Consider the following 57,318-nt stretch of genomic DNA (forward strand, 5'->3'; position numbering starts at 1 on the left):
CGAACGGGTTTTCTTAGATGAAGCCATTCATTCAGTTTATCCCATGAAACTGTGAGAGATAGCCCGTCTCGGCACCCCACAGGGATGCGGGTTTCTCAGCCCTAAGAATAAAGCCCTCAAAAGCGCCGGACATTGACCAAAACCATAGTGAATCCCTTTTACTTATTGAACACCGGGCGATAGTCTAGAGGGTATGAAGAAATGGGAATACGCAACTGTACCGCTGATGATCCACACGACCAAGGCAATCCTCGACAACTGGGGTGAAGACGGCTGGGAGCTCGTAACTGTTCTCCCCGGCGCATCCGCACCTGCCGGCGCAACCCCCGCGTCGAACATGGTCGCTCCGACTCAGGGCAACCCCATCGCCTACTTTAAGCGCGAGAAGGCTGACTAAGAGCAGCGCACCCGGCGGTCACCTCAACGCCCGCTTTCCCCTACCTATAGGGGAAAGCGGGAATAGATGAGGCAGGCCGCCGGTTAGCCGTTTAACAGCTGCCTGAATATCAGTAGCGTTTAGGTTTACGGCATTTCCCCTATCACCGTTTGGGTGCCAGCACCCGCCATCCTTCTGGAGTAATCATGACTGAATCCCGTATTGAAGCACGTATCCGCGAACTCGGTTACGAACTGCCCGTAGCACCCGCCCCCGTTGCTGCTTATGTTCCCGCGGTAACCTCCGGCTCCTACGTGTACACCTCCGGTCAGCTGCCCTTCGTCGACGGCGTCCTGCCCGAAACCGGTAAGGTGTCCGACTCCGGCGCTGAAGGCTTCGTGACCCCCGAGGACGCTAAGAAGTACGCGGGTATCTGCCTGCTCAATGCCCTGGCAGCAGTCAAGTCCGTTATTGGCGACCTGGACCGCGTGCAGCGCGTCGTGAAGGTTGTTGGTTTCGTGGCATCCGAGGTGAACTTCACCGCTCAGCCCGCCGTCATTAACGGCGCCTCCGAACTGCTCGGCGAAATCTTCGGCGAGGCAGGCCAGCACGCCCGCTCCGCCGTGGGTGTTCCCGTTCTTCCCCTCGATTCGCCCGTAGAGGTCGAGATCATCGTTGAGTATGTCTAAGCTGTACACCGGCGCTCTGCCGCTGTCTGCTATTCGTGCTGCCCAAGCTCAGCGGGCAGCGCAGAACGCTCCTGACAAGACTGCACGCACCGAATCCGCACGAGACAATGGCACCGCCCAAAACATCAAGACTCTACCCCTGCCGGTGCAGGAACGCCGCTTCGGTACTCCCACTCCGGCTGAGGGTGTGGAGCGCCCCCGCATGTTTACCGGCCGCCAGTCTGTGCCTAACCCGCGAACCTCCTGCATTCAGCGTCTCTACACGATTCCTGAGTTCATGCGCACCGCCGCCGAAAGCTGGCGCGAAGGCGGTAACGAAGGAGCGACCGGCTGCACGATGCGCCAGGCGGCATCCGTTATTTTTGTGCGCGATGGCGACAACGGCCTCGAAACGATTCTGACCTACCGCCCCGGCACCTCTCCGCTGGGCGTGGTGGCGTTCCCCGGCGGTACGGCTCTTCCCGGTGATGATGAGTCTGCCTCCTGGGTTGGCCCCGGCGCTGACTACTGGCAGGAACAATTCCACTTCTCCGATATTACGCAGGCACGCCGCAGCGTCATGGCTGCTGTGCGTGAATCCTTCGAAGAGACCGGCATTCTGCTTGCTGGCGAGGACGAACAGGACGTCGTGGAACGCTCCAGCACGCCCGAGTTCATGGCCTGGCGCGAGGCAGTTGCGGCTCAGGATAAGAGCTTCTCGGACTTCTTGACCTCCAGCGGTTTGAGTGTGCGTGCCGACCTGCTGCGCCCGGTCGCCCGTTGGCAGTCCCCGGACTTCTTCCTCAAGCGCTACGATATCGCCTACTTCAGCACGGCTCTGCCCGTCGGGCAGGATCCGAAGCTACTACTCGGTAAGGGAGTGTGGGGTGACTGGCTGAACGTGCGCGAACTGCTCGAAGCCAAGGACACCAGCGAACTGGGCGACCGCATCGGCCAACCCAACACGGTGGGCCGTACCTTGGACCAGCTCATCACCCCCGGTGTGATGTGCCTGCTCGAATCGCTGGCGAAGGCTCAGACCTCCGTGGCGTGGCTGTCCAAGCGCCGCAAGATTGAGGTGAAGAAGCCCGTGCTCGTGACCCACAACGGTGCGTGCATGCTCTCCTTTACCGAGGTGGTTCCGGCTACGACCGGTTCCGTGTACACCGGCGCGATGGGCGTGCTCTAACGGGCTTGCCGCATCCGCCCGCTCGTGAACTCTTATGAGATGAAGCGTTAAAGAATTCAGGAGCCGTTTCCCCATGCAGAGGGAAACGGCTCCTGATCTATTTAAGTCGCGTGTCTTTCAGCGAGGGCGCCCTAGAATGCCCTAACTCAAAGAGGCTTTAGCGGGAACGCTGGCGCAGGCGGGGCAGATCCAGAATGACAACCGCGCGTGCCTCCAGGCGGATCCAACCGCGGGAAACGAACTCGGCAAGAGCCTTGTTCACGGTCTCGCGGGATGCACCAACCAGCTGTGCCAGCTCTTCCTGAGTCAGCTCGTGAGCAACGAGCACGCCGTCGGTCGCGGGGCGGCCGAAGCGGTCAGCCAGGTCCAGCAGTGCCTTAGCGAGGCGGCCGGGAACGTCAGAGAAGACCAGGTCAGCCAGTGCCTCATTAGCGTGGCGCAGGCGGCGAGCCAGAGTCTTAATGATCTGATCGGAGATCGTGGGGTCCAGCTGCTGTGCACGTTTGAAGGACTCGTGCTTGATGGCAGCCAGGCGAGTCTCAGAAACAGCCACAGCGTTGGTCGAACGGGGCGAAGGATCGAAGAGAGCCATCTCGCCGAAGACGTCACCGGGACCCATGATTGCGACCATGTTCTCGCGGCCGTCAGCGGCGGTGCGACCCAGCTTGACCTTACCGGAGAGCACAGCGAAGAGCTGGTCGTCCTGGTCGCCCTCGTAGAAGAGGACAGCGTTGCGGGAGAGGTCAATCTCCTGAATATCATCGGTCAGCAGAGCGAAAGCTGCGTCGTCGAGGTTAGCAAAGAGAGGGGTGCGACGGAGGATCTCGAGATCCATAAAGTTCTCCTAGATATGAGGTGATGAGCCGAAGCTCGTAAATGTTCAGTGAGTGAGCCCGAACCGGTGTCATGCGTCTCAACATCTGAAATGTGAGAAGGCTCAAGCTAGTGTGACATATTCAACTGATATGAGCGTACCCTAAAAAAGTGCTTTATGCATTCCAATAGGACAAGCTTTACAACAAAAGTTATTTCTTTCGGGCAAATTCAAAGCTTCCCCACAGGTTCGGCACCTAATATCAAGCATTCAGGTGTGTCCTTTATCGGCCCAACAAACGCCACCACACTCACCGGGCGCAGCCCGCACCAACCACAATGGGCACACCGTGACCATTTCTACCCACCAAGGAGGCAATTAGTCGTGACGACTGGCATCAACCTGCTTGATATTGCTATCCCCATCATTCTGCTGCTCTACTTCCTCGCCGGAGTCCGCAGCGGATTCTTCACCACCCTCGGAACCTTCCTCGGCCTGGGCCTGGGCGTCTGCGCCGCAGCCTGGCTCGTGCCTCTCGCCGTGGCATCCGTGGGATCCCAGTGGAGCCTCATTACCGCCGTCGGCGTGCTCATCATCTGCCTGACCATCGGACAGTGGCTCGGCCTCATCGCCGGACGCACCATCCGCCACGTCACCGACATCACCCCGCTCAAGGGCATTGAACGCTTCTTCGGCGGCGTGCTGAACCTCGCCGCCTGCGCCCTGGTCATGGTCGTACTGACCATCTCCATGCGCACCGTACCCATCCCGCAGCTCAACACTGCGCTCAGCGACTCCAAGACCCTCTCATGGATGGTCGCTGCCACCCCCGAGGTCGTCAAGGACCGCATCAACACGGTACGCAATGACGTGCTCGCCTTCGGAACCATTCCGGAAGTCAGCCAGCTCATCGCCCCCGAAACCAGCGCCCCCACCCAGACCGTAGAATCCGCGGCGCTGGATCGGGCTGCAGCCTCCGTGGTTGAGATTCTGGGCGCTGCAGAGCAGTGCGGCTACACCTCCACCGGCTCCGGCTTCGTGGCAGATAACGGCCTGGTCGTCACCAACGCCCACGTAGTTGCCGGCGTGACCTCCCCGGTCGTACAGGACTCCCGCGGCCGCACCTGGCCCGGCACCGTCGTCTACATGGATAGCGAACAGGACATCGCCTTCATCAGCGTTCCCAAGCTGCCGCTCGAACCGCTGAACATCGGCACCAACGCCGCCGCAGGTAGCCTCGTAACCTTCATGGGCTACCCCAAGGGCGGCCCGTTCAAGGCACTGCCCGCCACCGTGCAGGGCATCGGCAACACCCAGACCATCGACGCCGACACCGGCCGCGCCAACGCCATGCGCCAGGTCTACCAGCTGGCAGCCGACGTGCAGCACGGCAACTCCGGCGGCCCCGTCCTCGATGAAAACGGCAACGTGGTCGGCATGATCTTCGGTAAGGCAACCAGCGGCCAGACCGGCTACGCCGTCACCGCAAGCACCCTCAAGCAGGCACTGGCTGAAGGTGGCGACAACACCGCCGCAGTCTCCACCGGCTCCTGCCGCAAGTAACCAGCCGCTAGATAGCGATAAAAGTTCAGGCTCCCGCCCTCAAGTAAGGAACGGGAGCCTGAACTATTTAACGACAGGACGCGGGGCGCTGTTATTCCGCCAGATGCTGCACTGGGCTAATCGGCAAGATGCTGAGCTGTTATTCCGCCAAGTGCTGAGCGAGGAAATCAACCGCCATGACATAGCCGTACGCACCCGCACCGGCAATCACCGCAGTAGCCTGCGGCGACACAAACGAATGATGACGGAATTCCTCACGGCGATGCACATTCGACAGATGCACCTCAACCACCGGAAGCTCAGCCGCCTCCAGCGCATCGTGCAGCGCCACCGAGGTGTGCGTGTACGCCGCCGGGTTGATAATAATCGCCGCGCCACGAGTACGAGCACGCTGAATCTCATCCACCAGCGCCCCCTCATGATTCGACTGCATAAACTCAACATCAAAACCATGATCCGCCGCGCGCTCACGCACCATACGCTCAATATCGTGCAGAGTGGTGTAGCCGTACACCTCGGGGCGGCGCTGCCCAAGCAGGTTCAAATTCGGTCCGTTAAGCACAAAAATCGTATCTGACATAAAACCAGTGTGGCACAGCGGGCGCCCGCCAAGCGCTAGGCGGCGCGAACTGCCCAGAAAATGATGAGGTACAGAAAATGATGGGGGAGCGAGCCAAGTACGGTGAACCTCGCTACCGCCCACACACCCAAGCCCGGTACCCTCGCGCTATGACCGAGAACGCCACCCAGCCCGCAGCAGACGCACAGAACAACGCAACACAGAACAGTACGGCAGAGAACACCGAATCGCTCCTGCAGATCCGATTCGTTCCCGAATTCAAAGCCGCAGCCGCCGCACGCCGCCTCAACGCACGCGCACCCGAAAGCCACCTCGCCACCGTGCGCCGCGCCCGCAAAATCAACCGCATCCTCGGCGAAACCTACCCCTACGCCGTCGCAGAACTCGACTTCAACAACCCCTTCGAACTGCTCATCGCCACCGTGCTCTCGGCACAAACCACCGACGTGCGCGTCAACTCCGTCACCGGTGCACTCTTCGCACGCTACCCGGACGCCGCCGCGCTCGCCTCCGCACGCACCGAAGAGGTCGAACCCTACATCCAGTCCCTCGGCTTCTACCGCGCCAAGGCACGCTCCATCGTCACGCTCTCCCAGCAGCTCGTCGAACGCCACAACGGGCAGGTTCCCTCAACCCTCGAAGAGCTCGTAGAACTCGCCGGAGTCGGCCGCAAAACCGCGAACGTCGTCCTCGGAAACGCCTTCGACGTGCCCGGACTGACCGTAGACACCCACTTCGGCCGCCTCGCCCGCCGCATGGGATTCACCACCGCAGATGCCCCCGAAGCAGTCGAAAAAGACGTCGCCGAACTCATCGAACGCAAAGACTGGACGCTCTTCTCACACCGCATGGTCTACCACGGCCGCCGCATCTGCCACGCCAAAAAGCCCGCCTGCGGCGTATGCCCCGTCGCCGACCTCTGCCCGTCCTATGGAGCCGGGGAGACGAACGAACAAGCAGCACGTAAACTCATGAAATACGAAATGGCACCCGGCCGAGAAGACCTGCACTTGCGATTCCTGCAGGGCGCAACCCGCCGCGAACTCATGGCAGAAGGCTACCCGCTCAGCGCCTAACGGTGCCTAAACCGGAATGCAGCCGCACAGAAGAGAGGTACACAGATGAGCGCACCCGAGCAGTCGGTACACCCTGAGCAGGCGGGGCAGGACGCGCAGCACCCCGCCCAGCAGGCACTGGCGGCTCTCGCAGCAGGCGGCGTGGAATTCGACGTCCAAGCCCTGCTGTGTAGCGCACCCGCCAGCCCCCTGAGCAAAGAAGCCGCCGTGCTGATTCTCTTCGGCGTGCTCGACAACTCGCCCTCCACCGGCGAATTTGAAGGCTGCCCCGAAAACGTCAGCGCCGACCTGGATGTACTGCTCCTCGTGCGTGCCGCAACCCTACGCTCACACGCCGGTCAGCCCGCCTTCCCCGGCGGCAAAATCGACCCCGAAGACTATGCGCTCGCCGAAACCACCGGCGAACCCGTCGCCCACATCGCCGCCCTGCGCGAGGCGGTCGAAGAAACCGGGCTCGACCCCGCCGGCGTGCAGATCCTCGGCCAGCTGCACACCCTGCCGCTACCCATCAGCAACTTCATGGTCACCCCCGTCATCGGCTGGTGGAACAGCCCCGTGCCCGTCGAAGTCGTCGACCACAATGAGTCGGCGCTCATCGCCCGCGTGCCCGTGCGTGACCTGCTCAACCCCGCCAATCGGCACACCGCCTACGTCAAACGCGGCCGCACCTCACACCGCACCCCAGCCTTCGAGGTGCGCATGCCCGGCGGCGAAGAATTCACGGTGTGGGGATTCACCGCGATTCTGCTGGACCGAATCTTCGACTCGCTCGGCTGGACTGTGCCCTGGGATCAGAAAAAGATGCGCCCGGCACCCGGCTACGAGGAATAAAAACCAGCTGGATAAGTGCCTGACCAGTGGATATAGGGTGCAGAATAGTGCGCAGATAGGGGCGGCAGGTAGCTTGAATGAAGCTACCTGCCGCCCTATTTTCGCTGTTGCACGGTTATGTACCGCTGATTATTTGCCGTCCGCGTAGTTGCGCACCCGCGCCACCGACACCGGAAAATCAACCGGAACCCGACCGAAGAGCAGACGCGCCGCCTCCGCAGCGCCCTCACGCACAATACGCTCCACGCGATCGGCCTCCAGCTCGGGACCGCACAGCAGAAGCTCATCGTGCAAAAAGTACACAATGCGGGTGCGCATCGGCATACCAAAAATCCGCTCCGACAACAGACGAGAACGCACCGCGCCCATCCAGCACAAAGCCCACTCCGCCGCCGTACCCTGCACAATAAAATTGCGGGTCATACGCCCGTGCGCACGCGCAGTCGACACCGCACGCGACTCAGCCGCCGGCGAAGACCGATCAGCCACAATCTCACGGAAACGCTCATCCACCGGCGGGGACGTACGACCCAAAAAAGTCGTCACCTGACCGCCCGCCTCACCAATACGAGCCGCACGCTCCGTAAACTCCATCGCCTGCGGAAAAAGCGCCGCCACATGCGGCAACAGGGCACCAATCTCACCGCTGCGGCCGCCATACATAATCGCCAGCATACCCACCTTCGCGTGGGAACGCTCCGTCAAACCCACACCCTTCAGGCGCGCCAACTCGGCAATACCCGCATACAGGTCAGCGCCACGACCCGCCGAAGCGAGCGCCTCATCACGGCTCAACGCCGCCAAAATGCGCGGCTCAATCTGCGAGCCATCCGTCACCGTCAGCACCTGACCCTCCGGCGCCTGCACCGCCTGACGAATCTCCGCAGGAAGCTGCAACGCACCACCGCCGGAAGCGCCCCAACGCCCGGTCGCGGCGCCACCCACCTCAAGATGCGGGCGGAACGCACCCTCAGAAACCCAAGTATCAGCCCACGTCCAGCCGTTAGCAGTCCAAATACGGTACAGCTTCTTATAGCGCAGAATCGGGTCAATCAGCGCCCAACGCTTCTGCCGCTGAGCCGGAATCGCATCCGCCCAACTCTTCAACTCCCACGAACGCGTAGACTTCACCGAAACCCCCGCAGACTGCAAAGCACGCAAAAGATCCTGCGGCGAATCAGGGTTCAACGACGGCATAAACAGCATGCGCTGAATCTGCTCCGCCAACTCCTGCATCTTCTGCGGACGCTCCCCGGGTGCCGGGCGCGGACCCAACAACTCGCACAGATGCTCATGATGCGCCTGCACATTAAACGGGATGCCGTAATAGCCAATTTCAGCCGCCACCAACGCACCGGCAGACTCAGCCGCCGCCAAAAGACGCAGCCGCTCCGGGTGCCTCGACGCGCTAATAGCGCGCGCCTGCGCCAGCCACTCACGCATCAGCACACGCACCACCGGATGCTCAGGCAATAGAGTCACCGGGCCCGCCGCCAACTGCGGGGCAAAAGGCTCATGAGGCGTCGCCTCAAGGAAATCGGGGGAGGGGTCTGCGGGGGACTGGGGGGCGTCGGTAGCGGGCGCACTCAAAAAATCGGCGCCGAACAGCTCCTCCTGACCCTGAATCTGCCGCGCCACCGGCAGATATCCCTGAGGCTCCACCGCCTCACGCACATCAGAAAGATCCAGCACCGGGCTGTACTCCACAAAACCGCTCGGATGCGTAGCGGCAGTCACCAAAATTCGCTGCACCAGACGCAAATCATGGCACAGATGCACCCGCACCCCGCGGCGCAGAAGCAGCGGGTCAACGTGGCGGGTATCAGCCCAAATCCAGCGGGAAAAACGCGCCTGCGCCGAATCCGCTGCCTGCCGCTCTACCTCTCGCACATACGCCGGAAGATTCGCCGCGCTCACCCGATCCGCACGCGTAATCCGCGGAATAAAGGTAGGGTCCTGCAATTGCTCAGCGGTCGGCGCCGAAAAATGAAAAGCACCCCACGAGGTCACCGGCTGAGCACCGCGCGAAGACGCACCCGCGGCAATAGCCGAGGTGACCGGGTGCGCGGGGGTACCGGTCTGGGCGGTAATACCCGCGCCGGTGGCAGGACTGAGCAGAACGTACATTCTTCCATTATCGGTGACCGGGTGCGAAGGCGCGTGGTTTGTGGTCGCGGGCGGGCAGTTTGAGGAAGGGGCGGGGGCGGTTTGAGGAAGAGGAGGGCTCGGGATACGTGCGAAAAGTACCTCGGGAGCGAGAGGGCTGAACGCGCCGCGGTTTGTCATAAAAACGTCGGATGCGTGCGTTTTGTTCGTTTGAGGTGCGTGCATCGTGGATATTTCGGGGTGCGCGAGGAGTTATCCACAGAACGCTCATTCTCTTAAAAATTTAGGGTGGGCGCAATGCTCTCCTAGAGCCATGAACCCCACCAGCAATCCCGCCAACCCTAACGGTTACCCGACCCGCACTGCGCAGAATTCCACCACGTATGCGCAGAGCCCAACCGCGAATGCGCCCGATACCCGCGCGCACTCGCTACCCGCCCTGCTCATTCCCGAAGACTACCGCGCCCGCGCCGTCGCCCTGCACGCCCGTGAGCTGATCCTGCGATCGCCGCAGATGAGCGCTATCGCCCTGGGTGGTTTTAGCGGCGGGTTTAGTGTTGGGTTCGGTGGCGGATTCGGTAACGGATTCGGAGCCGGGGTCGAGAAGGCAGGGGAGCGGCCGCCCGCAGAAGGGGGAACTGCCGCTGGCAGTGCAAACACTGTGAGTGCCGCGGACGGCGGGCTACTCCAAGAGTCCCAGCCCCTCCGCGAGATTCTCGAAAACGCCGTGGACGAGGCAATCTGCGCCATCGACGGCGGACAGCCGGGGAACGCGAGCGCAGCAGGGGTGGGCGTGGTGAAGCCCCGAAGATTCCGCGCCAAAACGGTGCAACCCGCGCCCGCCTCCTGGAGCTACCCCAGCGTGGAATACGTGCCCGTCAACCGGCAGACCGCGCTGCGCTATCTCGCCGCGGAACTCTACGGCCTCGGCGCCCTCGACCTGCTCCTTGACGAGGGGCAACGCGCCGGAATCATCACCGACATCTACGTGAACTCGCCCTGCGATATCTGGGTTGGCATCAACGGAACCGTCCGCCCCGTGGCGCTGAGCCTCGGCAATGAGCGGCGCGTGCGTGACCTCGCCGAGCGGCTCATCCGCAGGCACGGCGGGCAGCTGGATGCCGCGCATCCGGCGGCTGACATTAGCGACGAGCACGGCAGGCGCATCCACGCGATTATTCCGCCGCTGAGCGAACGCACCCGGCTCTCCGTGCGCCTACCCGCCCGCGAGCGCCCCACCCTGGCGCAACTACAGGCCACCGGGCTGTGCGATGAGGCGACCGCCGCCTACCTGCGCCGCATGATTGCTGAACGCCGCGGGTTCCTCATTAGCGGGGGCACCGGCACCGGCAAAACCACCCTGCTCAACGCCCTGCTGGGGCTGTGCACGCCGCAGGAGCGCCTCATTCTGCTCGAAGACACTCCGGAACTTGCGCCGCAGCATGAACAGGTTATTGCTCTCAAAACCCGCGCCGCCAACTCCGAGGGCGCGGGCGAAATCGGGCTGGGTGAGCTGATCGTGCAGGCGCTGCGTATGGGCCCGGATCGGCTCGTGGTCGGCGAGTGTCGCGGCGCGGAGGTGGTGCACCTGCTGACCGCCATGAATACAGGTCACCGCGGCGCCGGAACGACCCTGCATGCCAATAGTGCGCAGGCGGTGCCCCTGCGCCTGTGTGCCCTGGGTGCGCTTGCCGGACTGGATAGTAGAACGGTCGCTCTACATACGGCGACGGCTTTTGAACGCATTATCCACCTGGAACACCGGGACGGTCGCCGCCGCATCGAGGGTATCTACAGCCTGCATCCCGCAGTGGAGGGGAGCGAAGAGTATTTGCAGGTCAGGCGCATTTCTACGGGCTCCGAATTGGGGTACTAGCCCCCGTAAAGGGGAAACAGAAAACGTGAAAGGAGGAAGCAATGAAGCAAAACGAGAAGAGTAACGGAAGCCTTCGCGAACGCTGGGCTGAGCGCCTAGCTGGGCCCGCCAGCGCCGAGGAAATGCGCATGTGGCCGCTCATGCTACGCACCCTCGCCCTGAACCTACGCGCCGGCATTCCCCTGCAGGAGGCGGTGCACGCCGACCCGGGCTCTGGGCAGTTTGCGGAGTTCGGGCAGTTTGCGCAGTTCGGGGAGAACGAGCTGGTGCCGGATGCGGGGAAAGCACACGCGAAGAACACAGCCGACCGGAAAAGCGCCTGGAAGAGTGTCCAGAAAAGCGCCCGACCTCGACGGGCACGAGGGCCTTTTTCCGAAGACTACGGGCACAAGCGGTGCGCCGAGGATATTCGCCGCTTCACGCAGGCGCTCGCCACGCTTACCTCCTGGGGTGTCCCCGCACATCTCGCCTGCGCGCAGCTACTTGAAAACAGTGCCCGGATGCGCCCGCACAGCCGCGAGCGTCTGCACGACCTGCAGTTGAGCCTGCGCATGAGTGAGAGTGCCGGTGCGCCGCTTGCCACGAGCCTGGAACGCGCCGCAGAACACGCCGAAGAGCGTATCGACGCGCTCCTGGGCAGGCAGAGCGCGCTCGCCGCGCCGCGCGCCACCGGTAGGATCCTTTCCTGGCTTCCGTTGCTCGGCCTGGGGCTGGGTGTGCTCATGGGAAGTGACCCCGTGGGCGTGCTGACCGGCTCCATTCTCGGGGCGCTCACCGGCATGCTCGGGCTGGGTCTCGCCTTCGCCGGGCGCCGCTGGACCGCCGCGCTCGTGCATCGGGCGGAGATGGAGAGCACTCGGGCCACGAAGGCTGAATCTGAGGCGAAAAAGTCTGCCTCGCCAGCAGGAGCCGTGCCCGTTGATACCGCTCTCGTGCTGGAACTACTCGCCGCGCAGTTGAGAGCCGGGCTTGCACCGCTCGCCGCCCTGGGCACCCTCGCCGATGCGCTCAATAGTCGCCCCCTGCATGCGGTCTGCCAGCGCCTGCAGATGGGCAGTGGCTGGGGGAGCGCTTGGTCGGGCCCCGCGGCGGGAACCTTCAGCGAGCTGCGGGATGCACTCGCCCCCGCCTACACGGGCGGCGCACCTAGCACCGCGCTGCTGCTCTCCCTTGCCGATGCGCACCGCCTCAGCGAACGCCGCGCGGCAGAACGCGCCGCCGGAAAGCTCTCGGTAGCGCTCGTGGTACCCCTCGGGCTGTGCTCGCTGCCCGCTTTTATCTGCTTGGGTATCGTGCCCATCCTCATTTCGCTACTGCCCACGCTGACCGGCTAAAGAATCGTGCCCATAAGTGCTGTTGACCAGCTGAAATGCCGAAAATTTTAGACCCTCGCCCATCTGCCGTGAACGCGGATGAGCACCCACCCCACCCCGAACGAACGGGGCACAACGAAAGGAAAACCAATGACGAACACCCTCTGCGAAGCAATCCGCCACGACCTGCACACTGCCGGCGCTCCGGTAAACGCCCCGGTCGGTGCTCCGCGCGAAATTCAGCCCGCCGCACCCGGTGCAGAAACGCAGACCATTCTGGGCCCCGTGCCGCTGTCCGTTGCCATCGCCACCACCATGAAGCAGCTGCGCGAAGAATGCCCCGAGCTTTTCACTGATACCGGGCTCTTCACTGATACCGAGTTTTTCAGCGATGCTGAACGTTCCGTCGGTGCTGAGCAGAAGCACACCGGCCCCAGGATTGACCCCGCCGAAATGGAGATTGACATGAACACGGATCGTCTGAGCCCCGAGCAGGCGTTGACCATTGCCCACGCGCTCGCCGAGGGTTGCACCCTGGACGAATGCGGCACCACCTGCCGTAGCCTGGGTGAACACGCGCCCGGCTGCGCCGAATATGTGCCCGCTGAGAGTGACGAGAAGGTGCTCGAAGAGTACGCTCCGGCGGGCGATCCGGAGGAGGGTGCCTCCACAGCGGAGTACGGCATTGTGATGCTTGCGGCGGTCGGTTTCGCGGGTCTGCTGGTGCTGATTCTCAAGTCAGATGAGGTGCGTTCCATGCTCCTGGATATTGTGCGTAACGCCCTGTCTATTGCGGGCAATACGGGGCTACTCTAGAAGCCTTGGTCTAGAGATCTTGGGAGGCCTGCCGCAGGGTTTTAGTTTAGATGCTAGATTCTGCGGAAAATCAATCTAGAAAGGAGGAATAAAGAATGAACGCTCATGTGAATTTGGGTGCTTGGGCACGCGCTCTCCCTGCAGGAAAAGCCGGGGTGGGACCTGCACCCTCGACCCCGCACAAGAACCCCGCGGAAGAGGGTGTGATTACCGCCGAATTTGCGGTCGCCCTACCCGCCGTGACGGTGGTGCTCGCCCTCTGCCTGGGCGCCGCCTCCACGGGGGTTGCGCAGCTGAAGGTGGAGGAGTCCGCGCGAACAGCTGCACGAGCCGCCGCCCGCGGAGACTCCGAGGCGCAGATTCGCTCCGCCGTCAGCCGCATCGACCCGGTGCAGAGCGTGCAGATTTCCGTTTCTCCTGATGATGTAGCCGCGGCAGAGGCGGGGCGTGCCCGGCAGGTGCACGTACGGGTGAGCCGCCCCGCCCCCGGCGTGATCGGCTCGGCAACCGGCTGGGTGCTACGGGCGGATGCCCACGCCCGTGTTGAAGGCGGCGGCGGTAGTGAAGAAAGCGCCGGCAATGATGGTGAATAAAAGCTCGGGTCTTGCCCGGTCCGCGGAAGAACACTCCGAGGAGGGCAGTGGCACCGTCCTCGCCCTCACCATTATTGCCGCGCTACTGGTGGTGACCGTGGTGATTGCCGGGCTCATCGGGGTGGTGTCCGCGAACCGCAGGGCTTCCGCAGCCGCCGATTTGAGTGCGCTCGCGGCGGCGGATGCCTACCGCGGGCTCACTGAGGGGGACCCGTGCGCGGTCGCGGCGGATCTTGCCGAACGCCACGGTGCGCACTTGGAATCCTGTACGTTTCCGGATCGCCCCGAAACGGTGGAGGTGACGGTCGCCGTCCCGGTTGCAGGGCCCATGGGTGCGCTGGGCCCGGCGAGGGTGCGTGTCCGCGCCGGAGCTGAACACCCCGAAGAAGAGTATGCCGAAGAAGAACACGCGGCGGGGAACGCGGAGGAGCTGAGCCCCGATGAGGTTGCCGAGCTGGAGGAAGAACTGGAAGCTGAGCGGGACTCAGCGTCGGAACCTCCCGAGCCAGAGAATCCAGCTGAGCCAGAAAACCCCGCAGAATCAGAGAATCCGCCCGAGCCAGAAAGCCCCACCGACTAGGCTATTTACGCTCATCGGGAGTCGTCATCCCAGCATGCACCACGCCTCCTGCAAGCAACCTACGCCTCCGCCATGCTCCGCAGCATCGCCTGCAGTAGCGCCCGCGCGCCGTGCTTGCTGAGCGGCTCGTTGCGGTTGCCGCACTTGGGCGAGTGTACGCAGGAGGGGCAGCCGTTTTCGCATCCGCAGCTTTCGATGGCTTCGAGGGTGGCGCTCAGCCACTGCGCAACCGCGTTGAAGCCGCGTTCGCTAATGCCAGCGCCGCCGGGTGCGGCGTCGTAGACGAAAATGGTGGGCCTGCCGGTGTCCACGTGAAGCAGCGTGGAGAGTCCGCCCAAGTCCCAGCGGTCGCTGGTGGCGATGAGCGGCAGTAGCCCGATGGCGGCGTGCTCGGCGGCGTGCAGGGTGCCGGGGCTGTCCTCTTCGGTCACGCCCGCGCCGAACAGGTAGCTGGGCTCGAAGGTGAACCAGACCGCCTCGGTCATGAGCACTTCCAGCGGCATGGGTTGTGCCTCTTCGCCCAGATATTCGCCGCCGTAGACGGAGAAGCGCCGGTAGCCGGTGACCTGGTCGGTGACCTGAACCTGCCCGCGGTGCATGGTGAGCGGGGCGAGCTGCTGCGCGTCGGTTTCGGGGATGGAGATTTCGGGAACAGGCTCACCGGGAACCGCTTCCCCAACATTTTGCGTACCGTAACTGACCCGCGCACGCTCCGCCAGAATACGCACCTCGGTACTCTCAATGGCGCGCGTGTAGTAGTCCGGGTAGACGCGGCTGAGTAGGATCACGCGCTCGCCCTCGCTGAGGGACTCGACCACGTACTGCGCGTTCTGGTGAATATAAATCGCGCCGGGGTGCCCCTGGCTCATGGCGTGCGCGGCGTCCATGGTGCCAACGAGGGTGCCGTCTTCGGCGTCGATGAGCTGGTAGGGTCCGCCACCGGTGCCGCGGATATCGACCAGGTCGGCGGCTGATTCGGCGTGCGTCCAGTACCAGCCGTCCGGGCGGCGACGCAGGTACCCCTGCTGTACCAGCCGATCCAGCAGGGCGGCTGTGTGCGGTCCGAAGAGGCTCAGTTCTTCGGCGCGGAGGGGTGCCTCCTGCGCGGCGGCGCACAGCTGCGGTGAGAGCACGTACGGGTTCGTCGGGTCGAATACGGTCGCCTCAACTTCCTGCCCGAAAATCGCCTCCGGATGGTGCACTAGGTAGGTGTCGAGCGGGTTGTCGTCGGCAATGAGCACGGCGAGCGCGTCCTGACCGCTTCGACCCGCGCGGCCCACGCGCTGCATGAAGGAGGCGCGGGTACCCGGCCACCCCGCCACGAGTACGGCGTCCAGTCCGGAGATGTCGATGCCTAACTCCAGCGCGGAGGTGCTCGCCAGGCCGAGCAGTTCGCCGTTGCGGAGTTTGCGTTCGAGTTCGCGGCGCTCTTCGGGGGTGTACCCGGCGCGGTATGCGGCGACGCGGTGGGCGAGGCCCGCCTCCACCTCGTCGAGGTAGCGTTGGGTCTTCTGCGAGAGGATTTCTACGCTGCGGCGCGAACCGGCGAAAACCAGCGAGCGGGTGCGGGAAAGCACCAGGTCGGTGAGCATTTGCGCACCCTGCTCCACGGGGGAGACACGGCGCGGCGCCTCCTGCTCAGCCTTCGACTGGACCGCCTGCTGCTGGGTGCTGCGGGCGCCCTTGGCGAGCTGATCGTGCGCCTTGGGCGGCATGAATTCGGGCTCCCAGAGCGCGACGGTGGTTTCACCGCGCGCGGAGGTGGACTCGGTAATGGCGGTGACCGCCTGCTGCGGCACGCCAATGAGCTTGGAGAAAGACTCGACCGGGTTGGAACTGGTTGCGGAGGCGCCGTAGAACACGGGCACGGTGCGGTAGAGCGCGCAGACGCGGCGTAGGCGGCGCAGCAGGTTGGCGATGTGCGCGCCGAAAACGCCGCGGTAGCTGTGCGCCTCGTCGAGCACCACGTAGCGCAGCCCGCGCAGGAAGGACGCCCACTGCCGGTGGTTGCTCAGGATCGAGTAGTTGAGCATGTCCGGGGTGGTGAGGATGAAGTTGGCGTGTTCGCGGATCCAGCGGCGTTCGCCGACGGGGGTGTCGCCGTCGTAGCTTGCCGCGTGGAGTCCGGGTAGGTTGTAGGAGGTGAGGGCGGTGAGCTGGTCGGCGGAGAGTGCTTTCGCCGGCGAAATGTAGAGAACGTTCGCTCTATTATTGAGATTTTCCGCCACAGAATACGCGGAAGTTGAGCTCACCGGATCGCCGCAGGATGCGCGGTAGATAGCGTCCAGAGTGGGCATTAGGTAGCTCAGGGTCTTGCCCGAGGCGGTACCCGTCGCCACGATCACGTGCCTGCCGCTGCCGGTACCATTCGCGTCTTCGGCGCGCGCTGCCGCCGACCCCTCAATACGCCCCGCCTGCCAGCCGTAGCGTGCCGCGCTCGCCGCCAGCGCCGCATCCAGACCCGCGTGGGCGGCGTTCGCCGCCTGCACCTGGTGGGCGTAGGGCTCGGCAATACCGAGTGATTCAAAAGCCTCCACCACGCGCGGATGCAACCACTGCGGCCACGGCGCATAGCTCGCCTCCCTGGCGGCAATGGTGTGAATATGGGTCACCTGCTCGGGCAGGGTTCCGGTGCGTTCCGCCTCCGGCAGTAGGGGTGCCAGTACCTGCTGTGCGCTCGCGGGCAACTCGCGGTAACGCAGCACTTTTGGGCGCGCCGCAGACTGCACCTGCTCGGGTTGCTGCTCGGGCCGGTGCGCGGGCTGCTGGTCGGAGTGCTGGTTGGTGTTCTGCGAAGGGGTGCTGTGCGGCATGGGTTCCATTGTAGAGCGGCGGGCTACAACCCGACCTGCCGCCGGTCGCTCGCTACCCTGAGCGTCGGCTCCGAACCCGCTCGAATCCTGCCCCGGCTCCGAGTTCAACCCCGAACCTAACCCCGCCCCAGCATCGCTCCTGCACCGCCTCCAGCACCGCCGACCCCGTAGTCAGCGCGCACATATCAAAAAATCTGCATGTTTTAGGCGTATATGACGATAAAATAGTTTCGTGGCTCAAAATAAGATTATTCTGTATTACCAGTTCGCCCCCATCGCCGACCCGCAGGCGGTCATGCTCTGGCAGCGTGCCCTCTGCGAGAAGCTCGGCCTGCGCGGGCGCATCCTCATTTCCAAGCACGGCATTAACGGCACCCTCGGCGGCGAAATCAACGCGGTCAAGGCGTACACCAAGGAAACCCGCAAGTACCCCGGCTTCAAGAACATGGAGTTCAAGTGGTCCGAGGGCGGCGCGGAGGACTTCCCCCGCCTGTCCGTGAAGGCACGCGACGAGATTGTGGCTTTCGGTGCTCCCGACGAGCTGCAGGTGGATGAGAACGGCGTCGTTGGCGGCGGCGTGCACCTGAAGCCTGAAGAGGTCAACAAGCTTGTTGAAGAGCGCGGCGACGAAGTAGTCTTCTTCGACGGCCGTAACGCGTTCGAGGCGAAGATCGGCAAGTTCAAGAACGCTATCGTTCCCGACGTGCGCACCACCCACGACTTCATCCGTGAGATCGAGTCCGGCAAGTACGATCACATTAAGGACAAGCCGGTCGTCACCTACTGCACCGGCGGTATTCGCTGCGAGATTCTCTCCGCGCTCATGAAGAACCGCGGCTTCAAGGAGATTTACCAGATCGACGGCGGCATCGTGCGTTACGGCGAGAAGTACGGCGATAAGGAACTTTGGGAAGGCTCGCTGTACGTCTTCGACAAGCGCATGCACATGGAGTTCACCCCGGACACCGTCACTATCGGTAAGTGTGAACAGTGCAGCGCCCCCTCGAATAAGTTCGAGAACTGCTCTAACGACTCCTGCCGCGAGCTGGTTCTGCTCTGCCCCGAGTGCGCAGCTGATGACGCGAAGCGCCACTGCGTGCCCGAGTGCTCGGTGGATCGCGAAGCAGCTGAGGCGAACGCCTAATGGCAGCCGCTAAGGGCGGTGCGGTTCAGATTTCTGAACCTCGCATTGAGGAGCACCCGGCAATGGTTGTTGCTGGCGTTTCGCAGGTGTTCCCCCTGGATGGCGACTTCTCCTCGCTGTGGGATGAGCTGAATCAGAAGGCGTCCCCGGCGATGCTGGATGTCCTGAACGTGACCCAGTACCTGGGCGTGTGCACTCAGCCGAACCCGAAGGGCCAGGTCCGCTACACGGCGGGCTTCCTGGTGTCGGAGCCGGCGAGCGCGGCGAAGCTTGGTTTGGGCGTGCTGGAGTTGCCTGCGAGCACCTATGCGGTGGTTGAGGTGACCGGCCCGATTTCGGAGTCTATTCCGGCTGGCTTTGCGAGCTTTGAGGAGGCGTTCTTCGCGAAGAATCCGCAGTACCGCCCGGTGGGTGGTCTTGAGGTGTACGGTCGCGGCGATATGCAGGCGGCTGATTACCGTATGGAGCTGTGGGTTCCGCTGGCGAAGCGTTCCTAAGGCAGTTTGTTTCTGTTGTTATGGCTGCAGTTTTAGCTGTTGAATAGAAGAGCCCGGTGGTGCGATGTGTTCGTGCCGCCGGGCTTTTCTGTGCCCTTTTTGGCTGTATTCTGCGTAAGCATTTTGTGGTGGTATGTGTGTGCCGGGTGGGTGGGATGTGCGGGTGGTGTGTGCGGCGAAGGGGGGCGGTGCTCTACGCGTCATAGTCCGAAATAAAATACTTGACATGTAAAGTATTCGGGTTTAGATTTAAACCACCAGCCCGGCACTACACAAGCCCGAGCGCAACTCGCTAAGGAAAAAACCATGAGCACCCCCAACAACCCCGGCACCCCGCAGTCCGACCCGCAGCTCGACGAATCCATCCGCATCAGCCACCTCGAGCCTATGCGTGGCGACGAGAAGAAGCTCGGTTTCCTCTCCTTCGGCCACTGGGCTGAGGTCCCCGGCTCCCGCGTACCCTCCGCCGCAGAATCTCTACACCAGGCAATTGACCTCGCCGTAGGCGCCGAAGACATCGGACTGGACGGCGCGTTCTTCCGCGTGCACCACTTCGATCAGCAGCAGGCGACCCCCTACCCGCTACTCTCCGCAATCGCCGCCAAGACCGAACGCATCGAGCTCGGCACCGGCGTGATTGACATGCGCTACGAAAACCCGCTCTACATGGCAGAGCTCGCCGCCATGGCTGACCTTATCGCGGCGGGCCGACTGCAGCTGGGTGTCTCCCGCGGCTCGCCCGAATCCGTTATTCGCGGCTTTGAGAGCTTCGGCTACTACCCGGCAGAAGGCGAAAACGAGAGCGACATGGCGCGCCGCCACCTCGACATTTTCCTCAAGGCAATTGAGGGTGAGGGCATGGCGCCTAGCGCTCGCGTGGCGGGCAAGTATGCCCCGGTTCAGCCGCAGTCGCCGGGTCTGCGCGACCGCATCTGGTGGGGTGCGGGCACCGATAGCACCGCCGTGTGGACCGCGCAGAAGGGCCTGAACCTCATGTCTTCAACCCTGATGTTGGAAGATAAGGGTATTCCGTTCGATCAGCAGCAGGCGCAGCAGATTCGCCTCTTCCGCTCCGAGTGGGTGAAGGCGGGCAATTCGGGTGTTCCGCGTGTTTCGGTGTCCCGCTCGGTGCTGCCCGTTATCGATGAAACTTCGGCGCGCTATTTCGGTCGCCGTGCCGCGGAGGACTCGCAGGATTACACCGGCATTATCGATAACAGCTTCTCCCGCTTTGGTCGCAGCTACATTGGTGACCCGGCGGATATTGCCGAAGAGCTCGCCCGTGACGAGGCGGTTCAGGCGGCGGACACCGTGCTGCTGACCATCCCGAACCAGCTGGGCGTGGACTTCAACCTGAAGATGCTTGAGGCAATCGTGAAGGAGATTAAGCCCGCGCTGACCACTAAGTAAAGCCCCTGAGGTGAAGACTCCGCAGAACCTTCTGCGCTAGCAGGGTTTCGCGCCAGCGTGCCGCCGTCGCTTCCGTGATGGGCGGTGGTCGCTGATGAGTGCGAACTCTGCCGCCTCCCGAGGGCAAGGGCGCGGAGCACGTGCGGCAGCCCGCACAAGTGGACAATTGGTCAGTTATCACTGTATAGTCATCGTATGCTGACTATTGCTTCACGCCTCGACGTCATGAACCGGCTCGGCCGCGCCATGGCAGACCCGACACGTTCCCGGATTCTGATGACCCTCCTCGGCGGCCCGAGCTATCCAGCCGTGCTCTCGCGCGAGCTGGAGCTGACCCGCTCGAACGTGTCCAACCACCTGACCTGCCTGCGCGATTGCGGAATCGTCGTCGCCGAGCCCGAGGGCCGCCAGACGCGCTACGAGATCGCTGACCCGCACCTCGCCGCGGCGCTGACGTCCCTGATCGACGTCACGCTCGCGGTGGACGAGGCCGCGCCGTGCATCGACCCGGAATGCTCGGTGTCGGGCTGCTGTGGAACGGCGGCGGGAGCATGAGCGAGACCCTGACCACCGCGCGCCGCGCGATGCTGCACCGGCGCGTCCGCTTCATCGTCGGCTTCACGATCACGTACAACGTAATCGAGGCAATCGTCGCAGTCTGGGCAGGCGTCCTCGCCTCGTCCGCGGCGCTCATTGGCTTCGGGCTCGACTCGGTTGTCGAGGTACTCTCGGCCGCGGCCATCACCTGGCAGTTCACCCGCAAGGACCCTGAGCAGTGGGAAACGGTCACTGTCAAGGCCATCGGCATCGCGTTCTTCGCGCTGGCGGCCTACGTCTCGATCGACGCGGTGCTGGCCCTGGTCGGCCAGGAGGGCCCCGACCGCAGCCCGCTGGGTCTCGGCATCACCGCGCTGAGCCTGGTCGTCATGCCTCTGCTGGCGTGGATTGAGGTCCGCACCGGGCGGGAGCTGGGCTCCAAGAGCGTGATGGCCGACGCCAAGCAGCTCATCCTGTGTATCTACCTCTCCGGTGCAGTGTTCATCGGCCTCGTCCTCGACAGCCTGTTCGGCTGGTGGTGGGCTGACTCGGTTGCGGCGCTGGTCGTGGCGGTGCTCGCAGTGCGCGAGGGCCTGGAGGCCTGGCGCGGCGACGTCGAGTCGCCGTTCGAAGTGCTAGAGGACCTCGAAGACGAGGACGACTGACCCGTCACCCGACGATGAAGAGCCAGTGCTGCAACCCAGACATGCGCTACGAAAACCCGCTCTACATGGCTGAACTTGCCGCCATGGCCGATCTCATTGCGGCGGGTCGACTGCAGCTGGGTGTGGACTTCAACCTGAAGATACTTGAGGCAATCGTGAAGGAGATTAAGCCCGCGCTGACCACCAAGTAAAGACACCGAGGTAAAAATACTGAAGTAAAGATCTTGAGGTAAGGACACCGTTCCAAGCTGTTTTTAGCGCTCTGCGACGCGCTGAGATGCTTGTTCCCATACAGCTTGAGCCATACATGTAGCAATGCCCCGGCAGGCACCCGCAAGGGTTACCGCCGGGGCATTACTATGTTCACGTTCTTAGAACTCTTTCGTCTTTTCCCAGGGCTCAATAGCGCCCGGCACCACCTCAAAAAGCGGATGCGCACACGCCGCCAACTCGCCGCGCGCCGCCAGGCGCTCGCTCAACCGATGCTCCCACTCCGGGTCGCGGCCCGCCACCTTGTGCCGCAGAAAAGCGAGCTCGTACTCCAACTGACCGAGAGTAACGGGAATTAGTGCGACCGAAGCATACGGATTTTCTGCCTTGTCGGCACCGTTTTTGTTGGCTTTATCAGTGCAGTTTTTGCCAGCGCTATTTTCGCCCGCACCATCTTCGCCCCCACCAATCAGCGCACGGTTGAAAGAATAACCGCGGGCATCCGCCTCATCCGCTAGCCCCGACAGGTAGGCGGCAACCGCCTCCAGAGGCTGCGGATGCGCACGAAAACGAATCAGCTGCGGATGATTCGTGTACCCGCGCGTCAGACCCCGCAGCACCTTCTGCGCCAGCAGTGTTTCACGCCAGCAGGCGACCAGGGCGCGGCGATCAAGCAGGGAGGGGTGAAGGGACCAAATACGCACCCCTAGCTCTGTTCTTCAGCAGTGTTTTCGCCAGCCGATTCTGCGTCCGCGTGCTCGTCGCTAAAGTGCAGGAAGCTTTTGAGCACCAGCTCACGCACCGCATGTAGCAGGGTGTCACGCGGATGCTGCTCCTGCGTACCGCGTGCCGTGGCGGCGGCCTCGTCGTATTCGGGCCAGGACAGCAGCATGGCAAGAGCCGCCACAATCTGACCCACGGCAAGCTCACCATCGCTCGCCGACGCAAAGCCCGCCGTCTCGGTGGAGAGCAGCTGGGTGCGGCACAGACCCGAACCGGCACGCAGCAAAATCACGCTGGGATGCTCGGCACCGGGGCGGCCGTGGCGTTCCTCGGTGACGTCCTCGGCGACCTCCAGGTGTGCGGCGAGGAGCGCCTCATCGTCCATGGCGGCGAGGCGGTCGTAGCGGCGCACAGACTCGGTGAGGGCGCGGGCGATGGGCTGCTGAATCGGGTAGGTGATCTCCTCGAAACGGTGCAGGGGCTCGGTCACGCCTGCCGCGGTCGCCTCGGTCGGGCGGCGCAACCAAATCATGCCGAAACCAATAGAATGAACGTTCCGGGAAGCGAAGTCGTTCAGGTACGCCACGTAGGTCTGCTCGTAGTGGCTGCGGTCGCGGTTCTCGCTCGCATCCTTCAACCAGGTCTCCGCGTAGGAGGCGGGGCTCAGCGCCTCACGCTGAATAAACCACGCCTCCGCGCCGCCGTCGGCAACCCAGGCGCGCGGGCGCTCATCCCACGGACGCGGTGCTTCCGGGTCCTCGGAATCGCGAATAATCTCCCAGTTACCCAGCATCTGCGCGCGACCGCCGGGCACCAGCACCGACGGCAGCTGACGCACCATCGTGCTCACAATTTCGTCACCGGGCAGGCCGCCGTCACGGTAAGTGAACTGCTCTTCGGCGCTCTCACCGGCAACGCGCGGGGTAATTACGAACGGCGGGTTCGACACCACCAGGTCGAAAAGCTCACCGGCGACCGGCTCCAGCAGGGAACCCATGCGCAGGCTCACGCGCGCCTGCGGGTTCTGCGGGTCAATATTGAGCGCCTGCGCGTTCAGCAGCAGGTTAAAACGGGTGAACGCCAGGGCACGCTCCGAAATGTCGGTGGCGGTCACGTGCTCAGCGTGGGCGAGCAGGTGGAAGGTCTGAATACCGCAACCGGTGCCCACATCCAGGGCACGCTTGACGGGGGTGCGCTCGGTAATCTGCGCCAGAGTCAAGGAGGCGTGACCAATGCCGAGCACGTGATCCTTACGGAGCACGCCGGGGCGCTGATGCGCACCCAGGTCGGCGGCAACAAAGATTTCGGTGCCGTCATCGGCGGCGTGCGGGCGCAAATCAACGCTCGCGGTCCAGCGGGCAGAATCCGCAGCGTCGCGCTCAATCAGCGCGGCATTCTCGAAGTCAACCAGGGCATCGCCGAAAACCTCGGCTGCCTCAGCCTCGGTGAGCGGGCGAGCCAGCAGGAAAAACGCCAGCAGACGCGCCAGGTTCTTCTCACCCGCACTGTAACCGCCGCGCAGAATGTGCTCCACACGCCACAGGCCCGGAACTACCTGGTCGCGAGCCATCGCCTCAGCCGCCTCAACACCCAGCAGCTCCTGCACAGCGTCATAGCTGTAGTTCAACGCCAGCAGGCGTTCACGGATGCGGGTCAGGCGGGCGTAATCATCGCTGCGGGGTGCATCCGCAACGGCGGCGTACTCGGGGGCGAAAGTGGCGGCAGAAATAGTCATGCACACCATTCTACGCACCCGGCGCAACCGGCCGCCCTACCTACCCGTATGAACGCGGCGGGTAGAGAACACCGCACGGACTAGCGGGGAAGAACCCCTCACCTCATGAGCTCCGACCCACCCACTGACCAAAACTGTCATCTACGCAAGAGCACCCGCCCCATCGCATACACTGAAACCATGAGTAACCTGTACCCCGATGAAAGTATCAGCGTCGACAAGTGCTGGGAGCGTCTGCACGCGAACACTCTCGGCCGGCTCATCCTCACTGACGGACAGCACGTCGATGTGCTGCCCGTGCTCTACGCCGTCGCCCACCAAAACGACAAGCAGGAAATCTACATCCGCACCACCCGCGGCAACAAGTTCTCCTCCGTGGTGGTCAGCCGCCGCGTCGCCTTCGAAATCGACGAAACTCTCGAAGACGGCATCCGCTCCGTCATTGTGGTCGGTATTGCCCACTGGCTGCCGCCGGAAATGACTCCGCAGATCGTGCGCACCTTCGATCTGCCCGATTCCGAAACCCACGAAATGCAGTGGGTGCGCATCGCGCCGCAGACCGTGTACGGCCGCGAATACCCGCTGCTGCCCGCATACCTGGACGGCACCCACCCCGACTCGGACACCCTCACCAGCTAGAAGGGTTGGCTAGCGGGCTAGAAGCACAGGTGCGGGCGCCGTGCGGTGCGCCCCAGCCCCCCCGCGCACCCGACCCTGTGCACATACCCCTGTGCACACACCACCGCTTCCGGTACCGTATGATGTACCGAGTACCCTGCGCACACGTGCAAGCTCAACACGCCCGGTCCACATCAACCAGAACCGGGTTAGCTCGCCCCGCGCCGGGCCACCACGCGCTCGCCGCATGAAACGCACCGAGTGCACCACATAAACCCAACACAAATTACACCCCCACAGATCACCTCACCCCGCGTACACCACAGCCCGTCGGCGCCCACAAGCGCCAGCGTAGGTTATGGTTGAATACGTAGCTTTTCAACACACAGATAGAGGAGTGCCGTGCCCGCTCAGGCAAAGAACGGAAAAGCCCTGCTGATTGTGGAGTCTCCCTCCAAGGTCAAAACCATTAGCAGCTACCTCGGCGAGGACTACCTTGTCGACTCGTCCATGGGCCATATCCGCGACCTTCCGCAGCCCTCCGAACTGCCCGAAAACCTCAAGAAGAGCCCCGTCGGCAAGTTCGCTGTCAACGTTGAAGAGAACTTCGAACCCTACTACGTGGTCAACCCCGACAAGAAGAAAAAGGTCGCCGAACTCAAGCGCAAGCTCAAAGAAGTAGACGCGCTCTACCTGGCAACCGATGGTGACCGCGAAGGTGAAGCCATCGCGTGGCACCTGAAGGAAGTCCTCAAGCCTAAGGTACCCGTCTACCGCATGACCTTCCCCGAAATCACCCGGGAAGCCATTCAGCGCGCCTTCGGCGAACTGCGCGACATCGACCTGCACCTGGTCGACGCGCAGGAAACCCGCCGCATCCTCGACCGAATCTACGGCTACGAAATCTCCCCCGTGCTCTGGCGCAAGGTCGGCCGCGGCCTCTCCGCAGGTCGCGTGCAGTCCGTCGCAACCCGCCTCGTCGTCGAGCGCGAACGCGAACGCATGGCATTCGTCGCCGCCAACTACTGGGACCTGTCCGGACGCTTCCTGACCGCATCCTCCGAAGGCTTCGACGCCAAGCTGGTCGCCGTAGACGGCAACCGCGTCGCCACCGGCAAGGACTTCGCCGACGACGGCACCCTCAGCTCCTCCAAGGTCACCCACCTGAACGAGGAAGCCGCCCGCGCGCTCGCCGCAGCCCTGCAGTCCGCCGCGTTCTCCGTACGCTCCGTCGAGACCAAGCCGTACAAGCGCCGCCCGGCAGCGCCGTTCACCACCTCCACCCTGCAGCAGGAAGCCGCACGTAAGCTGCGTTTCTCCTCCCGCGTGACCATGCAGGTGGCGCAGCGCCTCTACGAAAACGGTTACATCACCTACATGCGTACCGACTCGGTGGCACTGAGCGAGCAGGCAATCTCCGCCGCACGCCGCCAGGCATCCGAGCTGTACGGCGCAGAATTCGTGCCCTCCGCACCGCGCGTGTACACCTCCAAGAGCAAGAACGCACAGGAAGCCCACGAGGCAATCCGTCCCGCGGGCGACACCTTCCGTACCCCGGACGCTGTGCGCGGTGCCCTGTCCAACGACGAATTCCGACTCTACGAACTGATCTGGAAGCGTACCGTCGCCTCCCAGATGGCTGATGCGACCGGTTCCACCGCCTCCGTGCGCCTGGGCGCCGTGGCATCTAACGGCCAGGACGCCGAGTTCGCTGCATCCGGTACCGTCATCACCTTCCGCGGCTTCCTCGCCGCCTACGAGGAGGGCGTTGACGCATCCCGCGTGGCTGAGCGTGAGGCGAAGGACGCTGAGAAGCGCCTGCCGAACCTGACCACCGGCGAGGCACTGACCGCCGAGGCGATTGAGCCCGCCGGTCACGAGACCCTGCCGCCTCCGCGCTACACCGAGGCGTCCCTCGTGAAGACCCTGGACGAGCTGGGCATTGGCCGCCCGTCCACCTACGCGGCGGTTATTTCGACCATCATGGACCGCGGATACGTGAACGTTCGTTCTGGTTCGCTGATCCCGTCCTGGATCGCGTTCTCCGTGGTGCGCCTGCTCGAATCCAGCTTCGGTCCCTACGTGAACTACGAGTTCACCGCGCAGATGGAAGAAGACCTTGACCGCATCGCACGTGGCGAAGAGTCCCGCGTCGAATGGCTGGGTGAGTTCTACTTCGGTGGCGGCTCCAAGCGCGGCCTGAAGTCCATCGTCGATAACCTCGGCGAGATTGACGCCCGCAGCATCAACTCCATCCCGATCGCGGACGGCATTGTGCTGCGCGTGGGCAAGTTCGGCCCCTACCTGGAAGCCGAAGGCACCCTCGACACCGAAACCGGCGAACTGACCGAACCGATCCGCGCGAACGTACCCGCCGACCTGGCACCGGACGAACTGACCGAAGCGAAGGCACGCGAACTGCTCGAACAGGGCAAGTCCGACGGCCGCGTGCTCGGCGTGGACCCCGTCTCCGGCAACCAGATTGTGGCACGCGACGGCCGCTACGGCCCCTATGTCACCGAAGTTATCGAAGAGATGACCGAGGAGCAGATCCAGGCGTACCTGGACGCGCAGCCGACCGAATACTACAAGAACGGCAAGCCTAAGCCGAAGAAGAAGCCGAAGCCCGCCAAGCCGCGCACCGCGTCCCTGTTCAAGTCCATGGACCTGGCGACCGTGACCCTGGAGCAGGCACTGCAGTTGCTGAGCCTGCCGCGCGTGCTCGGTACCGACGCTGAGGGTGTGGAAATTACCGTGCAGAACGGCCGCTTTGGCCCGTACCTGAAGAAGGGCACGGACTCCCGCTCGATTGGCAGCGAGGACGAAATCTTCACGATTACGCTGGAGCAGGCGCTGGAGATTTACTCCCAGCCGAAGCAGCGCGGTCGTGCGGCGGCTAAGCCTCCGCTGGCTGAGCTGGGCGTGGACCCGGTCAGCGAGAAGAAGATCGTGGTGAAGGACGGCCGCTTTGGCCCGTACATCACCGACGGTATTACGAACATTACGGTTCCGCGTGCGGAGTCGGTCGAGTCGCTGACCCACGAGCGTGCGGTGCAGTTGCTGGCTGACAAACGTGCGAAGGGCCCGGTCAAGCGTAAGACCACCGCGAAGAAGACCACTACCGCTAAGAAGACTACTACCCGCAAGACTGCGGCGAAGTCTACTACCGCGAAGAAGACGACCACTCGCAAGACCGCGGCGAAGAAGACCGCCGAGTAATCTGCCGCGTCGTCAGCCGAGTAGCGTTTCTACTTGAAGGCGCAGGATGTGCCCCCTGAACCCCATAGCGGGGTGGGGCGCCTCCTGCGCCTTTTGCGTGCCCGGGGAAAATGGATGCCCTGCGAACGTTTGTGCTCGGGGTGCTCGGAGGTTCGGCGCGTGTTTGTACCCGCGCTGTGCTGATGCTGGGCATCCGCCCGGATTGTTTGCGGAGTGAGCCGCGCCTCTGACAGACTGGAAGAGGCACCGCACCTGCGGTACCGCACACAGACAATATCCCGCCGCGCGGCGGGGGAGGGGAGCGCATCGTGCGCCTGGGAGTTCTGGATGTCGGGTCGAATACGGTCCACCTGCTACTGATTGACGGCAGCCCCGGGGCGCGCCCCGAACCGTACGCGTCCCATAAGATTCCGCTGCAGCTCGTGCAGTACCTCGACGCTGAGGGCAATATTTCGCAGGAGGGCGCGGACGCGCTGACCCGCTTCGTGACTAGCGCCCGCGACTTCGCGATTGAGAATGAGGCGGAGGACCTGCTGGCGTTCTCCACGAGTGCTATCCGTGAGGCGGGTAATGGTGCGGCGGTGCTGCATCAGGTGCGTGAGCAGACCGGTGTGAGCCTGAACGGTATTTCGGGCGACCAGGAGGCGGCGATTACGTACTTTGCGGTGCGCCGCTGGCAGGGCTGGGGTGCGGGTCGCATCCTTGATTTTGATATTGGTGGCGGCTCGTTTGAGTTTTCGACGGGTACGAATGCGTTGCCGGATGCGGCGATGAGCGTGCCGTTGGGTGCGGGCCGTTTGACGCGTGAGTTTTTTGATGAGCAGCCGCCGAGCCCGAAGCAGGTGAAGCGTCTGCGTAAGTATGTGCGTGAGCAGATTGCCCCGGTGGCGGAGAATCTGTTGCGTTATGGTGCGCCGGATATGACGGTGGGTACGTCGAAGACGTTCCGTTCGTTGGCGCGTATTTGTGGTGCGGCGCCGTATTCGGCGGGCCCGCATGTGAAGCGTGAGATGCATTTGCAGGATTTGCGCCTGTGGACTCGTCGCATGGAGGCGATGACGGTGAAGGAGCGCGGCGATTTGCCCGGGGTTTCGAAGGCGCGTGCGGAGCAGATGCTGGCGGGCGCTATCGCTGCGGAGGCGGCGATGGAGGCGTTTGGGGTTGAGACGATGCGTGTGTGCCCGTGGGCGCTGCGTGAGGGCCTGATCCTGAAGCGTATTGAGCACCTGGCGGAGGGTACGGGTACTCCGGTCAACCCGAAGACCCTCCTGGGCGCATAGCCCCATGATGATGAACCCCGCAGGCTGGTAAGCACCGGCCTGCGGGGTCACCGCTTTTCTTTTGTATATAACCCGCCGACAAAGATGTAGGAAAGGAACAATCACCGATGAAAATCCAAGAAGTTATTGACGAAGTCAACAACACCTGGGGCGAAGAGCACGAAGAAAAACGAAAAAAGATATTTCGAGAAAATATTTTTTGGAAGCCTTTAAGATATTTTAGAGACATCTCTTTGCTTTGTCTCCTTGTTAATTGTATTTCTGGGCTTTCCTATATGTCCAGCTCTGTTAATGCGCCAAAAATTTTTCCTGCATATTTTTTTAATATTCCATATTATATATTTGATGTACGTGCCGGAATTATTGCTTCTCTAGCGAGTCTGCTATTAAGTCTATACGTTAGTGTAGGGAAATTTGCAGATGGGCATGAAGGTATTTTGGGTGAAGCTCGCCGTGCTGCTTATCGTAAGTTTGCTAAATGTGTTAGCTATATCATTTCTGCAGTTTTTATTATAAATTTTTGGCATGCCGCTCTCGCAGGTTATCTTCAAGGGACCTCGTACGCACCGGATTTTTTCAGGGGTTTGCGGATAGGTCCAGAGTGGGGTAAATATTTTGTTCCTGCAGAAATTGACCTTTCAAGATATGGTGATATTCCCTCATGGGTTATTGCATTTTTTGCCTGGTTTACGCTGGTGTCTGGATTGATGCTTACTTATAATGAAAAAGATATCTTAATCGCAAATGTCTATAAGCTTAAAAAATTTAATAAGATATACAAAAAGATTAATAAATCTCATGTTAATGAGTATTCTATAGTGGACTCTTTGCTTGCAGAGCCAAAGATTAAAACGAGTGATTTTTCTTCTATAGATGGGAATAATGATTCGGGCTGTGAATATGGAGACCGTTTTATATCTGAGTTTGGTTATCTTGGATTCAGTTTTAAAGTCAAAACAAATCTATACCTCAAGGGTCTCGTTGAATTGCTTAGAAATCCTGGACTGAGGTTCTTGTGCATTATTTGCTTATTTTTTAGTCCGCTATCATTTTTCCTTGTTACGGAGTCATCTGAGTTTGCAGTCTCAGTTTCTGGTGTTATTCTGAGTGTTTTTCTAATTGAGTTGCTTATTAGACTCTTTGAAGTTGGATATTTATATAGGGGGCTTTTGTATGTCGCGGAAACATCAGATTTGAGATGGTGGCATAGAACTTTAGTTTGGGGCAGGTATTTTTGGGCTGACTTGATCGGAAAGTTGCTATACAGAACTATATATATTCTATTTATCTTATTGGTATTGGTGTATTTGTATGCGTCATATTTGGAATCTATTGATGAATCAGTGAAGTCTAGTCTCTTGGCTCTCATGGCTATATTTATAATCTCAATATTTAGTGCTTACTTGGTAATGAAATTATGGCAGTATGATATAAAGTGCATTTTTGACAAAGAACTTAAATTGTACTCTGATAAGTTTATATCCTGCTATATTGAAGACTCTAAAGGTGGTAAACCTCTGGATTATTTAGCTATAGCTTATATTTATATGTCAGTGCGGAAAATTAGTGATTACTATGCGGCATATAAATCTGAATTAGGGGAAGATGATTTATCTCCTGTATATGGTAGAAAAAAACTTTATCGATATTCAAGGGCATCTAATTCTAGGCCTTCAAAATCTCTCCGCCACATGTGGCCTTAAATATTTTTGGGTTTACAGATGGGTAGGAATTTATGTGGTTATGAGAAGTGCAAAATTTTTTGCCATAGTAATTAATCGACAATACGAAGAAAGGAACAATCACCGATGACGAACCAACTACTGCTAGCGCAGGTGCTAGCTGAGGGATTTACCTGGGATTATCTCTGGCATTGGACCCATGATCCGGATGCATGGAAGGCTATTCTCCCCGCCTCTGCGACCGTTATTGCTGCAGCTATTGCCGTAATTGGCGTTGGTTTAACGGCTCGTAAAGCAACGCAGCAGATGGAGCTCTCCAAACAAGGAACACCTCCTGAGCTGACGCGATATAAAGAATGGCTTGAAGTTTCAGAGAAATACAAAGATCTTGTTGATTCAACGAATGTTCATGTATTGGTCAAAAATTCACCAGAATATCAAGAGATTGAGTCTTCACGAAAGGAAGCTCTCACACGCGCAATCTGGGAGAGAAAGGTTCTTGCCTCCTGCTCTAATATACGTGGACAGAAACGGCTCCTAAATATTCCGGCAAGTCTGGTCGTACACGGTGATAAAGAAATTAGTTCTCTGCCAAACTTTAGATACGGTAAATATCTCTGGCTAGAGGGTCTATTTATTTTGCCTGTATTTGTGGGAATGTTGCTTCTCATGCTTATGTTGACTATTGCATATATCGCCTGGGTGTTATCAGGTGGTGAGGATTTTATTGGGGTGACCATATCATTTGCATTTAAGGTACTATTCTGCTTATATGCCTTGGGTTTTGGGGTTAATCTGGCTGAATCTACACGGATGGGTCTGTCGGGAGAATGGTTCGCTGAATATGGTTATCTCCGCATCCTTCAAGAGGATTTACCGAGTGATAAATTTAATGATTTATTTCAATCTTCCTTGAATAAAATCAATAATTCGCAGAGATGCTTATTTGCTCTTTGGGATGAGAACTATCGAAATTTTGTTTATTGTCCCAAGTGGGTGGAATCTAAGTTTGCATCTATTTTAGAGCCAATTATTTTTTGCCTTCCCTATTGGATTGTAAATATTAGGCATAAGAGTCGTGGATACAACTACGGTGAATATAGACCAGAAATTTTTGGAATTTCAGAGGAAAATTTGGAGCGCAAAGATACTCAAGCGCTGAATTCTGAGATTCAAGAAGAATCCCAGCCTACGCCTCCGCAAGGGTAAACGTTGAGAAGCCACATGTGTTTCGAACAGCCACGTCATAAGTGGCTTCTGGAAATACATGTGGCTTCTCACTATGGGGCTGCAACCCCTGCAGAATTTGTGCCATGGTTTAGTGTCTTCTGCCATGGCTTTTAACTATGGCCAAAGACGCTAAACCATGGCACAAATCCGTAACCCATGACCGAATCTCCGGCTGCGCCAGGTAGGCGGGAACCGGTAATGACTTAGTGTTTTCGTCGATAGGTTAGTGTCTTCACTGTGGGTTAAAGACCCACGGCAAAGACACTAACCTATCGAAAACCTCAGTCTAAAAAGCAGGCAGCCCCGGACGCACACACGCATCTGGGGCCGCTTCTTTCGCTTTTTGACGAATTCTCTATTGCCATTTTGATATAATCATAGGAGGTGTAATTAATAGTCAGAAGGACTGGGTTATATTGATATATTGCAGAATTTTTTCATATTAAAATTTAGTGAAGTAACAAGAGAAGTGACTCTACGAGAGGCTATTGGAGGTATCGATGACTTTTCTAAACTATAACAAAGATGAAAAGTTGGAATTTAACTATAAGAGGGCCTGCGGGCTGTGGCTAATTGTGGTAGCGGCAGTTATAGCAATAGCCACCATGACCGGAGGAAAACAAATAATAAATATGCAAGTATTCAGCATTGGGTACGTCGTCAGCTTTTTCTCAATCAACATGAACAAGAAGGTGCTGAATAGACTAGCCGATGGCCCTTCGAGCGAATTTCAAAAGAAAGTATCTTCACGTGCCGTTATTCTATTATTTGTCTTGATGATTTTGCTGGGCGGCCCATTCTTCGCAACTGAAAATTGGAGGCTGATTTGGCTGGGAGCGCTGATGGCAACCGCACTGCATTTCTTCCCATACTATTTTGTGCATGGAAAGTCAATGATATACCTGGGTCTTATCTGTGCCATTAACGTGTTTGCGGGATATATTTTTACCAACATCCCGTTAGAGGTAATTGCATATATCGACGCGGCGATTAAGCTCATCTTCGGAATCTATCTGCTATTCCTTTCAAAGCCGTCAAAGCAAATTTAAGGCAGCTCTTCGGCACAACAAATCAGGGCGGCCCCGGACGCACACACGCATCCGGGGCCGCCCGCCACCTGTCAGAACCTACTTCTTAGTGCCAAACGCCCGCGTCCACGCCCAACGCGTCAGCACCGCCGTGCCCACCGCAACCGCCATCGGCAGCCACGCACTCGCACCCTGACCCGTAAAACCAATCAACAACGTCAACGCAGACAGCGGCGCATTCATCGACACACCCAGAAACGCCGCCGTACCCGTCAACGCCGCCGCATACAACACCATCGACGCGCCACCCGGCACCCCATCCAAACCCGGGAATGCCCACAGCACCAGCGCCGCCACGCAAAACGCAGCCGCCGCACCCAACGCCAAACCCGGCGTCAGCGTGCCGCCATACGAACCCGAACGCAGACTCAACAGCACCACCGCAGCCTTCGCAACAGCCAACGCCAACACATACACTGCCGCCGCCGCAGACAAACCGCCTGCCGCCGCATCCAAAGACACATTAAACGTGTGCTGAGTCAGCAGACGACCATTACCCAGAATCTCCGGAAGCCACAGCGAAACCACCGCGACCAGCGCAAACGCCACCGGAATACGCCACAGAAGAGAACGATCCTTCGCCTTCAACTTCTCCGCACGCTGCGACAACGCCCTAAAACCCAACGCCAACGGAGTCAACACCACACCCGTCAGCGCCGCCACCGTCAGCGTCGTCGCATCCAACGGAAGCTGCGGCACCGGGTACGTCGGCTCATTGACAATCACCAGATTCGCCGTGACCGTCGCCGTCCACACCGTTACCGCCCCCACATACAGCGACCGCAGGCTCAAACCAACAGCCATCGTCTCCACAAGGTACACCACGCCACCAATCGGCACCTGATACACCGCCGCCAAACCGGACGCCGCACCCGCCGCCACCAGCAGGCGACGCTCACGATTACCCAGCAGCGGCGAACCATCCGGGCGAGGGCCACCCACACGCTCCAGAAAACGCGCGCACCGACCCGCAGCCAGCGCACCCAGCTCACGAGGCGCGACCTCCTTACCCACCGGGGAACCCGCACCCACCGCAACAATCTGAATCACCGAATGCGAAATCTGCCGCCACAGCGACGGCGCACGATCCTCCTCGGTAGCACCCGCAATCTGCGACTTCACACCGACCACACGCCGACCGCCCGACTGCAGGTAATACCAAACCAGCGCCACAAACGGCCCCAGCGCCGCCAGCACCAGGGCACGACGCGCCGGGTCAGCGCCGTCAGTGACCATCGGATGATGTCCCTCAGCCTGACCGAAAGTTAGCTCCTGCATAAAATCCAGAACATAATGCAGGGCAATCGCACCCAGGCCGCTGAACACGCCTGTGACCAGCGCGGCAAGGGTCAGTCCCAGAAGGAGGCGCAACGAAAAAGATCGGGAACCAGCAGGATTCTGCGGACTATTCGAGGAAGAACCAGTATGAGAAGACATAGAAAAAGGGGTGTGTTGCGTGCTGTGTGTTGTTGAAGGCTTCATGCCCGGCACAAACTGCCGCGGTTGAAGTTGCTTTCATTCTACGCCTGCACTTTACGCCTTATGGGTGGGCCGCAGGGTGGGAAGCTGAGCCCGGCACATGGGGGCGCGCTGAGTGAAGCCGCCGCCCAGAAAACGCGGAAGAAACACGAGCCAGGTCACACCCTCACCGGCGCACCCGCTATGCTGGAAGGGTACGCCTCCACGCGCCCGCCGCGCACCGAACAGTAGCCCCCGGAACACACCGGCGCACGCCTGCCGGCACCCGGCGCAGGCACCCCATTAGGAAGGATCAACGATGACCGCAACTATTGCTTTTCTCGGCACCGGCTCCATGAACGGCTCCATCGCCGCAGGTCTGCTCGCCGCAGGCCACGACCCCGCCCACATCCGCGCTACCGTGCGTAGCGAAGAATCTCGTGCCGCCCTCGCCCAGCGCCTCGGCGACAAGGTAGAAATCATCACCACCGGCGGCGAAGCCGACGGCAACCACAAGGCAACCGCCCACGCAGACGTCGTGCTGCTCGGCGTGAAGCCCTACGGCATCGTTGAGCTCGCCCGCGATATTGCGCCCGCCCTCGCACCGAACGCCGTTGTGGTGTCCGTTGCTGCTGGCGTGACCCTCGAAACCCTCGCCGAGTGCCTTCCTGCAGGTCAGCCCATTGTTCGCTGCATGCCGAACACCCCCTCCTCCGTGGGCAAGGGCGTGCTCGCCATCTCCACCACCGACACCGTGAAGGCCGAGCAGAAGAAGCTCGTCGAAGAGGTCCTGGGCACCGTCGGCTTGGTCGTTGAGGTCCGCGAAGACCAGATGGATGCGGTCACCGCCGTCTCCGGTTCCGGCCCGGCATACGCGTTCCTGCTTGCGGAGGCGATGGCAACCGCCGGTGAGAAGCTCGGCCTGGACGCAGACACCGCCCTCAAGCTTGCCAGCGCAACCGTTGCAGGTGCCGGCTTCCTGCTCGACACCAACCCGGATGCGCCCGCCCTGCGCCGCGCCGTGACCAGCCCGAACGGCACCACCGAGCGTGCACTGAACACCTTCGTGGACGGTGGCCTCTTCCAGCTGACCGAGGACGCGATGCGCGCTTGTGCGGCACGTTCGGCGGAAATGAGCCAGCTGTACACCGCTGACGAGGACTAGTCATTACGGACTAACCAGCGGGGACTAATACCGTCCGGTAGCATCCCTATGATTGGGTAAAACCACAGAAAACAGCCTCCTCCCGACAGAACGGGAAGAGGCTGTTTTTCTATGTCTATTCGCAGGCTTCTCAAATACGGGCCCTCAAATACGCGCTCCTCAAAGCCGGCAAAGACAGGAAAAGTAACCGCCGCGGGGTATGGAAAAATGCGCTTAGGGGCGCGCCGCGAAACGCTCAATCAAATCCACCTGACCGGACACAATCAGAATGTCGCGCGAGTGAATGCGGGTGGTCGCGTCCGCGTAGGTGAAGTCCTCACCGGGGGACTTAATACCGACCACGGACACGCCGTACTTGGAGCGGATATCCGACTCGGCGAGGGTGAAGCCGTGGGTTTCCTTCGGTGGGCGCATCTTCGCAATCGCGAAGTCGTCATCAAACTCAATGTAGTCCAGCAGTCGACCCGAGACGAGGTGCGCGGCGCGGCGGCCGGCATCCGCCTCCGGGTAGACCACGTGGTGCGCGCCAATACGCTCCAGAATCTTGCCGTGCGCGGGGGTGATAGCCTTCGCCCAGATACGCTCCACACCAATGTCTACGAGGTTCGCGGTAATCAGCACAGACGCCTCCACGGAGGTGCCCACGCCCACCACGGCGGAACCGAAATCGTCCGCGCCCAACTGGTGCAGGGTGTCGATATCGGTCGCATCGGCGGAGACCACGTGGGTCAGCACGCCGGACCATTTCTGCACCAGCTCGGGGTCCTTCTCGATGGCGAGAACCTCTTTATTCTGCAGGCGCAACTGGGCAGCCACAGCCGAACCGAAGCGTCCCAAGCCGATGACGAGGACGGGGGCGTTATGTGCACTAGCCAATGGTGGGCCTTTCTTCGGGGAACTTGTAGAGGCGGCGGCGTGAACGCATCGCCAGGCCGGTTGCGGCGGTTGTAGTACCCACACGACCAATGAGCATCAGAACGCTGAGCACGTACACGCCTGCCGGAGGTAGGCTGGCGGAGAGGCCGTTTGAGAGGCCGCAGGTCGCGAAGGCGGAGATGACCTCGAAGATGACTTCTTTGAGATCTGCGCCGCTAATGATGAGAATCGATGCGGTGCCAACACCTACCACGGTAGCACCCATAACGATCACAGAGATGGCAATGCGCAGAGAGGATTCGGGGATAGTGCGATTGAACGCTACGACCTTCTGGTCACCTCGCGCCTCGGCAAGAATCGACAGGGCAATCACGGCGATGGTGGTGACCTTCACGCCGCCTGCGGTCGAGCCGGAGCCGCCACCAATGAACATGAGCGTATCCGTCAGTAGCGTGGAGACGGGGGTGATGGCGTCCATGTCAACCAGGTTGAAGCCGCCCGAACGCATCATCACGGAGGCGAAGATGGCGTTGAGGATTTTATCGCCGGGAGAGTAGGAACCGATGGTTGCGGGGTTATTCCATTCGAAAAGACCCCAGAAGAAGGCACCAAAACCGAAGAAGAAGAGGGTGGTGACCACGGTCAGTTTTGCGGTTAGCTGCCAGTGTGAGGGACGGAAAGGGTTGCGCTGAATCGCAATGAACACGGGGAAGCCGAGCGAGCCGAGGAACACCGCGATGCAGATGGGTACGAGCAGGAAAAGATCGTGGCCGTAGGGTACGATGCCGTCCGAGTGCGGGGTGAATCCGGCGTTGTTGAATGCCGAAACCGAGTAGAAAATGCCGTGCCACAGGGCCTCGTGTGGTGCTTCACCGAGCGCGAGGAATCGCGGGGTGAGGAGCATTGCAATGAACGCTTCGATGGAGAAAGACGCGTACGCCACCGCTTTAACGATGCCGCCGACCTCGCCGAGTCGGCTGATGTTCAGGTCTTCCTGGGCGATGAGTTTGGTGCGCAGACCCATTTTGCGGCCGATAGCCAGCGCCAGTAGGGAGGTGATGGTCAGCGTGCCCAGGCCACCCACCTGGCAGGCGAGAAGAATCATTGCCTGACCGAAGGTTGACCACTGATCTGCTGTGGAGACGGTGGTCAGACCGGTCACGGTGACCGCGCTGGTTGAGGTGAAGACCGCGTGGTGTAGCGCGACGCGCTGCCCGTCTGCCGAAGAAATCGGCAGGGACAGCATGACGGTGAAGAAGATGATGACTAGAAAGAAGGCACTGATTGCAGTGCGTGAGGGGGATGCCAGAACCGAGGAATCAATGAAGTCGCGGAAGCGTTCGAGAGTCTTCTGGTTGAACTCTAGTGGGGTTCGTTTGCGCTGAGTCTCGGAGTCTTCGTGGTCACGTAGGGTAGGCAGACGGTCAAGATCGATGCCGGGCACGCTGGTGAGGATGCTGAGGTTTTCAGCTTCGAGGCGGTCGCGGCGGCTTCGGCGAACCTGTTGCTTTTGGGGTTCGGAGGTGGCACCGCTGAGGGTGTCCCAGCGGCGGTTGAGCTGGCCCTGGGGGTGGTGGTGTCGGCGCCGGGTGCGGCGGATGATGCGTCCCATGCGCCTCCTTCAGCGGGTGTCTGGGTGTTGGTGTGTTGAGCGGCTGTTTGAGCCTGTGTTTAACGCCTTCTAGTGTATCGCGCCAGGTGCCTGCTGAGGGGGTTGAGGCTCTGGTGGTTTGGGGGTAAATATGTGAGCTTGGAGAAGGCATGCGGTTGGTTTTGTGGGTGGAACCACGAAAACTATATATTCTGTATTAGCTATATAAGTATTGAGGGGTTGGGTGGCTTGCATATGCCTAGGATGAGATACAGGAAACCATCATGAGATGTGATAGGCACTTCATGCTTTTCTCCCCTTCAGTGCTCCATATTGAGCTAGTACTCAGTAGTCTTTCAGAATTTTTGAAGGTAATTTCTGTATCACCCTCATTCTAAGCTTGAGGCGCCACTTTATATGTCATAATCGCTATATGCATTCTGATGTTTTTTCTGTCATCGCGGATCCGACTCGCCGCCGAATTGTGCGTATTCTCGCTGAGCAAACCCACACGGTGGGTGCAGTGGTTGAGAAGCTGGGCATGAGCCAGCCGACCATTTCGAAGCACCTGAAAGTCCTTCGCGATGCAGATGTGGTCTCCGTGACCGTGGAGGGGCAGCGTCGCCTCTACTCCCTGAATCCGGATGTATTCGCCACCGTGACCGAGTGGATTAATGAGACCGTTCAGATTGCGCACCAGTCCAATGAGGCGCACGCGCCCGTGGCACTGCCCGGTGGCGTGCCTGCATCTGCCTCCAGCAAGGCGACGGCTGAGAAGCCGGTCGAGAAGACCTTCGAAAAGAGCGCTCCGAAGCCCGCAGTCGAAGAACCCGCTCAGAAGCTTGCACCCGCCGCAACTGCACCGGCTGCATCCGAGAAGAGCGCAACCGCGGAGAAGCCCGAGGCGACCGACTCTGAAACTCTCACCGTTGAGGCACCCACCCCCGAGGAAATCGAGCAGGCTCGCATTCAGCGCGCCCGCGCACAGCACCTGACCCCCAGCGCGCGCATCTACTCGCGCCCTGCGGAGCAGGCTGCTGATAGCACCGATTCCGAACCTGTCGCTGAGAAGGCGGGAGCTGCTGAGCCCACCTCGCAGGAAGAGGCAGTGGATAGCACCCCGATGCGCCCCTTCACTCCCGCATCCTACGGTTACGATGCTGGGGTGGCCCCCGCGGCGTCGGCAACCCCCGCTCAGCCCGCTACCCCTGCGGCATCTGCTGAGGCTAAGCCTGTCGTAGCGCAGAAGCCGGTGGTATTCCCTCAGCCTGCGGCTGTGGTGCCTTATGGCATCGACCCCGCTGCGGTTGTGGGTGGCTCGATTCAGCCTATCGCTGTGATCCCCGAGGCTGTTGTGCTTGAAAAGATCGCCGAGGAAAAGGCTACCGACGAAAAGGGCGCAGCTGAGAAGCCTGTTACACCCGCTGAGTCCGTCAAGGAAGAAGCAACCCGCAAGGAATCTGCAGCTGAGGATTCTGCAGCTGAACAGTCTGTGATTGAGAAGAACGTAGTAGATGAAGCCGCGGCAGAAGAGCCCGTGAAGGCTGAATCTGCTGAGGAAGTAGCTTCGCCTGCAGAAGCTACTGAGAAGGCTGAACTCGGTAAGGTCGAGCCTGCCAATGATGAGCTCACCAATGATGAGCCCACCAATGATGAGCCTGTTGAGGGTGAGCCTGCTAAGGCTGAAACCTCCGCTGAGGAGCCCGAGTATCAGACCATGCCCGCCTACGATTCGGTGTACCGCCCCAGCACTGAGACGACCAGCACCGAGGCGAAGGATAACCACCGCGGTGGCCTCTTCGGCTTCCTGCGTGGCCGCCGCCGCTAAGACGGGCGGCTAGGGTCTGCCCTGCCGATCACTTCCGGCATGAACTCTCTGTAAAACACACACTCACTCACTTTTAACCGAAAGACGCATTCACGTGGCTATTCATCGTAAAATTCTGCGCTGGCTCGAGAACGAACTGTTCGAGGGCAACATTCAGCTGGGTCAGGATCTGCCCAGCGATAGCGAAATTGCGCGCGCTATTGGTGTGGGTCGTTCCCGTACCCGCGAGGCACTACGCACCCTGGAAGATATGGATCTGGTGCAGCTGTACAACGGCCGCGGCAAGGAAATGCTGGTGCACCTGAGCGATGAGCCGGCTTCCGCGGCGAGCGCCGCTCTGCGCCTGCACATGTCTAGCTCGCGTTACCCGACTCGTGACCTGGTGCAGACCCGTATTCTGCTGGAAAGCTGGGCGATTGCGCGTATTGACCCGAAGACCGCCTCCTTCGCGGAGCTGGACGAGGTCCTGGCGCAGATGGAAGATTTCGACCTGTCGATTCGTGATTTCCTGGAGCTTCTGCTGACTTTCCACCACCAGGTGATGCGTTGTGCGGGTAATGAGCTGCTGGTGGGTCTGCTCGCGTCGGTGCGTCAGCCGAGTTTTGAGTCGATGCTGTCGCTGGTGGGCCGTATGCCGCTGTGGAGTAGCGCTGTGGAGCGTCTGCGTGCTGAGAGCCGCGCTATTGCGGAGGCTTTGAAGGCGGGCGATTCGGCGACGGCGCGTGCCATGGTGATTGGTCAGCTGCGCGGCATGTATGCCGATGCCGGTATTGACCTGGAGCAGGAGGCGACCTCTGCGAACGGTCTGCCGGGTGAGCCGATTGCTTCTGAGTTTGCGCCGGTTGATGTGGATGAGTTTGCCGCCGATGACTTTGACGATTTGATGCAGGATGATGCGTCCTTCGCTGATGCGGGTGCGTTGCCCGCCGCGGATGCGCCTGAGCATGTAGTGGAGCCTGCTGTTGAGGCCCCGGCTGAGCCTGCGCAGTCTTCTGCCGTGGAATACAAGGTGCCTGAAGGCGATGTCGTCTACATTGAGGAGGCGGCGTCTGAGATCCCCGCCGAGCCGACTGATACCTCTGCTGAGACTACTTTTGGCGCGGATGTTTCCGCTTCTGACAAGGTGGAACATGTCATTCCCACTGTGTCCCAGCCCGCACCTGTTGCGGCTTCCGCAGCTCCCGCACGGCCTGCCGCTCCTTCGGCGAGCCCGGATGTGCCGCTGAGCTTCGGTACCCCGCGCCGCAACACCCCGGTAGCGCAGGCCGCACCCGCCTCCCAGGCTCCCGCCTCGCAGACTCTCAGCTCCCAGACTCCCAGCGGTCAGTTGCCGAGCGCTCCTGCCGCGTACGCGCAGGAAGAGGCCGAGGGCCCCGCGAAGGTTCTGCGTGCTTCTACGGCGGCTCCGCGTCGTCGTAGCGGCCAGATTATTTCTCCGGTGCGTGCAACCATCATTAAGCCGGTGGACCGTAGTAGGGTGCTGACTGCGCCTGCCCGTACCGCGCGTTCTGCGGCTGTTGTGACTGCCGCGGTGCCCGCGGAAGCTGAGTCTTCTGAGAAGGTTCTGCGTGCTCCGGCGCGCCAGGAAGCGCCCGCCGTTCAGCCTGCTGAGCCTACCCGTCTTGAAGCGGCAGCGACCATCCACGACACCTATGAGAAGCTTCCGCATGATGAGCCGGTGCAGGAGCGCCGCGGCATCTTCTCGAAGATGAAGCGTTTCTTTGGCGTGGATGTGTACGAGCCTGAGGAAGCTCAGGAGAGCCCCGAGAAGGATCAGGCAGTGAAGGAACAGGCTGTGAACGCTGAGGCGAAGCCTGAGCCCCAGCCTGCTATTGATCAGGAGGCGCTGGCTCGTGCCGAGGCTGAGCGTGCTGAGCGTCTGAAGGCGTTGCACGCGGCGGCTGAGGAAAGCCCCGCTGAGAAGGTTTTTGCAGAAGAGCCGGTTGAAGAAACCGCTGAGGAATCTAACCTCGCGCAGGAATTGACGCAGGAATCGGCTGAGGAATCAGTAGAGGCCGCCTCCCAGGCTGAGGAGAGCACTTCTGAGGGCGTTACAGCTTCTTCCGGTTCGGTGCTGTCTCACGGCCGCGGTAAGGGCTTGAAGAAGTCGAAGAAGAAGCGCCGTTAGGGTTGCCGAATCCCCGTTTTCACCCGGAAATACCCTCGATATACCCGCGGGAAAAGCGGAAATTCAGGGAAAAACTCCTGAAAAGCCGCTCTCGAATGGTGAAAATGGGGGTAAACCTAGTACTCTAGGTAGGTAGCGCTCTAAAACGCAAGGGTATTTCTGTGCCTAAAATGCGTTTTGGATCGGTTATACCGGTATAAATATCCCCGGGTAGCTACCGAGTCGAATGGCTCGGCCGGGTACGAGTAAAGTGAGGAAATCCTATGGGTTCCGTTATCAAGAAGCGCCGCAAGCGTATGTCCAAGAAGAAGCACCGCAAGCTGCTTCGTAAGACCCGCCACCAGCGCCGCAACAAGAAGTAAATAGACTTCTTTCGCCCCGCCCTCCGTACGGAGAGGCGGGGTTTTTGCGTTCTGGCAGTTTTGCGGGCGGGGTTTTATGTGCGGGGTTTTGTACGCCGGGTTTTGTATTTGCAGAGGGGATGTGCGGGTCACCTGTTTGGGGTGCGGCGTGCTATCTGAGAGACTGGGATTATGACTGAAACTTCCACCATTAAAGTTCACCTCATGCGTCACGGCGAGGTGCACAACCCCGAGCGTATCGTGTACGGCCGTCTGCCCGGCTACCGTCTGTCCGATAAGGGCCAGCAGATGGTGCGTCTGAGCGCTGAGGAGTTCGCGGCTCGTGCTGAGCGCGGCGCCCGTTTTGTGCATCTGGTCTGCTCGCCGTTGCAGCGTACCCGTGAGTCTGCCGCCCCGGTTGAGGAGCTGCTGGGTCTGACCGCGCAGCCGGATGAGCGCGTCATTGAGGCGGATAACTACTTTGAGGGTCTGCACGTGAACGCGCAGGAGTTGCTGAAGAACCCGCGTCACTGGACGAAGCTGTACAACCCGGCGCGCCCCTCCTGGGGTGAGTCGTATCTGGATCAGATTCGCCGTATGGCTGCGGCTGTTCAGGATGCGGCGCGTACCGCCTACGAGTTGGGTGGCGAGGGTGCGGAGGCGATTATCGTGTCGCATCAGCTGCCGATTTGGATTACTCGCCTGGGTGTTGAGGGTCGCATGCTGCAGCATGACCCGCGTGCCCGTGAGTGTAACTTGGCGTCGATTACGACCCTGGCGTTTAGCACCACTGATTTTGAGCATGAGATGCCGCATTTTGTGGGGTATTCGGAGCCTGCTGCACCGCTGTACGGTGGCGTGATTCAGCTGCCCGGTAGCTAGTTCCTCACGCTGTTTCGAGCATAGTATGAGGCTGTGAGCCCATCCGTTACGGATGCGCTCACAGCCTCTTTCTGTACACCTTGAGGGGCGCGGGCCTAGCTGTCTCGGCTAGTTCTGCCCGTTACCCTGATTCGGGGTGCCGTCCTCGGGATCTTTACGTTCGGAATCCTGCTTGTTGTTTGATTCTGCCTCGCGGCTACGGCGTTCGCGTTCTGCTTTTGCTTTGAGCCAGCGCAGGTACTCTTCATCGTCGTCGGGCGAAGACACTGAGGGCGCGGGGGTGCTGCGTCGCTGACCAAAGCCGCGGCGAGCGCCTGCTGCGGGCTGCGCCTTGGGGCGGCCCAGGATAAGCCACATGAGCGGGCCCACCACGGGGAAGAGCAGGGTGACGAGAACCCACAGCCACTTGGGCAGGGTTCGCGCCTCGTGTGCGGGGGTGCGGACGGCGTCCAAGAGGGTGTAGAGGGTCAGCCCCACGATGAGGGCGGCACCGCCAATAATCAGCATGGCTCGAATCATAAGCACTACTATGACACACCGCCGCGTTATCGCAGAACTATGAACCGGGTGCCCGCTAGCGGCGTAACGGCGCGGTAATCTGGCGCAGATTCGTGGGTCGGCTTAGTAGCCGGTCTTAGTAACCGGTGAACACCTGAACCTCGTGGCTAATAATATCCAGCGAACCCAGCCACACGGCGAGGGCTAGAATCACGGAGTACACGAGCGCCACAATACCCGCCTGCTTGAGCACGGGAATTAGCTCGCGGCCGCCGCGTGTCCACACGGTCACGCAGGAGTGGATGGTCGGGCCGACCAGCAGGAAGATCAGTAGGAACCAGGGGTTCTCATCGAGTAGGAGCACGCCCAGACCCAGCGCCAGCGCCATTTCCACAATGTAGGTGATGCGCGACCATCGTTCGCCCAGGCGGACCGCCATGGTCAGTTTGCCCGCCTCAATGTCGGTGGGAATGTCACGCACGTTATTTGCCATGAGCAGCGCACAGGAAATCAGACCAATGCCGATAGCACCAACCCAGCCGAGCAGGGTCAGGGTGTGCGCCTGCGTGTAGAGGGTACCCAGGGTCGCGACCAGACCGAAGTAGACGAAAACGAACACGTCACCCAGGCCCATGTAGCCGTAGGGGTGCTTGCCGCCGGTGTAGCCCCACGCCGCGAAGACGCTGGAGGCGCCAATCGCCAGGAACCACCACTGGTTCGCCAGAGCCACCAGGACAAGACCCGCAAGCATCGCTAGGCCGAAGCATGCGAAGGCGGCGAACTTGACGGAGCGGGGGCTTGCCACGCCGGAACCGACGAGGCGTAGCGGACCCACGCGGTCTTCGTCGGTGCCCTTGATGCCGTCGGAGTAGTCGTTGGCGTAGTTCACGCCGACCTGCAGGAAGAACGCGACGAGGAACGCCAAGAACGCGTAGAGCGGCTTGAATGCGTTGATCTCGTAGGCGGCAGCTGAGCCGGCAATAATGGGGGCGACGGCGAGCGGCAGGGTGCGCAGGCGAGCGCCTTCAATCCATTGGGCGGCAGTTGCCACAGGGGTTCCTTCCGGGTCTAAGTGCGTATGATGCGTGAGTTTGTGCGTGAGGGGTTGTGATGTGACGGTCAGGGCGTGTGGGCGGCTGCGTGTACGGGGCAAAAACCCGCGGATGAGCCTGCTTTAGCCCTGACGATAGTCTCTGTCCAGGATACTGTATATTTTTGCGCGGTCCGGCTTGCCGGTGCTGGTGAGCGGGAAATCCGGCAGGATGCTCAGCTGCTTGGGTGCGGCGGGGGCACCGAGCTTTTCGGCGCAGCGGGCACGCAGCAGGGCGCAGAGGTCTTCGTTCAGTGCGGGGTTATTCTCAGTAGGTGCAGCCGCGGCACCGGCAGAGGGTACCAGCGTGACCGCGGCGGCAATGGCTGTGCCCCAGCGGGCATCGGGTAGGCCGATGACGCAGGCCTCGCGTACGGCGGGGTGCTCTTCGAGGACGGTTGCCACGGCGCGGGCGGAGATTTTTACGCCTCCGCTGATGAGCACGTCATCGCTACGGCCGAGCACCTGCAAGCGCGGCTCGCTACAGTTCTTGTTGCTGTTGGGAGCTGCTGCAGGGCTCAACAGCCCGTAGTCGTCGGTGCGGTACCAGCGGGTGCCGTCGGCGGCGGTGAAGAAGTGCTCGGCGGTGCGGGCGGCATCGCCAATGTAGCCGCTGGCGAGGTGCGCGCCGCTGATCCAAATACGGCCCACCTGCGCGGGCTTCCCCTCAATATCCGGCGCTGTGGGCATACTTTTTTCGGGCATGCCTTCTTCGGGCATGAGCTCCACCCGCACGCTGGGCAGAACCGAGCCGGAATAGACGCATCCGCCGGCGGTTTCGGCACTGCCGTAGGTGGTCACCGTGTTCAGCCCTAGCGCGGTGGAGGCGGCGAGCAGGTCGGCGCTGGAGGGGGCGCCTCCGAGCAGGATTCCGGTGAAGGAGCCGAGCGCCTCGTGAATCTCAGCGCCCAGGGACGGGTTGGCGTCCGCGCTTTCAAGGAGCTTATGCAGCTGGGTGGGCACCAGGGAGATAAACCGGCCTGCCGAGCTCATTCGCTCAACCGCCTGCAGGAAAACTTCGGGGCTAAAGTGCACCGGCTCGGTCACGGAGCGGGCAATGACGGGGGAGGTGCCGGCGAGCACGGAGCGGGCGAGCACCTGTGCGCCGGCAATATAGTGCGCGGGAAGCGCCAGGAGCCACTGCGAGGCGGCATCGGAGTTTGAGCCGAAGAAGTTCTCGGTGGCTGCCGCACTGGCGGCAAGAGCTCGTGCAGTCAGTGCGGTGCGTTTGGGGGTTCCGGTGGATCCGGAGGTGCCCACCACCAGGGCAATAGGCTCTGCAGCCTCTACACTCTCCGCACCAGCACCCGCCGCGTACCCACCCAGTAGCTGCTCAAAAGCACCCAGCATGGCGTGAGGGTCAGCGGGCTGATCGGCGCACACCTGTACCGCCTGTGGGTGCAGGGCAGCCTCCTGCGGGGCGGGGGAGGGCACGAGCCCGGGTGCGGGGGTGTTCATCATGGCTAAGTCCTTAGCGGCTGTTGGTAGCGGCTGCGTGCTTATGAGCTGGGGTGTCATATGCCGGGGGGGGGGGAAAAAAAAAGCATCAAATGCGCCGGAGCCGGATTCTTAGCTGAGGGTATCAGGGTTGAATCCGGCTCCGAGCCTATGCATCTGAAACTACTTCTGCGGAAGGTACTTCCTCTGAGAAGTACTGCTTAGAAGTAGTAGGGGTAGTTGGACCAGTCCGGGTCACGCTTCTGCAAGAACGCATCGCGACCCTCCACGGCCTCGTCGGTCATATACGCCATGCGGGTTGCCTCACCGGCGAAGACCTGCTGGCCGAGCATACCGTCGTCGGGCAGGTTGAAGGCGTACTTGAGCATGCGGATTGCCTGCGGGGACTGGCGGGCGATGTGCGCCGCGTATTCCAGGCCCTTGTTCTCGAGTTCGGCGTGGGGGACTACGTCGTTGACTGCGCCCATTTCGTACATGCGCTGTGCGTCGTATTCCTTGGCGAGGAAGAAGATTTCGCGGGCGAACTTCTGACCCACCTGGCGTGCGAGCAGTGCCGAACCGTAGCCTGCGTCGAAGGAGCCGACGGTTGCGTCAGTCTGCTTGAACTTGCCGTACTCTTCGGAGGCGATGGTCAGGTCAGCAACCACGTGCAGGGAGTGGCCGCCGCCTGCCGCCCAGCCGGAGACGAGGGCGATAACGACCTTGGGCATGGTGCGGATGAGGCGCTGCACTTCCAGGATGTGCAGTCGGCCTGCGCGTGCCGGGTCGATGCTTTCTGCGGTGTCGCCGCTGGCGTAGTGGTAGCCGTCGCGGCCGCGGATGCGCTGATCGCCGCCGGAGCAGAAAGCCCAGCCGCCGTCCTTGGCGGAGGGGCCGTTGCCGGTGAGCAGTACGGTGCCTACGTTGGAGGTCATGCGGGCGTGGTCGAGGGCGCGGTAGAGTTCGTCCACGGTGTGCGGGCGGAATGCGTTGCGGACCTCGGGGCGGTCGAATGCGATGCGTACGGTGGGCAGATCGCGCAGAATTTCGCCGTTTTCGTCGCGCTCAACCTGGCGGTGGTAGGTGATGTCGGTGAAGTCTTCGAAGCCTTCGACAACGCGCCAGTCGGCGGGGTTGAAGATGTCCGAGACCTTTTCGGGAAGTTGTGCAGTCATAGACCCTATTCTACGTTGCCCTCACGTTGCCCGGGGGTTGCCCAGGTGTTGCTCGGGCGTTGTCTGAGGTTGTGGCATGGGTTGCCCGGGCATATAAGAAGGCCCGGACCGCGTGTGTGCGGCCCGGGCCTTAGAAGTTAGGTAAGGAACCTTACCCGGCCTCGGTTAGTTGTAGGCTACGGTTATTTGTGGGTTACTTGACCTTTGCGAGCTCTACCGCGCGGTCGAACTCTTCGTCAATGGTCTGGTTCTTCTTGTAGGTGACCAGGGAGACGATGATTGCGACCAGCATTGCCGAAGCGAAGCCGGGAACCATTTCGTAGAGCACGGACTTCATCGGGCTCTGGCCCCATGCGAATGCCACAACGGCACCGGTGATCATGGAGGCGAGTGCACCCTGGGTGGTCAGCTTACGCCAGTAGAGGGAGAGCAGAACGGTCGGGCCGAACGCCGAACCGAAGCCAGCCCAAGCGAATGCGACCAGCTGCAGAATGGAGCTGTTGGGGTTCCACGCCAGGGCACCGGCGACCAGCGCCACGATTGCCACGCCTGCACGGCCGAGCCACAGGGACTTGCCTGCGCTGAGCTTCTTCGAGGAGAAGATGCCGTAGAGATCCTCCACCAGAGCGGAGGAGCACACGATCAGCTGCGAGGAGAGGGTGGACATAATTGCCGCCAGAACCGCAGCCAGAATCAGACCCGCAACGAGGGGGTGGAACAGAATCTGGGAGAGGTCCAGGAAGACCGACTCAGCGGTTTCCGGGTTGGTGAGGGATGCCTCGGGGTGGCGTGCAAAGTATGCGATACCCATGAACGCACCGCTCAGTGCGCCGAACACGGTCAGGACCATCCAGCTGATGCCGATGCGGCGGCCGGACTTAGCGTCTGCGGGGGTGCGCATTGCCATGAATCGCACGATAATGTGCGGCTGACCGAAGTAGCCCAGACCCCATGCGAGGGACGAAATAATACCGGCGAAGGTGGTGCCTGCGAAGATGCTCAGCGCGTCGGGACGTACCTGGCTGATGGACTCAACCACGGGGCCCACACCGCCGAGGTCAATAATGGTGACAACCGGAACGGCAATCAGCGCTGCGAGCATGAGCAGACCCTGAACCATGTCGGTGTAGGATGCGCCCATGAAGCCGCCGAAGAAGGTGTAGAACACGGTGATGCCTGCCAGCAGGAGCATACCGGTGTGGTATTCCTGGCCGAAGGAGGACTTGAAGAACAGACCGCCGGAGACCATACCGGAGGAGACGTAGAAGGTGAAGAACACCAGAATCACGACACCGGAGACGATGCGTAGCACGCGCTTGGTGTCATGGAGGCGGTTGCTCAGGAAGACGGGGACGGTCACGGCGTCGCCTGCTACTTCGGTGTAGCTACGCAGTCGCGGTGCCACGAACTTCCAGTTGCACCATGCGCCGATGGTCAGACCGACGGCGAGCCATGCCTGGGAGAGGCCGCTGAGGTAGACGGCACCGGGCAGACCCATGAGGAGCCAGCCGGACATGTCGGAGGCGCCCGCTGAGAGTGCGGCGACGGTGGGGGAGAGCTGTCGCCCGCCCAGCACATAGTCGTCGAGGCTGTTGTTCTTGCTATTTGCCCATAGGCCGATTGCGATCATGGCAACAAAATAAATCGCCAGCGCGATGACCTGGTATGTACTCGCGGCCATAATGTTCCTTCTCTCCTGGTGGTAGTGTGCGCCTGTGTGTATTTATGCGCTACCCCATAACTTTATGAGTGGCATAGGATACAGTCTAGGCTTTGAAGGGCTGAAAATAAAGTCTATTTGACGCTTAGGGGTAAGGAACTATGGAATAAATATGTATTTTCTGTGTAAACTTCATGGTCGTACACGTGGGGCAATGTGGGAGCGTGTGCGAAAAAATGCCCGAAAAATCCCTAGAATTCAGGGTTTCGGGCACTTCGGTGCAAGAGAAGTAGTTTAAAAGCAACGCAAACGTTCAGAGACGTATGCATCTAAAACGAATTAAACAAAAAATTTAAAAGCCGTTCGGAGTGTTGAACTGTTACACGACAATGTCACAGAGGCTTAGAGATCCCTCACGACCCACGGCTCAGTAGCCATGCGAGCCGGGTCAAAACGCTCCAAAATCGCCGCCGCATTAGGCATCGGAACATCCGCCGAATGGGCAGAACCATCCGCGTTATACACCGGAATAGAAGCGGCAATCCACCCCAAAATCGTAGGGATTTCAACGCCCGCCTCACGCAGCTGCGGCAGGGTTACCGCACCATCACGCTTCGCCAGGCGCTTACCCTCCTCATTGAGCGCCAGCGGCACGTGAGCGTAACGCGGCTGCGCCAAGCCCAAAAGCTGCGCCAAATACGACTGGCGAGGCGCCGAAGGAAGCAAATCATCACCGCGCACAATCTGCTCAACCCCCACAAAAGCATCATCCACCACGGAGGTCAGGTTATAGGCGTAGGTGCCGTCATTGCGCACCAGCACAAAATCATCCACCAGCCCCGTGTAGGCGCCGTAAAAATCATCCTGCACCGTGTAGCTCGTGCACTCGGCGCGCAGACGCAGAGCCGGCGGACGCTGAGCGCGGCGCTCTTCCCGCTGTGCTTCCGTCAGTTCACGGCAGGTACCCGGGTATGCACCCGGCGCACCGTGCGGGGCGCTCGATGCCTCCTGAATTTCGCGGCGAGTACAGAAACACTCGTAGACGAGGTTCGCCTCGCGCAGCTGCTGAACCGCCTGCTCATAGGCGGCAAGGCGTGTGCTCTGGTACAGCACACCCGCTTCTCGCCCGTTGACAGTCTCCGAGGAGGCGCCGGGGCTCGCATCCCAATCCAGACCCAGCGCCGCCAAGTCAGCAATCTGACGCTCCGCGGCACCCGGGCGCACGCGATCTAGATCCTCCACGCGCAGATAGAAGGGCTTGGAGCCGCGGCGCGCCATCGCCCACGCCAAAATAGCGGTACGCAAATTGCCCAGATGCAAGTCCCCCGAGGGGGAGGGGGCGTAGCGTCCGGTACCGCTGGGGAACGGCTGAGTCGAGGGGTGAGAAGAGGGGGTAGGCGAAGAAGTCATACTCCTATCCTATAGGGGTGTTAGATGCGGGTTTAACCGTGCGCACGACTCTGGGTTGAGTGGCATTGAGGTATAAATATTGCTTCTACGGATGCGCGCCGGGCTCTTTGAGGAGCTCCTGTGGCGATGATGGGCTGTTCAAACAATCCGGAGAGGTTGATAAGGCTCACCACTTTCTTGACGCTAGATATAAGTTTGTGCAAAATAATGCACTTTTATTGCCTTGAATTGTTACCGAACCGTAAATTTCTGTTCTCTGAAGCCCGAATAGTCCCGCAAGCGCTAAAAATTCCAGTAGGGTTGTATCTATGGCTCGTACTATTGAACTCGCAGACGGCGTGTACCGTATTGCGACCGACAACTACCGACTGAACACCGGACTGGTCCTCGGACTGGAACGTGCACTTGTCGTGGATACCGGCGCAGGTCCCCGTCAGGCAACCGAAATTTATGATGAGGTTCGCCGTCTCACGCGCCTTCCTATTACCGTCGTAAACACTCACGGACACTATGAGCGTTTCTTCGGCAACGATGTTTTCGCGGCAATGGGTGCCGAAGAATTCTGGGCGCATCCTCGCGCCGCGCGTGCAATTCGTAAATACGGTGAGGCGCAGCGTCCCTACGTCGAGACGCTCGAACCGGAAATGGCGCACCACCAGGGTGCAGCCACCGACATTATTGTTCCCAACCGCCTGGTCGCCAATAGCGGTGACGGCATTACCTTTACCCCCATTGACCTGGGTGAGCGTAGCGCAACCCTGATGTACATGGGTCCTGGCCACACCGATGGTGACATCCTGGTCGGTATTGAGGATGTGCTCTTCATGGGCGGTCTGATTGAAGAGGGCACCGACCCCTACTTTGAGGATTCTTTCCCCGACCGTTGGATCGATACCCTCGGTGCGGTGCTCGAATTTGATCGCTACCGTGTGTACGTGCCCGGTAACGGTGAGCCGGTGGACCGCACCTTCGTGGAGCGTGAACGTAACACCATGGTGACTGCGATTGAGTTGATTCGTTCCTCCACTTTGGATCGTGATGACGAGGCGACGACCGCAGCAATGTATAAGCTGCCGTACGCACCGGGTGCTACTCGTTTCCTACTGGATCGTTTGGCTCAGCTTGAGAACGCACCGGTGGCGGCGTACCTGGACGCGGAGCACCCGGATACCAGTGGTTTCACGGGTCCGATTACTCTGGGTCAGGCTTCGTACTAAACCCCATATGCAATATGCCTCATAGGGCATAAATACAGGTGAGGGCTGGTTTCTACGGTAGAAACCAGCCCTCACCTTTTATATGCCCGTAACCTTAGGGCACGTATTTAGTGCTGAACGTACTGGGCTCGCATTGCCTCGCAATCAGCCGTCAAAGAAGCCGGGACCTCGCCCATCGCCTCGCACAGCTGCACAAAACGGTGGCGCCAATCCAGGTGCTGCAGCGCCTGACGAATCTGCTGTTCACCCTGCGCGGGGGTCCAACGGGAGGCGGCGTCGGCAACCTGCGCGAGGCCCGCGCGTGCATCCGCGTGATCAATATCGATGGTTGCACCGTCCCACAGGATGTCACGTACGGTGGTGGTGTTCGGGACCTTGCCGACCACGGTCACGCCCGAAGCCAGGGCATCGGTCCAGCGACCGGTAATGTACTCCTTGGTCGGGTGGGTGTACGGTGCCGGGCTGACCGAAGTGGAGAATGCCAGCAGGAACTTCGCGCGGTTCAGTGAATCCTGCAGGTGCTGAGCCGACTCGCGGTCGTTCGCGCCGAAGGGCGGGCGGCCCTCAAAGCTTAGACCCAGCTCGGCGGCAAGAGCTGCGGTCGCCTCGTCATCTTCGTAGGCGGCGGGCTGGCGACCCACACGCAGCAGGTCGGTGCTCTTCGACTCCAGCGCAGCCAGACGGTCGCTGAACTTGCTCCAAACATCCGCGCCCCAGGGCAGAACGCCGGGAGTCTTCACGCCCGCAGCGGTCCAGGGCTGAACGTCATCAACGTCCGCAACGAAAATACGGTCGTAGGTGGAGGACTTAGCCACCGCGGGAATACGGTCATCCCAGAAGCTATCAATCACCCAGCCGTAAATCGCGCCGTAGCGGCGGAACGCGAAGGAGCGCTGCGAAATGGCGTACAGCTGGCCGGGATCAGAAGCAATCACCAGGCAACGCTTGGAGCCGCCCTTGAGGCGGGGCAGACGCGCCAGAAGCTTCGTTTCCTTGCTGAGGGATGCGCCCACATCCACGGTGTGTACGGTACCGCCGGTGTAACGGGCGAGAAGCTCCGCCATAGCGTGTACGGGAACCCAACCGGCTCCGGAGGGGACGGCAACAATAATATCGAGTGAGCTCATGAGATTCCTTGGGAGCAACGCCCGCCGCATGCACCGGGCTCACCGGGGTAAACCCCCGGGTCGCGTGCGGTGCGTATCAGCGGCGAGAGCGTGAATGTCAATACATGATAGATAGGGTGCCGTACGTCAGCAGGCGCGCAGAAAAACGCGAAGGTAGCGGCGAGTGAAACCGCTACGACCGGCTAGCTTTCAGCCACCGAAGGCTACGACACAGGTAGTTTTCAGTATATCGGTCAACCCCGCGCACGGGGCTTAGCCTGCACCCTTTAGAAGCGGCTTTAGGGTGTGTGAATGCGCACCTCAACGCCCGATTCGGTACCAAAACCGGCAGCCATGCGCGCCAGAACAGTATTCGGGGCGGCAGCCACCGTGAAGAAACGATCCACAGCGGCGGTGAACTGCTCCTGACGAGCCATATCGCCGTGCTCAAGGGTCGTGAAAATACCGCCGCCGGCATCGTCAAAGACCTCAACGCGCAGTTCGGGCAGAAGCTCAGTATTCGGCAGGTTCAGCGAGGACACATCGTGCTGGAAGGTCAGGTCGCCGCACAGTAGGGTCACCGGCAGGGCGGCGCCACCAATCATCGGGCGGGAGTTCTCATCCACACCGGCAGGGTAGTAGCCCGACAGGGACACCCCAATAGCGGTCGCAATGGTGCCGTCAATACCGGCAAGACCGCGGTTAGCAAACACGCGCGCGGGGGCGGGTTCGCCCAGGGCGGGGGCTGCCGCATCCAAATCACGCACCAGGTTTGAGGAGCCCAGCACCAAGAGGCGGCGCTGAGCCACCGCATCCTGCCAGACACGGCGGGCGTAGGAGCGGCCAGCGGTGCGGTTGCGGTAATCGGTGTAGTCAACCGAGCTCTCGGCGTCGGGGTGCTCGTAGGCGGCAATGGTGCGCAGGCACTCGTCCTGCAGCGTGCGTGCCGGGGTAACCCACTGCTCTAGCCAGCTCAGCTCGTCCGCCAGCTCATCTGCCAGCTCATCGGTGGCAACAGAGGACGCGCACGCAAACTCGGCGAGCTCGTGCGGGGTCGACAGTTCCACGAAGGAGCGCGCGCCCGGCTCGTACCAGCTGGCGCGGCGCGGGGCGTAGAACGCGCACTGAATATCTTCGCGTTCCAGTAGCGCCGTAATCGGGCGCGAAAGCGTCGGGTGGCCGAAGAGCACCACACGCTCAATCTGGGCGGCGGGGGCGAACGAACCATCAGCGAGCAACTGCGGGTAGTGAGGAATCGAGGTAGCGCCGTGGCGCGCCTCGGAGGAAGGCTCCGCAAATAGCGGCAGGTTCAGCACGCGCGCGAACTCCGCCGCGAACTCGCCGGCACCGTCAGCGGCAACCACCACGGTGCGGTGCGCCGGGGTGAACTCCGCCAGGTCCGCCTGCGCTTCCAAAGAATCCAGAAGCCAACGCTGCTCAGCGCTGGAAAGCCCGGAACCCTCAGCGCGGGCGGCACGGGTGCGGCCCTCAGCCTGCGGGTCGTAATCCTCCAGCAGGCTCTGCGCCCACTGCGGCAGCATCTGCGCAAAACGACCCGAGGGGGTCAGCGGGGTATCGAAACAAATATTCAGGTGCACCGGGCCAATCGGCTCCGTCGACTGCTTGCGCCAGTGCTCGGCGCTACGACCGGTCAGCGCATTCAGGCAGGCGGCAAAAGCCTGAGTCTGCTCACCCTCCACCTGCTCGGGGTAGGAGGTCAGATCAGCTTCAGCACGCACAAAAGGATGGAAGAAACTCGCCTGACGGGTCGTCTGATTCACACCGCTACCGCGCAGACGCTCCGGGCGGTCAGCACTGAGCACCGCCAGGGGCACGCCGGCGTGGTACGCCTCCATAACGGCGGGCATGTACTCGCCCAGAGCCGTACCGGAGGTGCACACCAGGCCCACGGGCTGACCGGATGCCTTGGCAATACCCAGGGCGGTAAAGGCTGCACTTCGCTCGTCCACGCGCACGTGCGCAATGAGCGCGCCGGCTTCAGCGGCGGCGGCAATAGCGTACGCAAGAGGTGCGCTGCGGGACCCCGGAGACACGACAACATGCCGCATGCCGGCACGAATCAGCGAATCGAGCACGGATACTGCGGTCAGCATGGCGGGGGTTGAGCGGTTTTCAGTCACCGTACCATTCTAATGCCGTAAGGTTTTTCGTTCAGTTATGGTTACCCTTCACAGGCGCAACCTTGACAGCTACAGTCTTCACAGCCCGGAGGCGCGTTCCAGCACCCGGTAGCAGGCGGTGACGCGCTCCACCCACCACTGGCGGGTCTGCTCATCGGTGGCAAGACGCTCCAGACGCTGCGGGCTGGGGGTGATGGCGCGCAGGTCCATGAACCCGTCGCGGGCGATGAGCGGCTCATCGGTGACATCCTCAGCCATGAGGGAGACCGTACCCAGACCGCACCCGTACCTCAACGTCGGTAGGGAAGCCGCCAGAGAGGCACCGGTGGCAATACCCACCGAAGACTCCAGCGCGGAAGAAACCACCGCCGGAAGCTGCGCCTGCTCCACCAGCGCGAGCGCACGACGTACACCGCCCAGCGGCGCCGCCTTAATAACCATCAGATCCGCGGCGTTCGCGCGGGCCACCTTCAGCGGGTCTTCCGCCTTACGAATCGACTCGTCCGCGGCAATGCGGACGGGCAGCCCCTCCTTAGCGATGGCAAAGCGGAGCGCCGCCATGTCCTCAATGGATGCCACGGGCTGCTCGGCGTAAATAATGCCGTACTCGCAGAGCTTGCGCAGCGCATCAAGGGCGCTGTCGAGGGTGTATCCCATGTTCGCGTCCACCTTCAGGCGGGCGTTCGGGAGGGCATCTCGTGCCGCCGCCACACGCGCAATATCGTCGGCGAGGCTCTGACCCTTCTCCGCCACCTTGATTTTGAGTTCCTGAATCTCACCCTCGTACTTGGCGAGCACCCGCGGAACACGCTCCGCCGGTACCGCCGGCAGGGTCGCGTTCAACGGGATGCGCGTACGCACCGGCTCCGGGGCGGGCAACCACGCCGCCTCCAGCGCGCAGGCAAGCCACGCGGCAGACTCCTGCACACCGTACTCGAGGAAGGGGGCGAACTCGCCCCAGCCATGCGGGCCGTGAATCAGCTCGCTCTGGCGGCTATTGACCCCGCGGAAGGTGACCGTCATCGGAATTTCGACCGTGAACAGGTTCTCCAGAACCTCCTGCAGCGGCGGCAGGGGAGTGTTCGTGAGGTGAAAACCGTAGCCGAGAGGCGGCACGCTCATACTGGTGTTCAAGGTATCTGCCCTTCTTCGATGCGCTATGAGCTCACCATAGCATTCTGCTCTGACGCTGGTGCGCTCGCAGTCCGTTTCGCATTCTCTGGAAACTCTCAGGTTGTGGTCGAAAAAACTTTAGTTTTTCATAGCTTAACCTGGAATAGTAGGTAGTTATTCGCCCCAGAGAACCGGCGCTGTGGTACGAGAAAACGGTAGCTTGGGGGCTACCGCCCAAACAGTGGGTGCCAGCAGGGCGAATACCGCTAACAGATATGAGGGTCAGAAGGTACGGAAGAGGTTATGAAGAAGACATCAAAGGCGCAAACAACAGGTGCGGGGAACCCCGGTTGGGGCGATTCGGAGAACCTGGAGGCTACTCGCGCTCTTCACTCTTCTGATGACGCGCCCACTACGGCTTTTAGCTCTGATGCAACTGAGGTGCTCTCTGATTATCAAGACCCTACCCAGGTGCTTTCTGACTATCAGGACCCGACTGCGGTGCTTTCTGACTATCAGGACCCTACTGAGGTGCTCTCTGATTATCAGGACCCGACTGCGGTGCTCTCTGACTATCAGGATCCTACTGAGGTGCTTAACTCCCACGAAACGGCTGCCCCTGCAGCGGGGCACAGTGATGACCGTACGAAAGTTCTGACCGATTACGGTTCATCGCCGGCTAACGAAGCTGCGCCGGCAGGTTCCGCGAACGCTGAATCCGCGAACGCTGAATCCGCGAATACCGAAGTTATTTCTTCGCACCCCGAACATACAGAGGTTATTGGTGCGACCCGTCCTCTGCCGCGCGCCTACCGCGCCCCGATTAAGATTCCTGAGACGATTCCCTCGCCGCAGGAACGCGCTTCCCAGGGGCACTACGGTGCGGATGAGCCGATGCAGGCTACTCGCCGTCTCGATCCGCCGAAGCCTCCGGTGAGCGGTTTTCCGCTGAACAATCAGATGGGTGCCT

Annotated in this window: 48 protein-coding genes and 1 pseudogene (2 of these 49 only partly in view); 30 read left to right on the forward strand and 19 right to left on the reverse strand. The window is 60.8% G+C overall.

The genetic code is table 11. The features are described from left to right. On the reverse strand, positions 1-27 hold the start of the coding sequence (locus tag ACP3RB_RS00725; RefSeq protein WP_314729132.1) for a transglycosylase domain-containing protein. The gene continues 2,118 nt to the left of window position 1, outside the view; only the first 27 of its 2,145 coding nucleotides appear in the window; it begins with the start codon at positions 25-27; its stop codon lies off the left edge, out of view. A gap of 166 nt (positions 28-193) precedes the next feature. Here ACP3RB_RS00725 and ACP3RB_RS00730 point away from each other — a divergent pair, with 166 nt between their 5' ends. The 3 genes from ACP3RB_RS00730 (at position 194) to ACP3RB_RS00740 (ending at position 2,233) form a co-directional block, all read left to right on the forward strand. Continuing rightward, positions 194-397, forward strand: a complete 204-nt coding sequence (locus tag ACP3RB_RS00730; protein WP_005504647.1) for a hypothetical protein — start codon at positions 194-196, stop codon at positions 395-397. Between the two features lie 185 nt (positions 398-582). Continuing rightward, positions 583-1,065: a RidA family protein gene (locus ACP3RB_RS00735; RefSeq protein ID WP_426699160.1), complete on the forward strand. Its 483-nt coding sequence runs from the start codon at positions 583-585 to the stop codon at positions 1,063-1,065. Next, the gene (locus ACP3RB_RS00740; RefSeq protein ID WP_426699161.1) at positions 1,058-2,233 is read left to right on the forward strand and encodes an NUDIX hydrolase; all 1,176 of its coding nucleotides are present in this window, start codon (positions 1,058-1,060) and stop codon (positions 2,231-2,233) included. Before ACP3RB_RS00735 ends, ACP3RB_RS00740 begins: the two co-directional genes overlap by 8 nt. A gap of 157 nt (positions 2,234-2,390) precedes the next feature. Here ACP3RB_RS00740 and ACP3RB_RS00745 read toward each other — a convergent pair whose 3' ends face one another. After that, the gene (locus ACP3RB_RS00745; RefSeq protein WP_060824333.1) at positions 2,391-3,068 is read right to left on the reverse strand and encodes a Crp/Fnr family transcriptional regulator; all 678 of its coding nucleotides are present in this window, start codon (positions 3,066-3,068) and stop codon (positions 2,391-2,393) included. A 363-nt stretch (positions 3,069-3,431) separates the two neighbouring features. Between ACP3RB_RS00745 and ACP3RB_RS00750 the strand changes: the two genes are divergently transcribed. Then, positions 3,432-4,610 carry a MarP family serine protease gene (locus ACP3RB_RS00750; RefSeq protein WP_426699162.1) on the forward strand — a complete coding sequence of 393 codons (1,179 nt, stop codon included), beginning with the start codon at positions 3,432-3,434 and terminating at the stop codon, positions 4,608-4,610. A 139-nt stretch (positions 4,611-4,749) separates the two neighbouring features. On the opposite strand, the gene aroQ is transcribed toward ACP3RB_RS00750, so the two are convergent. After that, positions 4,750-5,190: a type II 3-dehydroquinate dehydratase gene (aroQ, locus tag ACP3RB_RS00755; protein WP_044150130.1), complete on the reverse strand. Its 441-nt coding sequence runs from the start codon at positions 5,188-5,190 to the stop codon at positions 4,750-4,752. A gap of 149 nt (positions 5,191-5,339) precedes the next feature. Between aroQ and nth the strand changes: the two genes are divergently transcribed. Further along, complete coding sequence (gene nth, locus ACP3RB_RS00760; protein ID WP_426699163.1) at positions 5,340-6,266, forward strand: endonuclease III; 927 nt, start codon at positions 5,340-5,342, stop codon at positions 6,264-6,266. A gap of 45 nt (positions 6,267-6,311) precedes the next feature. After that, on the forward strand, positions 6,312-7,097 hold the full coding sequence (locus tag ACP3RB_RS00765) for an NUDIX hydrolase (RefSeq protein ID WP_426699164.1): 786 nt from the start codon (positions 6,312-6,314) through the stop codon (positions 7,095-7,097). Positions 7,098-7,226: 129 nt separating this feature from the next. Here ACP3RB_RS00765 and ACP3RB_RS00770 read toward each other — a convergent pair whose 3' ends face one another. Next, entirely contained in the window at positions 7,227-9,224 is a 1,998-nt protein-coding gene (locus tag ACP3RB_RS00770; protein ID WP_426699165.1) for a bifunctional 3'-5' exonuclease/DNA polymerase, read from the reverse strand. 292 nt (positions 9,225-9,516) lie between these two features. Between ACP3RB_RS00770 and ACP3RB_RS00775 the strand changes: the two genes are divergently transcribed. From ACP3RB_RS00775 to ACP3RB_RS00795, 5 genes are all read left to right on the forward strand, one after another. Continuing rightward, positions 9,517-11,079: a CpaF family protein gene (locus tag ACP3RB_RS00775; RefSeq protein WP_426699166.1), complete on the forward strand. Its 1,563-nt coding sequence runs from the start codon at positions 9,517-9,519 to the stop codon at positions 11,077-11,079. A 41-nt stretch (positions 11,080-11,120) separates the two neighbouring features. Beyond that, positions 11,121-12,413, forward strand: a complete 1,293-nt coding sequence (locus ACP3RB_RS00780) for a type II secretion system F family protein (protein WP_426699167.1) — start codon at positions 11,121-11,123, stop codon at positions 12,411-12,413. A gap of 129 nt (positions 12,414-12,542) precedes the next feature. Continuing rightward, a complete protein-coding gene (locus ACP3RB_RS00785) occupies positions 12,543-13,208 on the forward strand; it encodes a DUF4244 domain-containing protein (protein WP_426699168.1) in 666 nt (221 codons plus the stop codon). 155 nt (positions 13,209-13,363) lie between these two features. Then, the gene (locus tag ACP3RB_RS00790) at positions 13,364-13,801 is read left to right on the forward strand and encodes a TadE family type IV pilus minor pilin (RefSeq protein ID WP_426699169.1); all 438 of its coding nucleotides are present in this window, start codon (positions 13,364-13,366) and stop codon (positions 13,799-13,801) included. Then, complete coding sequence (locus ACP3RB_RS00795) at positions 13,788-14,381, forward strand: Rv3654c family TadE-like protein (RefSeq protein ID WP_426699170.1); 594 nt, start codon at positions 13,788-13,790, stop codon at positions 14,379-14,381. The genes ACP3RB_RS00790 and ACP3RB_RS00795 overlap by 14 nt, the downstream gene beginning before the upstream one ends. A gap of 59 nt (positions 14,382-14,440) precedes the next feature. Here the strand turns inward: ACP3RB_RS00795 and ACP3RB_RS00800 are convergent, their stop codons facing one another. Next, a complete protein-coding gene (locus ACP3RB_RS00800) occupies positions 14,441-17,203 on the reverse strand; it encodes a DEAD/DEAH box helicase (protein ID WP_426699171.1) in 2,763 nt (920 codons plus the stop codon). 223 nt (positions 17,204-17,426) lie between these two features. Here ACP3RB_RS00800 and ACP3RB_RS00805 point away from each other — a divergent pair, with 223 nt between their 5' ends. From ACP3RB_RS00805 to ACP3RB_RS00830, 6 genes and pseudogenes are all read left to right on the forward strand, one after another. Further along, the gene (locus tag ACP3RB_RS00805) at positions 17,427-18,338 is read left to right on the forward strand and encodes a rhodanese-related sulfurtransferase (RefSeq protein ID WP_426699172.1); all 912 of its coding nucleotides are present in this window, start codon (positions 17,427-17,429) and stop codon (positions 18,336-18,338) included. After that, the gene (locus ACP3RB_RS00810) at positions 18,338-18,835 is read left to right on the forward strand and encodes a GyrI-like domain-containing protein (RefSeq protein ID WP_049338580.1); all 498 of its coding nucleotides are present in this window, start codon (positions 18,338-18,340) and stop codon (positions 18,833-18,835) included. The genes ACP3RB_RS00805 and ACP3RB_RS00810 overlap by 1 nt, the downstream gene beginning before the upstream one ends. A 306-nt stretch (positions 18,836-19,141) precedes the next feature. Next, a complete protein-coding gene (locus ACP3RB_RS00815) occupies positions 19,142-20,245 on the forward strand; it encodes an LLM class flavin-dependent oxidoreductase (protein WP_426699173.1) in 1,104 nt (367 codons plus the stop codon). Positions 20,246-20,440: 195 nt separating this feature from the next. After that, a complete protein-coding gene (cmtR, locus tag ACP3RB_RS00820; protein ID WP_219100701.1) occupies positions 20,441-20,800 on the forward strand; it encodes a Cd(II)/Pb(II)-sensing metalloregulatory transcriptional regulator CmtR in 360 nt (119 codons plus the stop codon). Beyond that, a complete protein-coding gene (locus ACP3RB_RS00825) occupies positions 20,797-21,447 on the forward strand; it encodes a cation transporter (protein ID WP_426699174.1) in 651 nt (216 codons plus the stop codon). The genes cmtR and ACP3RB_RS00825 overlap by 4 nt, the downstream gene beginning before the upstream one ends. Before the next feature lie 38 nt (positions 21,448-21,485). Beyond that, positions 21,486-21,572: pseudogene (locus ACP3RB_RS00830) on the forward strand (luciferase); the annotation flags it as partial. 246 nt (positions 21,573-21,818) lie between these two features. Here the strand turns inward: ACP3RB_RS00830 and ACP3RB_RS00835 are convergent. Further along, the gene (locus tag ACP3RB_RS00835; protein ID WP_426699175.1) at positions 21,819-22,361 is read right to left on the reverse strand and encodes a pyrimidine dimer DNA glycosylase/endonuclease V; all 543 of its coding nucleotides are present in this window, start codon (positions 22,359-22,361) and stop codon (positions 21,819-21,821) included. A 2-nt stretch (positions 22,362-22,363) separates the two neighbouring features. Next, a complete protein-coding gene (locus ACP3RB_RS00840; RefSeq protein ID WP_426699176.1) occupies positions 22,364-24,115 on the reverse strand; it encodes a DUF7059 domain-containing protein in 1,752 nt (583 codons plus the stop codon). Between the two features lie 180 nt (positions 24,116-24,295). Between ACP3RB_RS00840 and ACP3RB_RS00845 the strand changes: the two genes are divergently transcribed. The 6 genes from ACP3RB_RS00845 to ACP3RB_RS00870 all read left to right on the forward strand — a co-directional run bounded on the left by ACP3RB_RS00845 (position 24,296) and on the right by ACP3RB_RS00870 (position 33,193). Then, positions 24,296-24,754, forward strand: a complete 459-nt coding sequence (locus ACP3RB_RS00845) for a pyridoxamine 5'-phosphate oxidase family protein (RefSeq protein ID WP_311446253.1) — start codon at positions 24,296-24,298, stop codon at positions 24,752-24,754. A 381-nt stretch (positions 24,755-25,135) separates the two neighbouring features. Beyond that, complete coding sequence (gene topA / locus ACP3RB_RS00850) at positions 25,136-27,952, forward strand: type I DNA topoisomerase (protein WP_426699177.1); 2,817 nt, start codon at positions 25,136-25,138, stop codon at positions 27,950-27,952. A gap of 308 nt (positions 27,953-28,260) precedes the next feature. Then, positions 28,261-29,232 carry a Ppx/GppA phosphatase family protein gene (locus ACP3RB_RS00855; RefSeq protein ID WP_426699178.1) on the forward strand — a complete coding sequence of 324 codons (972 nt, stop codon included), beginning with the start codon at positions 28,261-28,263 and terminating at the stop codon, positions 29,230-29,232. Between the two features lie 107 nt (positions 29,233-29,339). Beyond that, positions 29,340-30,935, forward strand: coding sequence for a hypothetical protein (locus tag ACP3RB_RS00860; protein ID WP_426699179.1), 1,596 nt, complete (start codon positions 29,340-29,342; stop codon positions 30,933-30,935). Between the two features lie 105 nt (positions 30,936-31,040). Next, positions 31,041-32,123 carry a hypothetical protein gene (locus ACP3RB_RS00865; protein WP_426699180.1) on the forward strand — a complete coding sequence of 361 codons (1,083 nt, stop codon included), beginning with the start codon at positions 31,041-31,043 and terminating at the stop codon, positions 32,121-32,123. Positions 32,124-32,644: 521 nt separating this feature from the next. After that, positions 32,645-33,193, forward strand: coding sequence for a DUF6609 family protein (locus ACP3RB_RS00870; RefSeq protein WP_426699181.1), 549 nt, complete (start codon positions 32,645-32,647; stop codon positions 33,191-33,193). 78 nt (positions 33,194-33,271) lie between these two features. Here the strand turns inward: ACP3RB_RS00870 and ACP3RB_RS00875 are convergent, their stop codons facing one another. After that, positions 33,272-34,669: a chloride channel protein gene (locus tag ACP3RB_RS00875; protein ID WP_426699182.1), complete on the reverse strand. Its 1,398-nt coding sequence runs from the start codon at positions 34,667-34,669 to the stop codon at positions 33,272-33,274. Positions 34,670-35,009: 340 nt separating this feature from the next. On the opposite strand from ACP3RB_RS00875, the gene proC reads away from it, so the two are divergent. Next, positions 35,010-35,855, forward strand: a complete 846-nt coding sequence (gene proC, locus ACP3RB_RS00880) for a pyrroline-5-carboxylate reductase (protein ID WP_070819352.1) — start codon at positions 35,010-35,012, stop codon at positions 35,853-35,855. Between the two features lie 213 nt (positions 35,856-36,068). Here proC and ACP3RB_RS00885 read toward each other — a convergent pair whose 3' ends face one another. Beyond that, positions 36,069-36,731, reverse strand: coding sequence for a potassium channel family protein (locus ACP3RB_RS00885; RefSeq protein ID WP_005504725.1), 663 nt, complete (start codon positions 36,729-36,731; stop codon positions 36,069-36,071). After that, entirely contained in the window at positions 36,724-38,343 is a 1,620-nt protein-coding gene (locus ACP3RB_RS00890; protein WP_426699183.1) for a TrkH family potassium uptake protein, read from the reverse strand. The genes ACP3RB_RS00885 and ACP3RB_RS00890 overlap by 8 nt, the downstream gene beginning before the upstream one ends. Positions 38,344-38,755: 412 nt before the next feature. Between ACP3RB_RS00890 and ACP3RB_RS00895 the strand changes: the two genes are divergently transcribed. The 4 genes from ACP3RB_RS00895 (at position 38,756) to ACP3RB_RS00910 (ending at position 43,501) form a co-directional block, all read left to right on the forward strand. After that, complete coding sequence (locus tag ACP3RB_RS00895; protein ID WP_426699184.1) at positions 38,756-40,150, forward strand: metalloregulator ArsR/SmtB family transcription factor; 1,395 nt, start codon at positions 38,756-38,758, stop codon at positions 40,148-40,150. 94 nt (positions 40,151-40,244) lie between these two features. Then, on the forward strand, positions 40,245-42,278 hold the full coding sequence (locus tag ACP3RB_RS00900) for an FCD domain-containing protein (RefSeq protein WP_426699185.1): 2,034 nt from the start codon (positions 40,245-40,247) through the stop codon (positions 42,276-42,278). 263 nt (positions 42,279-42,541) lie between these two features. Further along, entirely contained in the window at positions 42,542-42,640 is a 99-nt protein-coding gene (locus tag ACP3RB_RS00905; protein WP_005504750.1) for a 30S ribosomal protein bS22, read from the forward strand. Between the two features lie 171 nt (positions 42,641-42,811). Next, positions 42,812-43,501: a histidine phosphatase family protein gene (locus tag ACP3RB_RS00910; RefSeq protein WP_303979790.1), complete on the forward strand. Its 690-nt coding sequence runs from the start codon at positions 42,812-42,814 to the stop codon at positions 43,499-43,501. A gap of 108 nt (positions 43,502-43,609) precedes the next feature. On the opposite strand, the gene ACP3RB_RS00915 is transcribed toward ACP3RB_RS00910, so the two are convergent. The 6 genes from ACP3RB_RS00915 to gluQRS all read right to left on the reverse strand — a co-directional run bounded on the left by ACP3RB_RS00915 (position 43,610) and on the right by gluQRS (position 50,771). Next, a complete protein-coding gene (locus ACP3RB_RS00915) occupies positions 43,610-44,020 on the reverse strand; it encodes a PLD nuclease N-terminal domain-containing protein (protein WP_426699186.1) in 411 nt (136 codons plus the stop codon). Positions 44,021-44,135: 115 nt separating this feature from the next. Next, complete coding sequence (locus ACP3RB_RS00920; protein WP_303979794.1) at positions 44,136-45,050, reverse strand: 1,4-dihydroxy-2-naphthoate polyprenyltransferase; 915 nt, start codon at positions 45,048-45,050, stop codon at positions 44,136-44,138. A gap of 123 nt (positions 45,051-45,173) precedes the next feature. Next, positions 45,174-46,550, reverse strand: a complete 1,377-nt coding sequence (locus ACP3RB_RS00925; RefSeq protein ID WP_426699187.1) for an AMP-binding protein — start codon at positions 46,548-46,550, stop codon at positions 45,174-45,176. A gap of 197 nt (positions 46,551-46,747) precedes the next feature. Next, a complete protein-coding gene (locus ACP3RB_RS00930) occupies positions 46,748-47,701 on the reverse strand; it encodes a 1,4-dihydroxy-2-naphthoyl-CoA synthase (protein WP_005508297.1) in 954 nt (317 codons plus the stop codon). A gap of 193 nt (positions 47,702-47,894) precedes the next feature. Then, positions 47,895-49,382 (reverse strand): sodium/proline symporter PutP, encoded by a 1,488-nt coding sequence (putP, locus tag ACP3RB_RS00935; RefSeq protein ID WP_426699188.1) that lies wholly within the window; start codon positions 49,380-49,382, stop codon positions 47,895-47,897. 381 nt (positions 49,383-49,763) lie between these two features. After that, positions 49,764-50,771 carry a tRNA glutamyl-Q(34) synthetase GluQRS gene (gene gluQRS / locus ACP3RB_RS00940; RefSeq protein ID WP_426699189.1) on the reverse strand — a complete coding sequence of 336 codons (1,008 nt, stop codon included), beginning with the start codon at positions 50,769-50,771 and terminating at the stop codon, positions 49,764-49,766. A gap of 308 nt (positions 50,772-51,079) precedes the next feature. Here gluQRS and ACP3RB_RS00945 point away from each other — a divergent pair, with 308 nt between their 5' ends. After that, a complete protein-coding gene (locus tag ACP3RB_RS00945; protein WP_426699190.1) occupies positions 51,080-51,988 on the forward strand; it encodes an MBL fold metallo-hydrolase in 909 nt (302 codons plus the stop codon). 107 nt (positions 51,989-52,095) lie between these two features. Here the strand turns inward: ACP3RB_RS00945 and ACP3RB_RS00950 are convergent, their stop codons facing one another. The 3 genes from ACP3RB_RS00950 to ACP3RB_RS00960 all read right to left on the reverse strand — a co-directional run bounded on the left by ACP3RB_RS00950 (position 52,096) and on the right by ACP3RB_RS00960 (position 56,357). Then, positions 52,096-53,115, reverse strand: a complete 1,020-nt coding sequence (locus ACP3RB_RS00950) for a glycosyltransferase (protein WP_426699191.1) — start codon at positions 53,113-53,115, stop codon at positions 52,096-52,098. Positions 53,116-53,393: 278 nt separating this feature from the next. Next, entirely contained in the window at positions 53,394-55,235 is a 1,842-nt protein-coding gene (gene menD / locus ACP3RB_RS00955; protein ID WP_426699192.1) for a 2-succinyl-5-enolpyruvyl-6-hydroxy-3-cyclohexene-1-carboxylic-acid synthase, read from the reverse strand. 78 nt (positions 55,236-55,313) lie between these two features. Then, entirely contained in the window at positions 55,314-56,357 is a 1,044-nt protein-coding gene (locus tag ACP3RB_RS00960) for an o-succinylbenzoate synthase (RefSeq protein ID WP_426699193.1), read from the reverse strand. A gap of 294 nt (positions 56,358-56,651) precedes the next feature. Here ACP3RB_RS00960 and ACP3RB_RS00965 point away from each other — a divergent pair, with 294 nt between their 5' ends. Further along, positions 56,652-57,318, forward strand: the 5' end (the start) of a protein-coding gene (locus ACP3RB_RS00965) for a phosphatase PAP2 family protein (RefSeq protein WP_426699194.1). The gene runs 1,049 nt beyond the window's last position; the window shows 667 of its 1,716 coding nt (coding positions 1-667); its start codon is at positions 56,652-56,654; the stop codon falls past the right edge of the window.

Origin of the sequence: Rothia mucilaginosa (assembly GCF_049990865.1) — a bacterium.
Taxonomy (GTDB): Bacteria; Actinomycetota; Actinomycetes; order Actinomycetales; family Micrococcaceae; genus Rothia; species Rothia mucilaginosa_I.

What these genes read in the sequence shown, in the direction of transcription:
- ACP3RB_RS00730 (WP_005504647.1), top strand. Translation starts at nt 194, where the DNA reads ATGAAGAAATGGGAATACGCAACTGTACCGCTGATGATCCACACGACC.
- ACP3RB_RS00735 (WP_426699160.1), top strand. Translation starts at nt 583, where the DNA reads ATGACTGAATCCCGTATTGAAGCACGTATCCGCGAACTCGGTTACGAA.
- ACP3RB_RS00740 (WP_426699161.1), top strand. Translation starts at nt 1,058, where the DNA reads ATGTCTAAGCTGTACACCGGCGCTCTGCCGCTGTCTGCTATTCGTGCT.
- ACP3RB_RS00745 (WP_060824333.1), bottom strand. Translation starts at nt 3,068, where the DNA reads ATGGATCTCGAGATCCTCCGTCGCACCCCTCTCTTTGCTAACCTCGAC.
- aroQ (WP_044150130.1), bottom strand. Translation starts at nt 5,190, where the DNA reads ATGTCAGATACGATTTTTGTGCTTAACGGACCGAATTTGAACCTGCTT.
- nth (WP_426699163.1), top strand. Translation starts at nt 5,340, where the DNA reads ATGACCGAGAACGCCACCCAGCCCGCAGCAGACGCACAGAACAACGCA.
- ACP3RB_RS00765 (WP_426699164.1), top strand. Translation starts at nt 6,312, where the DNA reads ATGAGCGCACCCGAGCAGTCGGTACACCCTGAGCAGGCGGGGCAGGAC.
- ACP3RB_RS00770 (WP_426699165.1), bottom strand. Translation starts at nt 9,224, where the DNA reads ATGTACGTTCTGCTCAGTCCTGCCACCGGCGCGGGTATTACCGCCCAG.
- ACP3RB_RS00775 (WP_426699166.1), top strand. Translation starts at nt 9,517, where the DNA reads ATGAACCCCACCAGCAATCCCGCCAACCCTAACGGTTACCCGACCCGC.
- ACP3RB_RS00780 (WP_426699167.1), top strand. Translation starts at nt 11,121, where the DNA reads ATGAAGCAAAACGAGAAGAGTAACGGAAGCCTTCGCGAACGCTGGGCT.
- ACP3RB_RS00785 (WP_426699168.1), top strand. Translation starts at nt 12,543, where the DNA reads ATGACGAACACCCTCTGCGAAGCAATCCGCCACGACCTGCACACTGCC.
- ACP3RB_RS00795 (WP_426699170.1), top strand. Translation starts at nt 13,788, where the DNA reads ATGATGGTGAATAAAAGCTCGGGTCTTGCCCGGTCCGCGGAAGAACAC.
- ACP3RB_RS00800 (WP_426699171.1), bottom strand. Translation starts at nt 17,203, where the DNA reads ATGGAACCCATGCCGCACAGCACCCCTTCGCAGAACACCAACCAGCAC.
- ACP3RB_RS00810 (WP_049338580.1), top strand. Translation starts at nt 18,338, where the DNA reads ATGGCAGCCGCTAAGGGCGGTGCGGTTCAGATTTCTGAACCTCGCATT.
- ACP3RB_RS00815 (WP_426699173.1), top strand. Translation starts at nt 19,142, where the DNA reads ATGAGCACCCCCAACAACCCCGGCACCCCGCAGTCCGACCCGCAGCTC.
- cmtR (WP_219100701.1), top strand. Translation starts at nt 20,441, where the DNA reads ATGCTGACTATTGCTTCACGCCTCGACGTCATGAACCGGCTCGGCCGC.
- ACP3RB_RS00825 (WP_426699174.1), top strand. Translation starts at nt 20,797, where the DNA reads ATGAGCGAGACCCTGACCACCGCGCGCCGCGCGATGCTGCACCGGCGC.
- ACP3RB_RS00840 (WP_426699176.1), bottom strand. Translation starts at nt 24,115, where the DNA reads ATGACTATTTCTGCCGCCACTTTCGCCCCCGAGTACGCCGCCGTTGCG.
- ACP3RB_RS00845 (WP_311446253.1), top strand. Translation starts at nt 24,296, where the DNA reads ATGAGTAACCTGTACCCCGATGAAAGTATCAGCGTCGACAAGTGCTGG.
- ACP3RB_RS00860 (WP_426699179.1), top strand. Translation starts at nt 29,340, where the DNA reads ATGAAAATCCAAGAAGTTATTGACGAAGTCAACAACACCTGGGGCGAA.
- ACP3RB_RS00865 (WP_426699180.1), top strand. Translation starts at nt 31,041, where the DNA reads ATGACGAACCAACTACTGCTAGCGCAGGTGCTAGCTGAGGGATTTACC.
- ACP3RB_RS00870 (WP_426699181.1), top strand. Translation starts at nt 32,645, where the DNA reads ATGACTTTTCTAAACTATAACAAAGATGAAAAGTTGGAATTTAACTAT.
- ACP3RB_RS00875 (WP_426699182.1), bottom strand. Translation starts at nt 34,669, where the DNA reads ATGTCTTCTCATACTGGTTCTTCCTCGAATAGTCCGCAGAATCCTGCT.
- proC (WP_070819352.1), top strand. Translation starts at nt 35,010, where the DNA reads ATGACCGCAACTATTGCTTTTCTCGGCACCGGCTCCATGAACGGCTCC.
- ACP3RB_RS00890 (WP_426699183.1), bottom strand. Translation starts at nt 38,343, where the DNA reads ATGGGACGCATCATCCGCCGCACCCGGCGCCGACACCACCACCCCCAG.
- ACP3RB_RS00895 (WP_426699184.1), top strand. Translation starts at nt 38,756, where the DNA reads ATGCATTCTGATGTTTTTTCTGTCATCGCGGATCCGACTCGCCGCCGA.
- ACP3RB_RS00905 (WP_005504750.1), top strand. Translation starts at nt 42,542, where the DNA reads ATGGGTTCCGTTATCAAGAAGCGCCGCAAGCGTATGTCCAAGAAGAAG.
- ACP3RB_RS00910 (WP_303979790.1), top strand. Translation starts at nt 42,812, where the DNA reads ATGACTGAAACTTCCACCATTAAAGTTCACCTCATGCGTCACGGCGAG.
- ACP3RB_RS00915 (WP_426699186.1), bottom strand. Translation starts at nt 44,020, where the DNA reads ATGATTCGAGCCATGCTGATTATTGGCGGTGCCGCCCTCATCGTGGGG.
- ACP3RB_RS00925 (WP_426699187.1), bottom strand. Translation starts at nt 46,550, where the DNA reads ATGATGAACACCCCCGCACCCGGGCTCGTGCCCTCCCCCGCCCCGCAG.
- ACP3RB_RS00930 (WP_005508297.1), bottom strand. Translation starts at nt 47,701, where the DNA reads ATGACTGCACAACTTCCCGAAAAGGTCTCGGACATCTTCAACCCCGCC.
- putP (WP_426699188.1), bottom strand. Translation starts at nt 49,382, where the DNA reads ATGGCCGCGAGTACATACCAGGTCATCGCGCTGGCGATTTATTTTGTT.
- gluQRS (WP_426699189.1), bottom strand. Translation starts at nt 50,771, where the DNA reads ATGACTTCTTCGCCTACCCCCTCTTCTCACCCCTCGACTCAGCCGTTC.
- ACP3RB_RS00945 (WP_426699190.1), top strand. Translation starts at nt 51,080, where the DNA reads ATGGCTCGTACTATTGAACTCGCAGACGGCGTGTACCGTATTGCGACC.
- ACP3RB_RS00950 (WP_426699191.1), bottom strand. Translation starts at nt 53,115, where the DNA reads ATGAGCTCACTCGATATTATTGTTGCCGTCCCCTCCGGAGCCGGTTGG.
- ACP3RB_RS00960 (WP_426699193.1), bottom strand. Translation starts at nt 56,357, where the DNA reads ATGAGCGTGCCGCCTCTCGGCTACGGTTTTCACCTCACGAACACTCCC.